Source organism: Streptomyces sp. NPDC001137, assembly GCF_040298885.1.
GTDB lineage: Bacteria > Actinomycetota > Actinomycetes > Streptomycetales > Streptomycetaceae > Streptomyces.
Genome location: NZ_JBEPBA010000005.1, coordinates 340,918 through 398,588 on the forward strand (window position 1 = coordinate 340,918; position 57,671 = coordinate 398,588).

A 57,671-nucleotide genomic window follows, 5' to 3' on the forward strand; every position below is an offset into this window, starting at 1 on the left:
GTCCACCTGGTCCGCAACCACGAGAACCGCCCCACCGCGAAGTACGCCGTCCCCACGATCGCGGGCCTCACCTACGACCCGGAGGGCAAGGGCGGCTGTACGGCCCTGACCCTGGACTCCCGCAACAACGTGCTGACGGAGCGTGTCGTCATCGCCGGTACGGCCGTCAACTGCGCGGGCGGGCCGAGCCCTTGGGGCACCTGGCTGACCTGCGAGGAGACCGAGGACAAGGCCGGCACCAACGGCTACACCAAGGACCACGGCTTCATCTTCGAGGTCGATCCCTCCGACCCGCATCGCACGGGCGCCGTCCCGCTGACCGCGATGGGCCGCTTCCAGCACGAGGCCATCGCGATCGACCCCAAGCGCGGGATCGTCTACGAGACCGAGGACGCCTTCCTCAAGCCCTTCGGCCTCTTCTACCGCTTTCTGCCCGACAAGCCGCTGGGGGGCGTCGGTTCACTGCGCGCGGGCGGCCGGCTGCAGGCGATGCGCGTGCCCGGCGTACCCGACCTGTCCACGATCCAGGAGACCGGCGCCACCTTCGACGGCATCGAGTGGGTCGACGTACCGGACCCCCTTGCGGCCCAGACGCCCGTCCGGCTGCAGGACTTCGGCCCGAAGGGCATCACGCACGCGCAGAAGCTGGAGGGCTGCTACTGGGGCGGGCGGTGCGTGTACTTCGTGTCGTCCTTCGCGCACAGCGCCGAGGGTTCGGCGGCCGACCACTACGGCCAGATCTGGCGCTACGACCCCTCGGCGCGCCGTCTGACGCTGGTGATCGTCTTCGGCCCGGACACCGATGTCCAGCTCCCCGGCGAGTCCCCGGACAACATCTGTCTCGCCCCGAGCGGCGGCCTGATGGTCTGCGAGGACGGCAACGGCGCGCAGCACGTCTTCGGCGTGACGAGGAGCGGCGAGGTGTACGCGATGGCCCGCGGCCGCCAAGCGATTACATCAGCCGCTACCGCGGCGGGCGGCACCCCGGACGCTCCCGAGTGGGGCGAGTTCGCCGGCGTCACCTTCTCCCCCGACGGGCGCACGATGTACGTCAACTGCTACACGCCCGGCACGACGTTCGCGGTGACGGGGCCCTGGCGCAGGTAGCGGGGGCGCACGGGCGCGGCTAGCGTTCCGTACATGCACCGCAGGCTTGCGATCGTCGCCGCCGCGGCGGCAGTGGGGCTCGCCTCGGGGTGCGGGGACGACGGCGGTGGCACGCCCGTCCCCGCACCCAGCGCCGCGCGGCGCATCACCGTGACGAGCAGCGCCTTCCCGGAGGGCGGCACGATCCCCCGCCGCTACACGTGCGACGGGGAGAACGTCTCACCACCGCTGGACCTGTCCGGCGTCCCCGACAGCGCCACCGAACTGGTCGTGCTCGTCGAGGACCCGGACGCCCCGCACGGCACCTTCACGCACTGGCTGATGTGGGGCATCGACCCGCACGACACCCACTGGGCCGCCGGAGAAGTGCCCAAGGGCGCCACACAGGGCCGCAACGGCTTCAAGAAGAACGCGTACGGCGGCCCCTGCCCGCCCAAGGGCAAGCCCCACCACTACGTCTTCTCCGTCTACGCCACCGACAAGGCCCTCACCCTGTCCGCCGACGCCACGGCCGACGACGTCAAGCGCGCACTGAGCGGCCACACGGCGGCCTCGGGCACCCTGACGGGCCGCTACGGGCGCTGATCGCGGGCCTTGACCCCGAGCGGTGCGCCGATACACCATTCGCCCGTTTCATCCCTTTATGTTCGTACGATGATCACTCTCGTACGACCTGTATGCGTGCGCCACGCGGCCGCCGCCTGTGTACTCGGCGCCGTGCTCACCGCCTGTGGCGCCCTCGACGCGCCCCGCTCCGCCCGCCCGGCCCCCTCCGCGGCCTCCGCCGCCCCGTCCCGCCCCCCGACCCTCGCCCCCGGCCCCGCCGGTCTCACCCCCGTCTTCAGGAACGGCCCCCGCACCCAGGGCAGCACGGTCGCCCTCACCTTCGACGCCGACATGACCGCCGACGAGGGGGCGCGGGCGGCGCGCGGCGAGCGGTTCGACAATCCGGAGCTGATCGCGACGCTGCGGGCGCTGAAGGTGCCGGCGACCGTGTTCATGACCGGAAGGTGGGCGGACGAGTATCCGGCGCAGGCGCGCTCCATCGGGCGGGACCCGCTGTTCGAGGTCGCCAATCACTCCTACAGCCACTACGGCTTCACCGGGGACTGCTACGGCCTGCCGACCGTCTCCGCGGACCGGATGCGCTCGGACGTGGAGCGTGCGTACGCCGCGTTCCGCAGGGCCGGGGTACCGGACGCGATGCCGTACTTCCGCTTCCCGGGCGGCTGTTACGACCGGCAGGCCCTGAAGGCGCTGGCCGCGACCGGCGTCACCGCCGTCCAGTGGGACGTGGTGAGCGGCGACGCGTTCGCCACGGATGCGGGCGCCGTGGCCCGGCAGGTGCTGGAGGGGGTGCGGCCGGGGTCGGTCGTCGTCATGCACTGCACGCGCAGCGCCGCCCCGGTGACCGAGCGCGCGGTGCGCACCATCGTGCCGGAGCTCCGCAGGAAGGGCTTCCGCTTCGTGAAGGTGTCCGAGCTGATCGGGGCCACGAGGGGGCGCCAGTGAGCGGCTTACGCTGGAGGTGTGAGCGAGGACCACTGCACCATCCGCGACACGACGAAGCCGCCCCGGGAGGACGGGCCGCCGTACGCCGAGTGCGTGCTGTGCCGCGAGCCGACCGAGTATCCGGAGTCGCACAAGGGGATCACCCTGTGCCCGGTGTGCGAGTGGCAGGAGGCTCAGCGCACCGCCTGCTCAGGGTGACCGGCCGGACGTGAGGGCGCAGGCGCCCCCCTTAAGGTTGGCTGGTGTGAGCCAAGACGTGACGTCCGCCAGTGACAGCCCTTTCCGGTCCGAGCCCAACGAGCGGGATCAGGCCCCGCAGTTCGTGCTGCCGCTCGTCGTGCACATCGAGAAGGCCGCGCCGCCCGCCCGTACCGACGCCCTGGAGACCGCCGCCCGGGCCGTGCTGGTGATGCTCGGCGACGAGCGGTCCCTCGGGGACGGCGAATGGGCCCAGGTCATGCGGGACTGGCAGGACGCCCGGATCCGCAAGGTGGTGCGGCGCGCCCGCGGCGCCGAGTGGCGGCGGGCCGAGGCGCTGCCCGGGATCACGGTGAGCGGCAAGTCGGCTCAGGTACGGGTGTTTCCGCCCGTGCCGCTCGACGGCTGGCCCAAGGACCTGGCCAGGTTGCAGGTCTCCGGCACCGATCTCGACGACCCGGAGCCACCGGCAGCGGTGGATCCCGCGGTGCCCGTGCTGTGGCTCAACCCCGACCTCGACATGTCCGCCGGCAAGGCGATGGCGCAGGCGGGGCACGGTGCCCAACTGGCCTGGTGGGAGCTGTCGGACGAGGAGCGGGCTGCCTGGCGGGACGCGGGTTTCCCGCTCGCCGTACGGAGCGCCGACCCGGGCCGCTGGGGTCAACTGACCACGAGCGGGCTGCCGTTGGTGCGTGACGCGGGTTTCACGGAGATCGCGCCAGGCTCCTGCACGGTGGTGGCCGATCATCCGGCGCTGCGCTGAGCGGGGGCCTCCAGCGGCACACTACGACTTTGGTAGGGCCCTGCTCGTCGCGGCCATCGTCGTCACCATCGGAGCCATCGCGTTCCCCGTGTGGACACCCGGGGCTGCGCTCCGCGCACGGCAAGAGCTTCCCGGCCATCGGCACCGTCCGGAACAGCACGAGGAACACGCTCGTACGGCAGCCGGCCTCGGACGCCAGCCAGACCGTCCTCGACCACATCACGGTGCTGGAGAAGACCGGCCGGGGCGACTTCGACGCCATCGCCAACCACGCGGTGGCCACCACGACCGCCGGCCCGACCGGCCCGTCGGCACCGGTCCCCGGCCAGGTGGCGCTCTCGGCGCCGGCCGCCGAGGGCACCGGGGACATCGGCACCACCTCCCGGCCGTCGCCGGGCGCGCCGGGCACCGTCAACACCGACCGGCCGGATCCGGTGGACTCCGAGGGTGTGCTGCGATGAGCCGATCCGGCCGGGCCGAACCTCAAATGTTGCTCTGAAGGTCCCGGCGACGGGATTCGCGTCCGAGCGGCGGGGCCATACCCCCGTCACGTTCTTCGAGGAGACGGCAGGGAGGGGACGGACCATGGAGCGACTGGGAACGGGCATCGGGTGGCGGCCGGAGATCGCCGACGCCGTGGAGCGCATGCCGGGCATCGACTGGGTCGAGGCCGTGGCCGAGAACGTGTGCCCCGGGCACCTCCCCGAGTCGCTGCTGCGGCTGCGCGAGCGCGGGGTGACCGTGATCCCGCACGGTGTCTCGCTCGGCCTCGGCGGCGCGGACCGGCCCGATGAGCACCGGCTCACCGCGCTCGCCGAGCGCGCCGAGGCACTGGGCGCACCGCTGGTCACCGAGCACATCGCGTTCGTACGGGCCGGCGGACCGCTGACGGCGTCCCCGCTCCTGGAGGCCGGGCATCTGCTGCCCGTGCCGCGCACCCGGGACGCCCTCGACGTGCTGTGCGAGAACGTCCGCATCGCACAGGACGCCCTGCCGGTGCCGCTCGCCGTCGAGAACATCGCCGCGCTGATCTCCTGGCCGGGCGAGGAGATGACCGAGGGGCAGTTCCTGTACGAGCTCGCCGACCGGACAGGCGTCAGGCTGCTGATCGACGTGGCCAACCTGCACACCAACCACGTCAACCGCGGTGAGGACCCGGCCAAGGCGCTCGCGGAACTCCCCCTGGAGGCCATCGCGTACGTCCATGTCGCGGGCGGCTTCGCACGCGACGGCGTCTGGCACGACAGTCACGCCCACCCGGTGCCGCAGCCGGTCCTCGACATTCTGACCGACCTCGCCGCGCGGGTCTCGCCGCCCGGGGTCCTGCTGGAGCGGGACGAGAACTTTCCCGAACCCGCCGTGCTGGAAGGCGAGTTGGAGGCCATCCGGGCAGCCGTGGAGAAGGGTCGGGTCATACGCGAGGAGAGCGCGGCGGAGGCGACGGTCGCGGCGGAGGCGGGTGCGGTTTCCGTCGCCGCCCCGGCGTCCGAAGCCGCCCGTCAGCGGCTCGGACTCGCTCAGGCCGCCCTGCTGTCCGCGCTCGTCGCCGGGACGCCCGTGCCGGAGGGCTTCGACCGGGTGCGGCTGGGGGTGCAGGCGCGGGCGCTGGCCGGGAAGCGGGCGGATGTCGTGGCCAAGGTGGCGCCCGAGCTGCCGGAGATCCTCGGGGACGCCTACCGGCCCGCCTTTGTCACGTACGCCCAGCGTCACCCGATGACCGGCGGCTACCGCCGGGACGCCCTGGACTTCGCCGGGCAGCTGCTGCTCGACGGACGTCCGGAGGAGGGCCGGGCCCGGCGCGAGCTCAGGGAGTGGTGGCTGGAGCGGTCGGGGCCCGCGCCGCGGTCGCAGCGGCCGGCGGTGAGGATGGCCAGAGCGGCGCGGCGGGTGCTCCTGCACCGCTGAGCGCCAGGGTGACAGCCGCGACAGCGGGGCCCGCCGAACCCCGCAGTAATATGCGGTGCCGTAGGAGGCACCATGCGACCGCGACCACCCGTCACCGGCCGAGGCATATTCAGCGGCACCGGGGTCATCATCATCGGCCTGACGGCCACCCTGCTGGCGTTGATCTTCCCGATCTGGTCGTACGCCGACCGGTCCGGCACCGGCGTCAGCGCCGACGTACTGAACGCCGACGCCGTCTCGACACAGTACGGCCCGCTGACCGCGCTCGACCGCGACTTCATCACGAAGGTCCGGCTGGCCGGCCTGTGGGAGCTGCCCGCCGGACAGCAGGCCGAGCAGAAGGGCACCACCCAGGCCGTACGGACCGCGGGGCAGCATCTCGTCCTGGGCCACACCTTCCTCGACCAGCGGGTACGGGACGTGGCGGCCAAGCTGGGGCTGCAACTGCCCAACGAACCCAACGACCAGCAGAAGCAGTGGCTGGCGACCCTGAACGCGGCGCAGGGCACGGACTACGACAGCAGGTTCGCCAACATCCTGCGGCTGGCCCACGGCAGGGTGTTCTCGGTCGTCGCCCAGGTCCGCGCGAGCACCCGCAACTCGCTGGTGCGGGCGCTCGCCGACGACGCGAACACGACCGTGCTGGACCACATCAAGGTCCTGGAGGCCACCGGCTACATCGACTGGGACGCCCTCGCCCGGGACATGGCCTCCCCGAGCACTCCCCCGCCGGCCGACCCGAGCACGGGCCCCGGTCCCGTCGTCCCGGTCGAGCCGTCCTCCTCCCCGACCTACACGCTGCCGCCGGCCGCCTCCAGCCCGCCGCCGTGACCTCTGCCGGGCTCACAAACGGAACGTCACATACCCACAACACTCCGTCCGCATGGTGAAAAGGGCATGGCCTTTCGCCGGGCATCTGGCATAGAAACGCGGCATGTTCTGGGTTGTTCTCCTGCTGCTGGCCTGGGCCGCCGCCGGTACCGCGTGCACGCGGTTGTGCCTGGCCGCCGTACGTGCGGCGGCCGGGGACGCGGACGTCGCAGCGCAGGCCAGGCATCATGATCTGACGCTCTACGAGGCCGCGTTCCTCTCCGGCGGGCCCGGCAGGGTCGCCGATCTCACCATGGTCTCCATGGCCCGGCAGCGGCGCCTGCTGCTGGCCCACACGGGCTGGGCGACGGTGGTCGACCCGCGCGGCCGGGACGACATGGAGCGGTCCGTCATAGGGGCCATCGGACCCGAGGGACAAAGCCGCATCGCCCCGGTCCGGGCCGCGGCGGCCTCCGCGGACGCGGTCGCCGGTCTCGGCGACCGGCTCGTCGACGCGGGCCTGGCCGTGCCCGCCGGCGCCCGGACCACCGTGGCGGCCGGAGTACGCCAGGTGCAGTTCGCCGCGCTGGCGGTGCTCGCGCTGGGTGCGATCGCGCTGCTGGTGCCCGCCCAGCCGGACATGCCGCGCGGCCTGGTGGCCCTGTGGTTCGCCCTGCCGCTCGCGCTGACGCTGAGCTGCCTCGCCATCGCCCGGGTCGAGGCCCACCCCTACTCGCGCTGGGCCTCCCCGGCCGGGCAGCGGCTGCTGGGCGCCCTGACCCGGCGCGTCTCGAACGGTGACGACCGTACGTATCTCACCACCGTCGCCGTACGAGGCGTCCGCGCGATCGGTGAACCCGACCTGCGCGCGGCCTTCGCGCACCGCGACCAGTCCTGGCGCGAACCACACGCCAGGGGCGCATAGGGGGCATTGAGGCCGACACCGCCGGGGCGGTGCTTGCCTTCTGCATGCACCGAACGAAACATCCCTTTTGTCGCTGCCATGCACCGAAGGGATACGTCATGAGAGCTGTCGCCCTCTACTCGGCCGCCGGGTCCTTGGTCCTGACCGCCCTCGCGGCCGCACCGGCAGGCAGCGCCCCCGTCGCCCCGGACGCGGCCGAGCTGCACGGCACGACGGTGGCCGCCGCGCGCGCCCGGGCGGCGGGCATCGACTTCGGGAAGTGCGCCGCCGCGCAGGACATGCCGGGCACCATGGAGTGCGGCACGGTGTCCGTGCCGCTCGACTACGCGCATCCCGGCGGCAAGCAGATCAAGCTGACCGTCAGCCGGGTGAGGGCCACGCACAAGGATCCCCACAACAGCAAACGGCGGGTGCCCCGGCAGGGCGCCCTGGTCTACAACCCCGGCGGGCCCGGCGGCGACGGCCTGTACTTCCCGCTCGTCGGGATGCTCCCGGAGTGGAAGCGGCTCGCGGCGGCCTACGACCTGATCGGTTACTCCCCGCGCGGCGTCGGCAAGTCCTCGCCCCTGTCCTGCGAGGAGCCCAAGCTCTTCTTCAAGGCGCCCTCGCAGGCGCCGACGCACCCCTCGGAGGAGTACAAGCAGGAGCGCATCAAGGAGGCGAAGGCCTATGCGACGGGCTGCGCCAAGCGGTCCGGTGGCGGACTGCAGTACTTCAACTCGCTCAACAACGCCCGTGACCTGGACGTCGTGCGGGCGGCACTGGGTGAGGGGAAGCTGACGTTCATGGGCGCCTCGTACGGCACCTACTTCGGGGCGCTGTACGCGACGCTGTTCCCCTCGCACGTACGGCGGATGGTGTTCGACTCGGCGGTGAACCCCGCCCCCGAGCAGATCTGGTACCGCAACAACCTCGACCAGTCGGCTGCGTTCGAGAAGCGCTGGGCGGACTTCCGGGAGTGGATCGCCCGGCACGACGACGTGTACGGGCTGGGGTCGACGGCCGACGAGGTGCAGGCAGCCTACGAGAAGGCGAGCGAGCAGCTGGCGGCGAAGCCGGCGGGCGGCAAGGTGGGGCCGGCCGAACTGCAGGCGGCGTTCCTGTCGGCCGGGTACTACGACGACTACTGGCCGACCCGCGCGAAGGCGCTGTCGGCGTATCTGAAGGGCGATGCGAAGCCGCTGGTCGAGCAGGCCGGTCCGGCCACCGAGACGGCCGCCGAGGCGGAGAACACCAACGCGGTGTACACCGCCGTCGAGTGCAACGACGCGCCCTGGCCGACGGACTGGAAGGTCTGGGACCAGGACAACACGCAGCTCGCGCGGGTGGCTCCCTTCGAGACCTGGGACAACGCGTGGATGAACCTGCCGTGCGCCTACTGGCCGGCGCCCCGGCAGCAGCCCCTCGATGTGCGGACCGGGCCCGGTGAGCTGCCGCCGACGCTGATCCTCGCCGCCGAGCGGGACGCGGCGACGCCGTACGACGGCGCACAGGAGCTGCACCGGCGGCTCGACGGCTCGGTCCTGGTGACCGAGCGGGAGGCGGGCACGCACGGCATCGCGGGCGGGCCGAACCGGTGCGTCAACGGCTACCTGGATGCGTATCTGCTGGAGGGCCGGCTGTCGGTGGAGGAGGCGTCCTGCGCCCCGCACGCGGAGCCGAACCCGGCCGCGACGGACGGCCGGGCCCACCCGGCCCCCATCAAGGAGAACCTGAAGGGCAAGACCGCCCGGCCTTGACCACCCGACTGCCGGGCGCCGCCTACGCCAGGCCCGCGACGAGTTCCGCGATGTCCTTGCGGCGGCCCGTGTAGAACGGGACCTCCTCGCGGACGTGCATCCGGGCCTCGGAAGCGCGCAGGTGGCGCATGAGGTCGACGATGCGGTACAGCTCGTCGGCCTCGAAGGCCAGGATCCACTCGTAGTCGCCGAGGGAGAACGAGGCGACCGTGTTGGCGCGGACGTCCGGGTAGCCGCGGGCCATCTTGCCGTGGTCGGCGAGCATGCGACGGCGGTCCTCGTCGGGCAGCAGGTACCAGTCGTAGCTGCGCACGAAGGGGTAGACGCTGACGTAGTTGCGGGGCGTCTCGTCGGCGAGGAAGGCCGGGATGTGCGAGCGGTTGAACTCGGCGGGGCGGTGCAGCGCCATGTTCGACCAGACCGGCTCCAGGGCGCGGCCCAGCTTGGTGCGGCGGAAGAGGTTGTACGCCTCCTGAAGCTGGTCGCTGGTCTCCGCGTGCCACCAGATCATGAGGTCGGCATCCGCGCGCAGGCCCGACACGTCGTACGTGCCGCGGATCGTCACGTCCTTCGCGGCGAGCTGGTCGAACAGCTCCTGGACCTCGTCGGCGTAGCCCGCGCGGTCCTCGGGCAGCACGTCCTTCAGCCTGAAGACGGACCACAGGGTGTAGCGGATGACCTCGTTGAGGTCCTTGGCCAGCTTGCCCTTGTTCGCGATGCGGTCCGGGGCAGTGGTGGGGGCGTCGTCACTCATGCGGCTATTCTCCCGCTCCGCCGTGCAGACTCTGCACCGGGCCCGCGGTGAGCTCCTCCACACCGCTCAGGTCCCCGCCGATCTGGTCGACGGCCGCGTAAGCGCTCGCGATGCAGGCCGGGATGCCCACGCCGTCGTAGGGGGCGCCGCAGACGGCGAGGCCCGGCAGCTTGGCGACGTGCTCGCGGATGCGGGCCACGCGGGCGTGGTGGCCGACGGGGTACTGGGGCAGGCCGTCGGTCCAGCGGGTGACGTGGGTTTCGAGGGGGGTTGCGTCCAGTCCGGTGGCCTCGCGCAGGTCGTGACGGGAGACGTCCACCAGGCCCGCGTCCTCGCGCTGGAGGATCTCGGTCTCGCCGTACCGGCCGACGGATGTGCGCAGGACCACCGTGTCCGGGTTCTCCTCGGCGATCCAGCCCCACTTCTGGGAGGCGAAGGTCGACGCCTTGATGGTGCGTCCGTCCACCGGCGGGACGAGGAAGCCGCTGCCCTCGGGGAGGGCGGTGTCGGCGCGGCGGTAGGCGAGGGTGACCAGGGCCATGGAGGCGTACTCGACGGCGGCGAGTTCCGTGGCCGCCTCCGGGGCCTCGGGGCGCAGGAGGCCGGCGGCCGCGGGGGCGGGGACGGCCACCACGACGGCGTCCGCGTGCAGCACACGGTCACCGGCGACGACCCGCCAGCCCCCGGGCGTCTCGCGACGCAGCTCCGTCACCGGCGTCCCGGTCAGGATCTCGCCGCCGCGCGCGCGGACGGACTCCGCCACCGCGAGGGGGAGGCTGCCGATGCCGCCCCGGATGCCCATGAAGACGGGTCCGGTCTGCTGGGCGGCGGCCATCCTGGCCTGGAGCTCGCGGACGCCCTCGGTGAGCGAGTCGTGCGTCTTCGCGACCTGGTAGAGCTGCGGGACGGCCGAGCGCATCGAGATGCGGTACGCGTCGCCCGCGTAGACACCGCCGAGGAGGGGTTCCACCAGGCGGTCGACGACCTCGCGGCCGAGCCGGGCCGCCACGTACTCCCCGACCGCGATGTCGTCGCCGACCTCCGTGCGCGGCAGGTCGGCGTCGCGCTCGATACGGGCCAGGCCCTCGTCGGACAGGACGCCGGTCAGGGCGGCCGCGGTGCCGGGAACGCCCATGACGTGGCCCTTGGGCATGGGGCGCAGGGCGCCGCGGGTCCAGATCGAGGCCGTCGCCGTGGCCGGCGGCTGCAACCGGTCGTCGAGGCCGACCTCGCGGGCGAGGGCCACCGCCTCCGGTCTGCGCGCCAGCATCGACTCGGCGCCGAAGTCCACGCGCGCGCCCGCGATCTCGCCGGGCAGCAGCTTGCCGCCGACGCGGTCCGACGCCTCCAGCACGGTCACCCGCGCACCCTGCTGCAACAACCGGTGGGCCGCGGCCAGTCCGGCGATGCCGGCTCCGACGACGACGACCCGCCCGGTGCCCGTACGACTCTCCACTTCGCGCATGTCCTCAAGCCTCTCAGACCCCTCTGACAGTCCGTCGGCGACCTGGTGTCCTTCACGAGTCCTGACCGTGACCGCATCGGGACCGTCCGGGTCCAACGTCTTGGCCCGTCCGGGCGTCGAAGGAGCGTCAGTCGTCACGACCCCCGGGGGTACACCACATGCGCGCACGACGTCCCGTACGACCCGTACCGGCCCTGGCCGCGCTCCTGCTCGCGGCGGCACTCGCGCTCACCGGATGCAGCGGGAGCAACTCCGACTCCGGGGGGAGCGCTGCCGACAAAGCCGTCCAGAGCGACGGGAAGGCGGCCGCTCCGGGCGGCGAGAGCAACGCGAACGGCGCCGGGGCCAAGCGTGCGCCGAAGCTGACCGCGAGCGGCATCATCCGCACCGCCTCGCTGACCGTGCAGGTCAAGGACGTGCCGAAGGCACTCGACGAGGCCCGTACGACGACCGAGAGCGCGGGCGGCTACGTCGGCGACGAGACCACCAGCCGGGACGAGAAGGGCCGCGAGCGCACCCGTGTCGTGCTGCGCGTGCCGGTCGACAAGTACGACGAGGTCCTCGCCGGCCTCCAGGGCGCGGGCAAGCTCCTCGACCGCACCGCGAAGGCCGAGGACGTCACCGACCAGGTCGTCGACGTGGACAGCCGTATCAAGTCGCAGCGGGCCAGCGTGGCCCGGGTCCGGGAGCTGATGGATCGGGCCACCAAGCTCAGCGACGTGGTGGAGCTGGAGGGCGAGCTGAGCAACCGGGAGGCCGACCTGGAGGCGCTGCTCGCCCAGCAGGCGTCCCTGAAGGACCGCACGAGCCTCGCGACGATCACCCTGTCCCTCTCGGAGACACCGGTGAAGGCGGCCGCGAAGGACGACAGTCCCGGGTTCGTGGACGCGCTGGCCGGCGGCTGGGGCGCGTTCGTGACGATGCTGCGCTGGCTCGCGGTGGCGCTCGGCGCGGTACTGCCGTTCGCCGCGGTGGCGGCACTGATCGCGCTGGCCTGGCTGCGCCTCGTCCGGCCCCGGCTGCCGCACCGCCCGGCCCCCGCACCCGCGACCAGCGCACTGGGTCCGCTGCCGACGGCCCGGCCGGCACCCCAGGCGCCGACCACGCGCGAGAACGACCAGGACTGATCGGTACGGGACCCGGCCTGAAATGCCGCGCCCCCGTAGCGTGTTCGCATGGACATGAGCGCTGCGAGGGAACGACTGGTCGTGATCGGCGGAGACGCCGCGGGGATGTCCGCGGCGTCGCAGGCACGCCGTCTGAAGGGCCCCGACGAGCTGGAGATCGTGGCGTTCGAGCGCGGCCACTTCACCTCGTTCTCGGCGTGCGGCATCCCGTACTGGGTGGGCGGCGACGTCGACGAGCGGGACCAGCTGATCGCCCGTACGCCCGAGGAGCACCGCGCGCGGGACATCGATCTGCGCATGCGGACGGAGGTCGTCGAGATCGACGTGGCGGGCGGCCGGGTACGCGCGCGTGACGTCGATTCCGGCGACGAGTCCTGGACCTCGTACGACAAACTCGTGATCGCGACCGGCGCGCGGCCGATCCGTCCGGACATGCCGGGCGCCGACGCCCCCGGTGTGCACGGCGTGCAGACGCTCGACGACGGGCAGGCGCTCATCGACTCGCTCACGCGCACGCGTGGCCGTCGCGCGGTGGTCGTCGGGGCGGGCTACATCGGCGTGGAGATGGCGGAGGCGCTCATCAACCGCGGCTACGAGGTGACCGTCGTCAACCGCGGCAGCGAGCCGATGTCCACGCTCGACCCCGACATGGGCCGCCTGGTGCACGAGGCCATGGAGGGCATGGGCATCACCATGGTCGACGACGCCGAGGTCACCAAGGTGCACACCGGCGAGGACGGCCGGGTGCGGGCGGTGGCCACGGAGGATGCCGAGTACCCGGCGGACGTGGTGGTCCTGGGCATCGGCGTACGCCCGGAGACGGCGCTGGCCAAGGCGGCGGGGCTGCCCCTCGGCGCCCACGGCGGCCTGCTCACCGACCTGTCCATGCGGGTGCGCGGGCACGAGAACATCTGGGCCGGCGGCGACTGCGTGGAGGTCCTCGACCTGGTCTCGGGACAGGAGCGCCACATCGCCCTCGGCACCCACGCCAACAAGCACGGCCAGGTCATCGGCACCAACGTCGGCGGCGGTTACGCCACCTTCCCGGGCGTCGTCGGCACCGCGGTGTCCAAGGTCTGCGACCTGGAGATCGCCCGCACGGGCCTCCGGGAGAAGGACGCCCGCCGGGTCGGCCTCCAGTTCGAGACGGTCACCATCGAGTCCACCAGCCGCGCCGGCTACTACCCGAACGCCTCCCCGATGACGGTGAAGATGCTCGCCGAGCGGCGGACGGGCCGCCTGCTCGGCGTCCAGATCGTCGGCCGCGAGGGCGCCGGCAAGCGAGTGGACATCGCAGCGGTCGCCCTCACGGCCGGCATGACGGTGGAGCAGATGACAGCCCTGGACCTGGGCTACGCGCCACCGTTCAGCCCGGTCTGGGACCCGGTACTCGTGGCCGCCCGCAAGGCATCAAGGGCGGTAGCGCGAGGTTTTTAGGGGACTCGCCGACGAATCCTACGCCGAGCCGTTGATCCGCTCGATCGCCTGCCGCGCCTGCTCCGCCGGAGGCCGCGGCGGCAACGACGACACCGAGGCGGTGGAGGTCATGGCAGGGGCGGCCGACACCGCCGCAGGCTGCTCCCCCGCCGGCTTGGCATGCGCAGCACTCCGTACGGTCCGCAGCCGGTGACTCACCGCCTCGTCCAGCGTCACCGGCCGCTGCATCTGCGAAGCCAGCCGTCCGGCCTCCTGGCCGAGCCGGGCGACGTCCTCCCAGGGCAACCTCACCACCAGGGAGAGCTCCGCCTCCCCGTCGGGCGTGGCGTGCATCGGAGGAGTAACTCGGTCGTTCATCGCCTGTTCCTCACGTCGTCCCCGCGACCCGCCTTCCCCGTGCCGCGGGCGGTTGAGGAGACATACGCACGCGCGCGTGACCGCGTTCACCGATTCACGCGGTCCACCGGGGGCACTAATTCCTTGTGGTCATACCCGTCCATGACGTGAACCCCGTGCGCCGCACCCCCTGGGTGACGTACGCGCTGATCGCCGCGAACGTGTACGTCTTCCTGTCAACGCCCGGCCTCGCCGGTTCCGTGGCGGGCGACAGCAGTCTGTCCCAGCTGTGCCATCTGCAGGCGTTCCTGGACCACTACGCGGCCGTACCGCGGGAGTTGATCCACCATCAGATGCCCCGGGTGGTCCCGACCGGCGACATAGGAGTGGGCGCGCACGGGGCGGGCTGTGTGGTGGCGCCGCCGAGCTACGACAAGTCGCCGGCCGTGTCCGTCTTCACCGCGATGTTCCTGCACGGCAGCTGGCTGCACCTGCTCGGCAACATGCTCTTCCTGCTGATCTTCGGCAACAACGTCGAGGACCGCATGGGGCACATCAGGTACGCGCTGTTCTACGTCGTCTGCGGCTATGCCGCCTCGTACGGCTTCGCGCTGCTCAACGCCGACTCGTCCGACCCGCTGATCGGCGCGTCCGGAGCCATCGCCGGGGTCCTGGGCGCCTATCTGGTGCTGTATCCCAAGGCCAGGGTCTGGATCCTGGTGCCGTTCCTGCTCTTCCTGCCGCTGCGCCTGCCGGCCTGGCTGGTGCTGGGCTTCTGGTTCGTGCTGCAGGCCCTGTACTCGTCCGGCGAGGGCGTCTCCAGCGCGGGGACGGTGGCGTACGCGGCGCACGTCGTCGGCTTCCTCGTCGGCATGCTGTTCGCCTGGCCGCTCAAACCGGGCACGCCCCCACCGCCGGAACCGCGCGGCCTGCTCTTCGGCAGGCGGGCGCGGCCCCGGCACACGTGGTGAGCCGTCGAGAGAAGCAGCTTTAGCGGGCCGTCTGCGTGTGGACGTACTCCACGAGCCGGGTCAGCGCGTCCGGGTCGGTGGACGGCATGACGCCGTGGCCGAGGTTGAAGACGTGGCCCTCGAGGCCCGCGGCGGAGTCGAGGACCTCGCGGGTCTTGGCCTCGACGGCCTCCGTGGAGGCGAACAGGACGGTCGGGTCGAGGTTGCCCTGGAACGCCTTGCCGGGGCCGACCCGGCGGGCCGCCTCGTCGAGCGGCACGCGCCAGTCGACGCCCACGACGTCCGCGCCCGCCTCGCCCATCAGCCGCAGCAGCTCGCCGGTGCCGACACCGAAGTGGATGCGCGGCACGCCGTACCCGGCGACCGCGTCGAAGACCTTGGCGGAGGCGGGCAGCACCGAGCGGCGGTAGTCGGCCGGGGCGAGGGCGCCGGCCCAGGAGTCGAAGAGCTGGACGGCCGAGGCGCCCGCCTCGATCTGCACCTTCAGGAACGCGGAGGTGATCTCCGCGAGACGGTCGAGCAGGTCGGCCCAGAGCTCGGGGTCGCCGTACATCATCGCCTTGGCGTTCTCGTACGTGCGCGAGGGGCCGCCCTCGACGAGGTAGCTCGCAAGGGTGAAAGGCGCCCCGGCGAAACCGATGAGGGGGGTCGAGCCGAGCTCGCGCGTCAGCAGGCCGATCGCCTCGGTGACGTAGGAGACGTCCTCGGGGGTGAGGTCGCGCAGCTGGGCCAGGTCGGCGCGGGTGCGGATCGGGTGCCCGACGACCGGGCCGACGCCCGGCTTGATGTCGAGGTCGATGCCGATGGCCTTGAGCGGGACGACGATGTCGCTGTAGTAGATCGCCGCGTCCACGCCGTGCCGGCGCACCGGCTGGAGGGTGATCTCGGTGACGAGTTCGGGGCGCGTGCAGGACTCCAGCATCGGGATGCCCTCGCGGACCTTGCGGTACTCGGGCAGGGAGCGCCCGGCCTGCCGCATGAACCACACGGGCGTGTACGGCACGGGCTCGCGCCTGCACGCCTTGAGGAAGGCCGATTCGTACGTGGCTGACGGCTGTGTCCGGTCCTGGCCCACGGGGCTCTCGTTCGCACTCACGACCGCAAGTCTCGCACGGCGCCCGAGGCGCCACGGCCGGGGTTCATGAGGCACTATCCGGACATGCGGACCCCGCACGGGTGTCCCTCCCTGCGCGAAGCCCCGGTTCCCCTTAATCTTCCCCGCATGGCTGCGGCTCAGGGACGACTGTCGGACGGCGCTGACGGAATGGACGACACCAAGGAGGGGGATCGGAGTGGCGGCGGTACGCCTCCGCCGCCCTTCCGGGCTGCCGTCGACGCGCTGAGGACCGCGCGGCTGCGGCCGCAGATCGAGATCGAGCCGGCGCCGGCGCCCAAACGGCTCGCGCCGTTCTCGTACGCGTTGGAGGCGACCGTCGTCGACGGCGACCAGGACCTGGCCGACGGCCGCCTGGTGCTGCTGTACGACCCGGCCGGGCACGACGCCTGGCGGGGCGCCTTCCGGCTGGTGACGCTGGTGCGTGCGGAGCTGGAGCCGGAGATGGCCGCCGACCCGCTGCTGCCGGACGTGTGCTGGTCCTGGCTGACCGGCGCGCTCCAGGCGCGCAGTCTGTCGTACGGCGAATCGAGCGGCACCGTCACCCGGGCGAGCTCGCACTACTTCGGTGGTCTTGCGGAGCGCCCGGCGGCCTCGCAGATCGAGATCCGCGCCTCCTGGACGCCTCGCGAGGGCCTGGGCGGGGTCCCGGACACGGCCTCGCACCTGGCCTCCTGGTGCGATCTGCTGGCCCAGGTCGCGGGCCTGCCGCCGGCCGGTCCGGGTGATGCGTCGGTCGTGACGCTGCCGCAGCGGCGGGATCCGCAGGCACGCTGACCGGCAGGTCGGCCGTCGCCTTGACCGTCACTTTGTCGATACGGCCACTTTCGGTCATGAATGGTGCCGCGAACGAACCGATTCGTTCATCGCACGATCGATCGCGTGTCCGAATTGCACTAATTGATACTCACTAAATCGTGATCTTTCCCTAAAGGACTTCGGGTTTGGTGCCGAAGACGACTGTGACCTTGAAAGCCGTCCCGCACCCCAGGAGGCCTGGTGTCCGTTCTCCTCGAGCAGCCCGCAAGCCTGGTCGCCTACCGCCCGAACAAGCCGACCGCCATGGTGGTCGTGGCCGATCCACGCGTCCGCTCCACCGTGACCCGACATCTGTGGGCGCTCGGTGTGCGTGATGTCATCGAGGCCTCGTCCATCGCGGAGGCTCGTCCCCGCATCGGCAACCCCCGCGACATCTGCGTCGCCGACGTCCACCTGCCCGACGGCTCCGGCCTCACCATCCTCTCGGAGACCCGCGCGGCGGGCTGGCCCAACGGCCTCGCGCTGTCCGCCGCCGACGACATCGGCGCCGTGCGCAACGCCCTCGCGGGCGGCGTCAAGGGCTATGTCGTCACCGGCACCCGTACCAACGTCGGGCTCCCCACCCGGCCGGGCGCCGCCCCCATCGGATCCGCCGCCGCGCGTATGCACCGCCGCCCCCCGGGTGCCCCGAGTCACCCGGGTGGCTACCGCGAGCTCTCCGGCCGCGAGGTCGAGGTGCTGCGACTGGTCGCGGAGGGCCAGTCGAACAAGGCGATCGGCGTTTCGATGGGCCTGTCCGCACTGACCGTCAAGAGCCACCTCGCCCGCATCGCCCGCAAGCTGGGCACGGGTGACCGCGCCGGGATGGTCGCGGTGGCGCTGCGGACCGGCATCATCCACTGAGCCGTACGCCCCGCCCTTTACTTCTCTCCCGACTCCCTCTCGCCCCCGTCTCGCCCCTCTCCCCTGTACATCTCTGCCATTCACGGACGTGAACAGGATCGGAGTCGATCCCCCCGGCCGTGTCCCACCTGTCGTGAACCGGATCTTTCACCGACCTGACTGGTTTACGACCCCCAGGCGCCCGTCGACGGAACGTTACGTCGGCGGGCGCTGTCCATACACAGATACCCTTGACACGTGACCGACGCCCAAGAGACCGCAGCAGACAGCTCACTGCGAACCACCGGAGGCGCCCCTCCGGAAGACGGCGGAACATCTGTTACGGGGGCGCCGAACGCAGAACCGAGCCCGGAACCGACCCCTCTGCTGGAGCCGCGCGAGGGCATCCCGCCCGTGATCGCCGACGCGGACGCGCTCGCCCGGGTGGTCGCCGCCTTCGCGGCCGGTTCAGGACCCGTCGCCGTCGACGCGGAACGCGCGTCCGGCTATCGCTACGGCCAGCGTGCCTATCTCGTGCAGCTGCGCCGCGAGGGCGCCGGGACCGCGCTGATCGATCCCGTGGCCTGTCCCGATCTCTCGGGCCTCGGAGAGGCGCTCTCCGGCGTCGAGTGGGTGCTGCACGCGGCCACTCAGGACCTGCCGTGTCTGCGCGAGATAGGCATGGTGCCGACGCGGCTGTTCGACACCGAGCTCGCGGGCCGTCTCGCCGGGTTCCCCCGGGTCGGCCTCGGCGCCATGGTCGAGAACGTCCTCGGCTTCGTACTCGAAAAGGGCCACTCCGCCGTCGACTGGTCGACCCGCCCGCTGCCCGAGCCGTGGCTGCGCTATGCGGCGCTGGACGTCGAGCTCCTGGTGGATCTGCGCGACGCGCTGGAGAAGGAGCTGGACCGGCAGGGCAAGCTGGAGTGGGCCCGGCAGGAGTTCGACGCGATCGCCTCGGCTCCGCCGCCGGAGCCCCGCAAGGACCCCTGGCGGCGTACGTCCGGGATGCACAAGGTGCGACGGCGCCGGCAGCTCGCCGTGGTGCGGGAGCTGTGGCAGACGCGGGACCGGATCGCCCAGCGGCGGGACGTGTCGCCGGGGAAGGTGCTCGGGGACGCCGCCATCGTGGAGGCGGCGCTCTCCCTTCCGGGCAATGTGCACGCGCTGGCCGCCCTGAACGGGTTCGGGAACCGGATGGGACGGCGGCAGCTGGAGCAGTGGCAGGCCGCGGTGGACCGTGCGAAGGCTCTGCCGGAGGCGCAGCTGCCGGCGCCGGGGCAGGCGGTGACCGGGCCCCCGCCGCCGCGCGCGTGGGCCGACAAGGACCCGGCCGCCGCGGCGCGTCTGTCGGCGGCCCGGGCGGCGGTGTCCGCCCTGGCCGAGCAGCTGAACATGCCCCAGGAGAACCTGATCACGCCGGACACGGTGCGGCGGGTGTGCTGGGAGCCGCCGAAGGTCGTCGACGCGGACTCGGTCGGTGCGGCGCTCTCGGGGCTGGGGGCTCGGCCCTGGCAGGTCGAGCAGGTGACGCCGGTGCTGGTGGCCGCGTTGTCCGCCTAGGGACACCTCCCCGGCTCCAGCAGCGGCCGATCGGCGGAGAGCAGCGACCGGGTGGCCCTGAGTACCGCGCACCCCCGCGAGTGTGACGTTCACCGCTCCAGCCGTCAGGGGTGTGCAGGTACGTTACCCGCAAGTAGCATGGGCCTGAGCGCGCGCTCAGCGCTTGCGCTTGCGCCGTGCAGCAGTGCCATCCCGCATCTGGAGGAGAGCCATCGTGCCTCGTACCGTCAGGGACGTCGTCTTCGTCGACGGCGTCCGTACCCCGTTCGGCAAGGCGGGCCCGAAGGGCATCTACCACGAGACCCGCGCCGACGACCTCGTCGTGAAGGCGATCCGGGAGCTGCTGCGCCGCAACCCCGGCCTCGACCCCAAGAAGATCGACGAGGTCGCCATCGCCGCGACCACGCAGATCGGTGACCAGGGGCTCACCCTCGGCCGCACGGCCGGCATCCTCGCCGGGCTGCCGCAGTCGGTCCCGGGCTACTCCATCGACCGCATGTGCGCCGGCGCCCTGACCGCCGTGACGACCACCGCCGGTTCGATCGCCTTCGGTGCCTACGACGCCGTCATCGCCGGTGGTGTCGAGCACATGGGCCGCCACCCGATGGGCGAGGGCGTGGACCCGAACCCGCGCTTCGTCAGCGAGAAGCTGGTCGACGAGTCCGCGCTCTTCATGGGCATGACCGCGGAGAACCTGCACGACCGCTACCCGACGATCACCAAGCAGCGCGCCGACGAGTACGCCGTGCGCTCGCAGGAGAAGGCCGCCAAGGCGTACGCCAACGGCAAGATCCAGCAGGACCTGGTGCCGATCTCGGTGCGCCGCACCAACGCCGAGGCCGGTGAGACGGGCTGGGGCCTGGTCACCGCCGACGAGCCGATGCGCCCGGGCACCACCCTGGAGAACCTCCAGGGCCTGAAGACGCCGTTCCGTGTGCACGGCCGCGTCACCGCCGGTAACGCCGCCGGTCTGAACGACGGTGCGACCGCCTCGATCATCGCCTCCGAGGACTTCGCCCGCGAGAACAACCTGCCGGTCAAGATGCGCCTGGTCTCGTACGCCTTCGCGGGCGTCGAGCCGGAGGTGATGGGCTACGGCCCGATCCCGGCGACCGAGAAGGCCCTCGCCAAGGCCGGTCTGTCGATCGAGGACATCAACCTCTTCGAGATCAACGAGGCCTTCGCCGTCCAGGTGCTCGCCTTCCTGGAGCACTACGGCATCGCCGACGACGACGCCCGTGTGAACCAGTACGGCGGCGCGATCGCGTACGGCCACCCGCTGGCCTCCTCCGGCGTCCGTCTGATGACGCAGCTGGCCCGCCAGTTCGAGGAGCAGCCGGAGGTCCGCTACGGCCTCACCACCATGTGTGTCGGCTTCGGCATGGGCGCCACGGTGATCTGGGAGAACCCGAACCACAAGGACGCCGGAGGCAACAAGTGAGCACCACCGAACTCCTGAAGGGCGCGGCCGAGCTGTTCCCGGACGAGGTCGTGACGTCCGCGCACGTACGCCACCTCGACCTGCCGTACGGCGCCGGTCGATTCGCGCTGATCACGCTGGACAACGGCTTCGACCACACCAAGCCGACCACCTTCGGCCCGGCCTCGCTGGCGAACCTCAACACCGCCATCGACCAGGTCGAGAAGGAGGCCTCGGCCGGCGAGATCGTCGGTGTCGGCATCACCGGCAAGCCCTTCATCTTCGCCGTCGGCGCCGACCTCAAGGGCGTCGAGCTGCTGAAGGAGCACAAGGACGCGCTCGCCATCGGCAAGGGCGGCCACGAGGTCTTCAAGCGGCTGTCGGGCCTCGCGGTGCCGACCTTCGCGTACTACAACGGTGCCGCGATGGGCGGTGGCGTCGAGGTCGGTCTGCACTGCAAGTACCGGACCGTCTCCAAGGCGCTCCCGGCGTTCTCGCTGCCCGAGGTCTTCCTCGGGCTGGTCCCGGGCTGGGGCGGCTGCACGATCCTGCCGAACCTCATCGGTGCCGACAAGGCCGTCTCGGTGATCATCGAGAACAGCCTCAACCAGAACAAGCAGCTGGGGGGCCAGCAGGTCTTCGACCTCGGTATCGCGGACGCGATCTTCGAGGGCGCGGACTTCCTGGAGCAGTCGCTGATCTGGACCGCTCAGGTGCTGAAGGGCGACATCGAGGTCGAGCGTCCGGTGATCGACCGCGGTGAGGCCTGGGACCAGGCGGTCGCCAAGGGCCGGTTCATCGCGGACTCCAAGGTGCACGGCGCCGCCCCGGCCGCCTACCGCGCCCTCGACATCATCGCCGCCGCCAAGAACGGCGACCTCCAGCAGGGCTACGACGCCGAGGACAAGGCGCTCGCCGACCTGATCATGGGTGGCGAACTGCGCGCCGGCATCTACGCGTTCAACCTGGTCCAGAAGCGCGGCAAGCGTCCCGCGGGCGCCCCGGACAAGAACCTGGCGCGTCCGGTCACCAAGGTCGGCGTGGTCGGCGCGGGCCTGATGGCCTCGCAGCTCGCCCTGCTCTTCCTGCGCCGCCTGGAGGTGCCGGTCGTGCTGACCGACATCGACCAGGAGCGCGTCGACAAGGGTGTGGGCTACGTCCACGCCGAGATCGACAAGCTGCTCGGCAAGGGCCGTATCAACCAGGACAAGGCCAACCGCCTCAAGGCCCTGGTCACCGGTGTGCTGGACAAGGCCGAGGGCTTCTCCGACGCCGACTTCATCATCGAGGCCGTCTTCGAGGAGATCGGCGTCAAGCAGCAGGTGTTCGCGGAGGTCGAGGCGGTCGCCCCGGCGCACGCGATCCTCGCCACCAACACCTCCTCGCTTTCGGTGACGGAGATGGCGTCGAAGCTGAAGAACCCCGAGCGGGTCGTGGGCTTCCACTTCTTCAACCCGGTCGCGATCCTCCCGCTCCTGGAGATCGTGCGCGGCGAGCAGACCGACGACGCGTCGCTGGCCACCGCCTTCGCCGTCGCCAAGAAGCTCAAGAAGACCGCGGTGCTGGTGAAGGACGCCCCGGCGTTCGTCGTGAACCGCATCCTCACCCGCTTCATGGGCGAGATCCAGAACGTCATCGACGAGGGCACCCCGGTCGAGGTCGCCGAGAAGGCCGTCGAGCCGCTCGGCCTGCCGATGTCCCCGCTGGTGCTCCTGGAGCTGGTCGGCCCCGCGATCGGTCTGCACGTCTCGGAGACCCTCAACCGGGCCTTCCCGGACCGCTTCACGGTCTCCCCGAACCTCGCGGCCGTCGTCAAGGCGGGCAAGCGCGGGTTCTACGTCTACGACTCCGGCAAGCCGGAGCTGGACCCCGAGGTCGCCGCGCTCCTCAAGCAGGGCGATGTCGTCCTGATCGAGGAGCAGGTCCGTGACCGTGTCCTCGACGCCGTCGCCCAGGAGATCGGGCTCATGCTCGACGAGGGCGTCGTCGCCGAGGCCCAGGACATCGACCTCTGCCTGATCACGGGCGCCGGCTGGCCCTTCCACCTGGGCGGCATCACGCCCTACCTGGACCGCGAGGGTGTCTCGGAGCGTGTGAACGGCAAGAAGTTCCTGGCTCCGGGCGTGGCAAGCGTTCCCGCGTAACGGCACTGCCCTGCAAGGGGGCGGGCGCCCGGTATCGATCCGGGCGACCGCCCCCTTTGCTATGCGTTTACCGTTAGGATCTCCACACACCCAGATCACATTCTTCACATTCACTTTTCGTTCCTGATCAGAGACGGGTCGGAACGTATCGATTTCCTGCGGAGGAACTCCGTGGCGTCCACCCGCCGCCGCCAACAACCCCGACGTCGGGTGTGGCCCAAGGTCAAGCTGCTGCTTCTCGTTGCGGTGGTGGCCGCGGGCGCCACGGCCCTGTATCCGATCTGGCGCAAGGCGAACCCGGACCCGCCCGAGCTCACCGTCCGGTACCGGACGGCCACACCCGCGACGGCCACGACGGCCGAGCCCTCGCTGGAGATCTTCAACGGGTCGAAGAAGCCGCTGCCGCTGAGCGAGGTGACGCTGCGGTACTACTTCACCGCGGACGGCGGCTCGTACGCCTTCAACTGCGTCCAGGCCGCCTTCGGCTGCTCCGACGTCGCCGGGAGCGTCGTCGAGCTGGACAGGCCGGCCAGGACCGCCGACCACTACCTCGAGCTCAGGTTCACGGGCGGCGCGGGCACGCTGCAGCCGGGCGCCAACAGCAAGGGCATCGACGTCCAGCTGTACCGCGTCGACCACAGGAAGCTGGACCAGTCGAACGACCGCTCCTTCGACGCGGAGAAGACGACGTACAAGGAGTCGAAGACGGTCACCGCGTACAAGCGCGGGATTCTCGCCTGGGGTGAGGAGCCGGACGGCACGAAGCCCGACGACGACAAGAACGCCTCCAAGGACGCCGCCCGTCCGGCCCCTGACGTCCCCTCCGGTGTCCTCTTCGACAACTTCCACTACACCGGCCCGAAGGACCCCGCGCTGTTCAAGCACGGCTGGCTGGTCCGCACGAGCGAGGGCGGGCCCGGCATCCACGACACGTGGTCGGCCGACGGCGTCACCTTCCCCTCCGACAAGGACGCCCTGGGCGACGGCCAGGTACTCAATCTGCGTGCCCGCACGGACGGTACGAAGGCCGGCACCGAGCAGGCCAGTGTGGGCACTTCGCGGCGCGAGTTCCGTTCCGGGACGTATGCCGCCCGGATCCACTTCAGCGACGACCCCACGTCCGGCAAGAACGGCGACCACGTCAACCAGACCTTCTACACCATCGGCGGCAAGGGCTCGATGTACAGCGAGCTCGACAACGAGTACCTGCCGAACGGGGGGTGGGGCCGGCTCGGCCCCAAGCTGGACAACGTGACCTGGCACACCGTCGAGGACCGTGTGTACAACACGACCGTCAAGAGCCTGGCCGGCTGGCACACCGTCGTGATGACCGTCAAGGACGGCGTGGTGACCTATCGCGTCGACGGCAGGAAGATCTACAGCACCAGCGGCAAGTACGCCCCGCGCGCCGGCATGTCCGTGAACTTCAACACCTGGTTCATCGACCTGCCCTTCAAGGGCGGCGAGCGCGCCTGGGACATGAAGGTCGACTGGCTCTACTACAACGCCAAGGACGCGCAGTCCCAGGACGACGTGAACGCGGCGGTCAAGGCCTACAGCGCGAACGGCATGAACTACTTCGACACCACATCCTGAGCCGGGGGGCCAGTATGAATTGGGGGGCACGCATGAGCCGTGGAAAGGCGCGGGACGCGCAGGGGTTGAGCCGCCGGTCGGCACTGCTACTGGCCGGAACCGCGGGGCTGGCGACCGCCGGCGGCGCCTCACTCGGCACCGCTTCGGCCGGGCCGGCGGCCGCCGGCCTCGGGGGTCTGGGCACACCACCGACCTACGCGCCCTCCGGCCGCCGTCCCAGACACCGGCGCGCCACCTGGTCGCAGCAGTTCCAGTCCGGGCACGGCTGGAGCGCCGCGGGCACCGGCACCTCCTCCGCCGACGCGAACGACACCTCGCTGTTCGTGCGCGGCACCCAGTCGGTGCGGGTGACCACCACGGGCGCGGGAAAGCAGTCGTACGTCCGCAAGCTGGGAGGTGCGGCGACGAGCCTGACCGGCAAGGCGATCCGGCTCGTCTTCCGGGTCGACGACACCGCCAACCTGTCCAAGATGTCCTTCTACCTGGGCACCGGCTCGCTCGCGAACCACTTCCTCTGGCAGTTCCACACGCACTCCGCGACGGCCGCGAACTACGTGCAGTCGGGCGAATGGGTCACCGTGCACCTGCAGTGGGCCGACGTCACGAGCGCGGCCGGGACGTACTCGATCTCGTCCACCGGAGTGCCGTCCACCACGACGGGCTTCACGGACATGTCCTTCGCGGTGTACGACAACGCGGGCGGCCCGGTGACGTACCACCTCCAGGCCGTCGAGCTGATCCCGGACACCTCGTCCGTCTTCCCCAAGGGCGTCGTCTCGATCACCTTCGACGACTCGCACACCTCCGTGCACGGACTGGCCCGTCCGGTGATGGACGCGTACGGCTACTCCGGCACCGTCTACAACATCGCCGACGCCATCGGCAGCGGCGCATATCTGACGGTTGACCAGATGCGTTCGCTGCAGGACTTCTCGGGCTGGGAGATGGCCGGGCACGCGTATGCGACGAGCGCGCACACCGCGAGCTACAGCGCCCTCACCGCGCAGCAGGTGGACGACGATCTGCGGACCCTGCGGGAGTGGCTGGTGGGCAACGGCTTCACCAGCGAGCACTTCGCCTATCCGCACGGCGCCTTCGAGAAGACCACGGACGGCGTGCCGGTGGACCAGATCGCGAGCCGGCACTTCACCACCGCCCGGTCGATCGTCTCCGAGACCATCGAGTCCTTCGCGCCCGCGATGCCGTACCGCCTGAAGGCGCTCACCGGCATCACCGACGGCTCGGGAGTCGGCGGTACGGCGCTGGCGAACCTGACGGCGGCGGGCGGCCGGCTCGACCGGTGCGCGCACAACGGGGACTGGCTGATCCTCTGTCTGCACCGGATCGTGGCCGGGGCTCCGGCGGCCAGCACGGAAATCAGCAGGGCGGGCCTGGACACGCTGATGAAGGCGATCGCCGACCGGGGGATTCCCGTGCTGACGGTGGCCGAGGCGATGGCGTACTACTCGTAGGGAACGAGCCGAGGGGGCGGCACGGCCGCCCCCTCACGCTCACCAGCCCTGGCCGCCCTGCTGCCAGGAGGGATCGACGTACTGTCCCTGGTGGCCGGGGTGACTGGGGTCCTGCCCGTTGTAGTACGGGTCGTGCTGCCCGCCCTGCCACTGCGGTTCCGGAGTGCCCCAGGACACCCGCTGCTGGGGCGCGTAGGCGTGCTGCTCGTGGTAGCCGGGCAGCGGCTGCGGCTGGCTGGGGATGGCGGGCGCGACGCGGTGGGCCGTGCGGCGCAGGGCCACGCCCTCGAGACGCATCAGCTGGAGCGTCTCGGTGACCTTCTTGTCGGAGTACGGATCCTCTTCCTCGAAGATCTCCGTCACGTCGGACTCGTGATCGCCGGCCACGGACACCTCGACGCCGGCCTGCCGGGTGCCCCAGCTGCCCTTGTGCAGGGTGAGCAGGGCGTAGAACCGCAGCGGGGTGAGCAGCGTCAGCTGGATCACGCCGTAGATCGGCGCGAGCAGGAACATGCCGAAGCGCTTGATGAAGCCCATGCCGCGGCGCGGGAAGTCGAGATAGCGGACGTTGCGGAGGTAGCCCATCAGCACCATGAAGACCAGGTAGTCGCCGATGTGGGCGACGAAGCGGTCCGGATGCAGGATCGGCGTGATGACCATCGAGTAGAACATCGCGGTGCCGAAGACCAGCCACAGCGCGAGCTCCATGCAGGTCAGCCAGAAGGCCGGGCGGTACTTCTTCTGGTGCGTGAAGGCCCACAGGGACTCGCGGAAGAAGGACTTGTTCCAGCGGACCTGCTGGCGCAGGAAGTGCGGCAGCTTCTCGGGGACGGCCGTATAGCCGACGGCAGTCTCCTGGAAGACGACCTGGCCTTCCATGAGGCAGTAGTTGGTCATCCGGCGGTCGTCACCGAAGACGGCCGGCTTGCCCAGGAACTGCTGGTTCAGGAAGTCCGGCAGGTACTTGCGCACCAGGGTGCCGCGGTACGCGGAGAGCGCGCCGCAGCAGCACAGGACCGACTTCAGACGGGAGTAGGCGGCCCGCTCGAAGAGGAAGGAGTTGCCGTACCTGAGGTCCTGAAGGCGCGTGAAGATGTTGCTGTCGTGGTTGAGCGCCAGCACCATGCCGGTGGAGGCCATGATCTTCTCGTCGGCCAGCGGCAGCAGCAGCTCGCGGACGGTGTCCCGGGACAGGATCGTGTCCGAGTCCACGCACAGGAAGATGTCCGAGTACGGCGCCGCCTCGAAGCCCAGCGCCAGGGCCTCGCGCTTGCCCTTGTTCTCGGGCTGCACGCTGACGGTGTACTTCACCCCGCGGGCCTCGAACTCGCGGCGCATCTTCTTCGCCGCACGGATGCCGCCGGGATCGGCGCTGCAGTCGTCGATGATGTGGATCTCGTTCGGCAGGCGGCTCTGCGCGAGGAGGCTGCGCATGCCCTGCTCGAACATCACCGGGTCCTCGTTGTAGATCGGGATGACCGCGGTGACCCAGGCGTTCTCCAGGTACTCCAGCTCCTCCCGCCCGGCCTTGGCCGGACGGTAGAAGAGGGCGCCGAACATCTTCAGGGCCAGCAGGCCCATGGCGCCCAGCGAGTACAGGTGCAGGGAGCCCGCGTCGAGCCGGGTGACGATCAGTGCGGCGAGGGCGAGGAAGACGAAGTACGAGACCTTCAGGTGCCGGCGCTTGCGGTGCGCGCGGCGGCCGCCGGACTCGACGGCGCTCGGTATGTACGTATCGTCGGCAGTCACAGCTTGACCACCCGCGGGTGGTCGGCGGACTTGCCCCGGGTGTCGAACAGCGCACGGGCGCGGTCGGCCAGCAGACCGAGGTCGATCTCCCGGTGGGACTGGAGCAGGATGGTGAGGTCGGCGGTCTCGGCGGCGGCGAGGTAGTCCTCGGCCCGCTCGACCGGGCTGCCGGCGACCTTCCAGTTCTCGACGCGCGGGTCGAAATAGACGAGTTCGGCGCCCCGGGCGAGGAGGTTCTCGGCGACCGCGAGGGCCGGGCTCTCCCGCTGGTCGGAGATGTCGGGCTTGTAGGTGACGCCGAGCAGCAGCACGCGGGCGCCGCGCACCGCCTTGCCCTGGTCGTTCAGCAGGTCGGCGGCCCGGTTGACGACGTGGACGGGCATGCGCTGGTTGATCTCCTGCGCTAGCTCCACGAAGCGGAACGGGATGCCGAGCGAACGGACCTTGTAGGAAAGGTAGTTGGGGTCGATCGGGATGCAGTGCCCGCCGACGCCGGGGCCCGGGTAGAAGGGCGCGAAGCCGAACGGCTTGGTGGAGGCGCAGCGGATGGCGTCCCACAGGTCGACGCCGATCTCCCGGCAGAACATCGACATCTCGTTGACGAGCGCGATGTTCACATGCCGGTAGGTGTTCTCCAGCAGCTTGGCCATCTCGGCCTCGCGGGTGCTCTTGGCCTCGACGACACGTGTCACGAAGCGCTCGTAGAGGGCGCGGGCGGCCTTGGTGCAGTCCGCGGTGACGCCGCCGACCACCTTGGGCGTGTTCTCCAGGCCGAAGCTGGCGTTGCCCGGGTCGATGCGCTCGGGCGAGAAGGCGAGGTGGAAGTCCTCGCCGACCCTCAGACCGCCGGCCTCGAGGCGCGGGCGGACGACTTCGTCCGTGGTGCCGGGGTACGTCGTGGACTCCAGCACGACGAGGGTGCCCGGAGCCAGGTGGGCGGCGATGTCCTCGACAGCGGCGTTCACCGCGGTCAGGTCGGGGGCGTACTCGGTGAGGGGGGTCGGCACACAGATGACGACGGCGGCGGCGTCGGCGATGACGTCGGGCCGGTCCACCGCTTCGAAGCCCTGCTGGAGCATCACGGCGACCTCGGCGTCCGTGATGTCGTCCACGTGCGAGCGGCCGGAGTTCAGACCGTCGACGACGTTCCGGCTGCGGTCGAGACCGATCACTTTCAGCCCCGCCGCAGCGGCCGAGCGGGCCAGCGGAAGTCCTACGTAACCGAGCCCGACCACGACAAGATCCACCGCAGAGGATCTGCTCACAACATCATTCCCAACCCCGTTGGCACGGCAACAGAAGCGCGGGCGGCTCTCGGCCACCCGCGCTCAAAGAATTCGAACAGGTTCAGGAAGGCTAACAAGACCTTCACATCGTCACCACGAACGCTTCGCGTGCCTCTTGTCACGCCCTTACCTGTACAACCTTTTTCATACCTTGGGTGTCTCCTGTCACTAGCTGCCCTCATGTGGTCTCGTTCGGTCGGTAAACGGAACGACCTGGGGCGCTCGCCGGACGACGGCAGAAACCGGCCACAGCGGTAAGCGGAAGCGGAGGAAGCGCGCGACCGCCGGGCGTCACACCTTGCGCCAGGCCTCCAGCGCCAGCCCCGGCTCGTCCTTGCGTCGGGTGAGCAGGAGCTGTCCGGTGGACGGGGACAACGTTGCCGCCACCACGCGGCCGTCCTCGTCCACCGCGAGGGACACGGCGGCGTCCGCGGGAAGGGCCGGGCCCGACTCGGTCCACCAGGCGCCTGCCGACTCCTGCTCGGTCGGATACGCGGCGAAGGCGACCCGCCCGCTCGCCGAGCGCTGCGCGAGCAGGGTGCAGTCGTGGCCGTCGAGTTCGCAGCGCACCGCGGAGACGGGGCCGGGCCCGGCGGAGGGCAGCAGGGTGACGGGTTTGGCGCCGGGGCGCCAGGCGCACAGGTCTCCCGACTCGTCGGTGTAGAAGAGGGTCGTGCCGGCCGGGGAGGTGGCCAGCGCGTACAGCGTGTCCGGGCGGACCGGCGCCTCCATCGCCTCCTCCAGGGCCGGCTGGGCGGCCGCCTTCTCCTGCCGCCAGTGCAGGATGCCGCCGGGGACGGCCGCGTACACCTCGACGCGCCCCGACTCCCCCGTCACCGCGGCCAGTTCCCCTTGTACGTCATGCCCCTTGAGGTCCCGCCAGGGTTCCCAGCCGCCCTTCTCCTTCTGCGCGACCATGCTCACCCCGCCGCCGTTGTTGCGGACGAAGACGTGGGCGCGCCCCTCGGCGTCGACCGCGACGGCGGGCGGGCCGGTGCGGGATCCCTTCTTGTCCGGGTGCCCGATCGGCGCCCAGTCGAGGGCGGCGAGCCGGGGCCGGAAGTGGGTGGAGTGCACGAGGCCGGCCTCGCCGGACACGGTCGGCCGCCAGGACACCAGATGGGCGTAGGAGTCGCTGCCCTGTCCGACCGCGGGTGAGGGGTGCAGCCTCTGCTCGCCGCCGACCCGGTGCGCGGCCGTCCAGGGGCCGCCGGGCGAGCGCTCCGCCCGGCACAGGAGGGCGTCGTCGGTGGGGAGGTAGACACTGAGCCGGCCGTCACGGCCGCGCAGGAGCCAGTCGCCGTTCACCGCTTCACTCTAAGCGGGGCGACACGCGGGTCGTGGCCCGGCCCCTGGGCCCTGCCGTTTGGATCGGGTCGGCCGCAGGGCACGGTGGCTTGCAGCCACCCCGAGCGGGGTCATGGGGGTCCCCGACGCGGAGCGTCGGCAACCGACGACAACGCCGCTGGGGGTCCCCCACGCCCTTGAGGCAGTGGGGGGAGTGCATGCCAGCCCCCGCGACGCCGAGCCGATCCAGACGGCAGGGCCTGCGTCCTTGGGCGTGCGGCCGGGCGCCGAGCGGGCAGGCTGTCCCCGAGCAACCACAGCAACAGTGAGAAGGAAGCCGAACTCATGACCGACCAGCTCACCGTGGGCGTCCTCGGCACCGGCATCATGGGCGCCGCCATGGCCCGCAACCTCGCCCGCGCCGGCCACCTGGTCCGCGCCTGGAACCGCACCCGCGCCAAGGCCGAGCCGCTCGCCGCCGACGGAGCGCACATCGCCGCCACGCCCGCCGAGGCCGTCCAGGGCGCCGATGTCGTCCTGACCATGGTCTACGACGGTCCGGCCGCCCTGGACGTCATGCGCGAGGCGGCCCCCGCGCTGCGCCCCGGCGCCGCCTGGGTGCAGGCGACTACGGCCGGCATCGAGGCGATCGCGGGACTGGCCGCGTTCGCCGAGGAGCACGGCCTCGTCTTCTACGACGCCCCGGTGCTCGGCACCCGCCGGCCCGCGGAGGCGGGGCAGGTGACCGTGCTGGCCGCCGGGCCCGCCGACAGCCGGGCGGTGGTGGAGCCGGTGTTCGACGCGGTCGGCGCCCGCACGCTGTGGACCGGGGAGGACGGCGCGGCCGGCAGCGCGACCCGGCTGAAGCTGGTCGCCAACAGCTGGGTGCTCGCCGCGACCGCGGCGACCGGCGAGGTGCTCGCCCTGTCCCGGGCCCTGGAGGTCGACCCGCAGAGCTTCTTCGACCTGATCGCGGGCGGCCCGCTCGACATGGGCTACCTCAGGGCCAAGGCGGGGCTGGTCCTCAACGGCCAGTTGTCCCCGGCCCAGTTCGCGGTGGTCACAGCCGCCAAGGACGCCCGTCTGATCGTCGAGGCCGGACAGCGGAACGGAGTCCGTCTGGACGTCGCCGCGGCAACCGCCGAACGCATGGAGCGGGCCGCCGCACAGGGCCACGGCGACGAGGACATGGCCGCCGCGTACTTCGCCAGCTTCGACGAGAAGCCGGTGGACTGAGCGGACGGCTGCGGCAGCTGTGCGAACCTTGCCGCATGACTGAGAGCGACCCCCTGCTCGTGATCGTCGACGCCGCGAACGTCGTCGGGTCGGTGCCCGACGGCTGGTGGCGTGACCGGCGGGGGGCCGCCGAGCGCCTCCGCGACCGGCTCGCGGCCGACGGTCTGCCGGGCCACTCCGGTCCCGTGGAGATCGTTCTCGTGGTGGAGGGGGCGGCGCGCGGGGTGGAGACGGTGCCCGGCGTCCGGGTGGAGTCGGCGCCGGGCAGCGGGGACGACCACATGGTCGACCTGGTCGCCGGGGCGCAGGGCCGCCCGGTCCTGGTGGTGACCGCGGACCGGGAACTGCGGCGCAGGGTACGGGAGTTGGGGGCGTCGGTCTCCGGACCGCGAACTGTCAGGCCGTAGCATGCGCGCGGCTCGTGCGGGCGGGTGGGTTGGCTTGCCCGCGCCGGCGGGGTGCCGCTGCGGCCACCCGTGCCGCCGAGCGGCACGACTGCCCGCAGCGGCAGCGGGCTACTTCAGGACGTCGCCCGTCGTCGTCTGCTCGCCCCGTGCCAGACGGCTGTGGGAGCGGCCGTAGAGGAAGTACACGACGAAGCCGATCACCATCCAGATGGCGAACCGGAGCCAGGTCTCGGCGGGCAGGTTCAGCATCAGCCACAGCGAGGCGCACACCGACAGGACCGGGATGACCGGGACCCACGGGGTACGGAAGGCACGGTGCAGGTCGGGGCGGGTGTTGCGGAGGATGATCACGCCGATCGCGACCACGACGAAGGCGAAGAGCGTGCCGATGTTCACCAGTTCCGCGAGTTCGCTGAGGCTGGTGAAGCCGGCGACGATCGCGATGATCACGCCGAGCAGGATGGTCGGCCGGTGCGGGGTCTTGAAGCGCGGGTGGACGTGCGAGAAGAAGCGCGGCAGCAGCCCGTCGCGGCTCATCGCGAAGAAGACCCGGGTCTGGCCGAGGAGCAGGATCATGCAGACCGTGGTCAGTCCGACGGCGGCGCCGAAGCTGATGAAGCCCGCGAACCAGGGGTGCCCGGTGGCCTTGAAGGCGTCGGCGAGCGGGGCGCTCACGGACAGCTTGGTGTAGTGCTCCATGCCGGTGACGACGATCGACACGGCGACATACAGCACCGTGCAGATGACGAGCGAGCCGAGGATGCCGCGCGGCATGTCCCGCTGCGGGTTCCTGGTCTCCTCGGCGGCCGTGGCGACGACGTCGAAACCGATGAACGCGAAGAAGACGACGGAAGCCGCCGTGAAGATGCCCATCACGCCGAAGTTGGAGGGCGCCCAGCCGAACATCAGCTGGATGAGCGGGGCCTTGAGACTCCCGCCCGCCTCCACCGTCTGCGACTTGGGGATGAACGGCTGGTAGTTGTCGCCCTTGACGAAGAACAGGCCCGCGACGATCACGGTCAGCACGACGGTCACCTTGATGGCGACGACGACGGAGGTGACCCGCGCGGAGAGCTTCGTGCCCACCACGAGGATCGCGGTCAGCACCAGGACCAGGGCGGCGGCGAGGATGTCGAAGCCGAAGCCGTGCGCCCCCTCCCTGCCGCTCAGCCGCTCGGGCAGATGCCAGCCGGCGTTGTCGAGGAGGGAGGCGATGTACCCGGACCAGCCGACGGCCACCACCGCCGTACCGAGCGCGAACTCCAGGACCAGGTCCCAGCCGATGATCCAGGCGGGCAGTTCGCCCAGGGAGGCGTACGAGAAGGTGTAGGCGGAGCCGGCCACCGGGACCGTGGAGGCGAACTCGGCGTAGCAGAGCGCGGCGAGCCCGCAGGCCACGCCGGCCGCGACGAAGGCCAGGGCGACGGCCGGGCCGGCGTTGTTCTTGGCCACCGTGCCGGTGAGAACGAAGATGCCGGTGCCGATGATGACGCCGACGCCGAAGACGGTCAGATCGAGCGCGGACAGGGATTTCTTGAGCGCGTGCTCGGGTTCCTCGGTATCGAGGATGGACTGCTCGACCTTCTTCGTCCGGAAGAGGGTACTGCTCATGGGCTTACCTCCCACGCTTCGTCGTCCTCGACATGATCGAGAGGGGGCGTACTGCGTATGCCCCGGCGCGGGCGGATTCACGCAGATGGGCCGCTGCCACCACCCTCGGCGGTGGTGTCAGCGGCCCATCCGGTCGTATCGGGCGGGTCAGTCGCGCGCGGGCTCCACCGAGTCGACCTCGGCCGCCTCGCGGTTGAAGCGGCCGTCCAGCTTGGAGACGAGGCCGGTGACCTGGCGGGCGATGTCGGGTGCCGTGAGCCCGATCTCCGTCATCACCTCGGCGCGGGAGGCGTGGTCGAGGAAGCGCGGCGGGATGCCGAAGTCGCGCAGCGGTACGTCGACGCCCGCGTCGCGCAGGGCCTGCGCGATGGACGAACCGACTCCGCCGACACGGGAGTTGTCCTCGACGGTGACGACCACGCGGTGCCGCTCCGCGAGCGGCGCCATGGCCTCGTCGACGGGCTTGACCCAGCGCGGGTCGACGACGGTGGTGGAGATGCCCTGCTTGTCGAGCAGGGAGGCGATCTCCAGGCACATGGGGGCCAGGGCGCCCACGGAGACGAGCAGCACGTCCGGGGTGTCCGTGCCGGGCTCGCGCAGGACGTCCATGCCGCCCACCCGTCCCACGGCGGGTACGGCGGGTCCGACGGCGCCCTTGGAGAAGCGCACCACGGTCGGCGCGTCCTTGACCTCGACGGCCTCCCGCAGCTGCTTGCGCACCTGGTCGGCGTCGCGCGGGGCGGCCAGCCGGAGCCCGGGGACGACCTGGAGGATCGACATGTCCCACATGCCGTTGTGGGAGGGGCCGTCGGTGCCGGTGATGCCGGCCCGGTCCAGGACGAAGGTGACACCGCACTTGTGCAGGGCGACATCCATCAGCACCTGGTCGAAGGCCCGGTTGAGGAAGGTCGCGTAGACAGCGAAGACGGGGTGCAGTCCGCCGGTGGCGAGGCCCGCGGCGGAGACGGCCGCGTGCTGCTCGGCGATGCCGACGTCGTAGATCCGCTTCGGGAAGGCGTCCGCGAACTTCTTCAGGCCGACCGGCTGCAGCATCGCCGCGGTGATCGCGACGATGTCCTTGCGCTCCTTGCCGAGCTGCACCATCTCGTCGCCGAAGACGGAGGTCCAGTCGGCGCCGGAGGCCTTGATGGGCAGGCCGGTGTCGGGGTGGATGGGGCCGATGCCGTGGAAGCGGTCGGCCTCGTCCTGGAGGGCGGGCTGGTAGCCGCGGCCCTTCTCGGTGAGGCAGTGCACGATCACCGGGCCGCCGAACCGCTTGGCGCGCGCCAGCGCCGACTCCAGGGCCTCGATGTCATGACCGTCGATGGGACCGACGTACTTCAGGCCGAGGTCCTCGAACATGCCCTGCGGGGCGATGAAGTCCTTGAGGCCCTTCTTCGCTCCGTGCAGCGTCTCGTAGAGCGGCCTGCCGACGACGGGCGTGCGCTCCAGCAGGTCCTTGCCGCGGGCCAGGAACCGCTCGTACCCGTCGGTCGTACGAAGAGTCGCGAGGTGGTTCGCGAGGCCGCCGATGGTCGGGGCGTACGAGCGCTCGTTGTCGTTGACAACGATGACGAGGGGGCGGTCCTTGGCGTCGGCGATGTTGTTGAGGGCCTCCCAGGCCATGCCGCCGGTCAGGGCGCCGTCACCGATCACGGCGACCACATGGTCGTCGCGCTCCAGGATCTGGTTGGCCTTGGCGAGGCCGTCGGCCCAGCCGAGCACCGTGGAGGCGTGGCTGTTCTCGATGACGTCGTGCTCGGACTCGGCCTGCGAGGGGTAGCCGGACAGGCCGCCCTTCTGTTTCAGCTTCGCGAAGTCCTGGCGGCCGGTCAGCAGCTTGTGCACATAGGACTGGTGGCCCGTGTCCCACAGCACCTTGTCCTTCGGGGATTCGAAGACGCGGTGCAGGGCGATGGTGAGCTCGACGACGCCCAGGTTGGGGCCGAGGTGGCCGCCGGTCTTGGAGACGGCGTCGACGAGGAAGGTCCGGATCTCCTCTGCCAGCTGGTCCAGCTGCTCCAGGCTGAGCCGGTCCAGATCGCGCGGTCCCCTGATGCGGGTCAGCAGCGGCACCCGTGCCTCCTTGCAGTAGAGCTGTTGCCGGGCTCGTCGAGTCTAATGTTCCGCCTGCGCGGCCGACGCCCGGGCAGTGCGTCATAGGTCACGCGATCGGCTGTACCCAAGATCCGCCGCCCCTATGACACGACTGCGCCCGGCACCGCCATTGGCGCCGGGCACAGGTATGAGAGAGGGGCCGCCTGCGGCCCCATCAGGGGCGCGGGGAACTGCGCGACCAGCCACATCCGGCCGGCACCCGCCGATCCACCGCACCCCCTACGGCGCGACCGCGTTATGCGCGACCGGCAGCCTTCTGGCTCCGACGGCTGACGGAGTCGATGACCACCGCACCGAGCAGAACCGCACCAGTGATCATGTACTGGATGGACGTGTTCATGTTGAGCAGGTCCAGGCCGGTCTGGATCGACTGGATGACCAGCATGCCCAGCAGGGCGGACCAGACCGAACCCCGGCCGCCGAACAGCGACGTACCACCGATGACCGCCGCCGCGATGGCGAGCATCAGGGTGTTGCCGCCACCCGCGGTCAGCGTCGCGCTCGCGGTCTGGCCGGCGAAGAACATGCCGCCGATCGCAGCGAACATGCCGGAGATGGCGAACACGGTGATGCGGACCATGGGCACGCTGATACCGGCACGGCGGGCCGCCTCGATGCCACCGCCGACCGCGAACACCTTGCGGCCGTAGGTGGTGCGCCGCAGCACGAAGTCGACGACCACCAGGCAGGCGAGGAAGATCACCAGGGCGTTGGAGACACCGGCGGCGTTGTTCAGCACGGCCGCGGCCGCGAAGGACGCCACACCGAGCAGGACGACGCGCACCAGGATCTCGCTGGTGGGACGGAAGGGCACCCCGGCGGCCCGGCGGCGGCGCTGCTCGTTGAACTGGCCCACGAGGGACAGGAAGACGCCGAGGCCGGCCAGCAGATAGGCGCCGATGACGGCCTGGTCCATGAAGAAGGAGTTCTGACCGAAGAGGTGCACCGGGCCGGTGTCGGCCGGGATGTTGATGGTGCCGCTGGAGCCCAGCAGCCACAGCATCAGACCGTTCCAGCCCAGGAAGCCGGCGAGTGTCACCACGAAGGCCGGCACACCGATTCTCGCGAAGAAGAACCCGTGCAGCGCACCGATACCGATACCGGTCAGGATCGTCAGGACCAGAGCGAGCCAGTCGTTCATCCCGTGCTCGACCACGAACACGGCGAAGATCGTCGAGGCCAGGCCGCTGACCGAGCCCACGGAGAGGTCGATCTCGCCGAGCAGCAGCACGAACACCAGGCCGATGGCGAGCATGCCGGTGGCCGACAGGTAGTAGCTGATGTTGGACAGGTTGTCCGCGCTGAGGAAGCGGTCGTTCTTCAGCTGGAAGATCGTCCAGATGACGATCAGGCCGATGACCACCGGCAGCGAGCCCAGCTCGCCGCCCTTCACCTTGCGCTTGAACTCGGTGAGGTAGCCCTTGAAGCCCTCTTCGCGGACCAGCAGCCGCGGGTCGACGACGGCGACCGGCGCGGCCGTGGGGTCGTCCGCCGGAGTCGTTGCCTGCTGCTCCGGCGCGGCGTCCGTCTTGGAAACCTTGGACGTGTCGCTCACTTTGCCGCCTCCGTGCTGCGACGCCCCGCACGACGGGTCACGGCGTTGTCCGTGGCACCCGTGATCGCGGCGATGATCTCTTCGTGGCTGGTGTCCTTCACGGGGAAGGAGCCGTTGTTCCTGCCCAGGCGCAGAACGGCGACGGTGTCCGCGACCGCCTTGACATCGGCCATGTTGTGGCTGATGAGGATGACGCCGAGGTCCCGCTCGCGCAGCCGCTCGACCAGGTCGAGGACCTGCGCGGTCTGCTCGACGCCGAGGGCGGCGGTGGGCTCGTCGAGGATGACGACCTTCGGGTCGCCGATCAGCGCGCGGGCGATGGCGACGACCTGGCGCTGACCGCCGGAGAGGCTCGCGATCGGGATGCGGACGCTCGGGATGCGGATGGAGAGCGTGGACAGCAGCTCCCGGGCGTTCTTCTCCATCGTCACCTCGTCGATGGCGCCGCGGTGCAGCAGCTCACGTCCGAGGTAGAGGTTGCCGACCACGTCGAGGTTGTCGCACAGGGCGAGGTCCTGGTAGACGGTCGCGACACCGAGTCCCTGGGCGTCGTGCGGCTTGTTGATGCTGACCGGGTTGCCCTCCCACTCGATGACGCCCTCATCGATGGGGTGGACACCTGCGATCGTCTTGACCAGGGTCGACTTCCCTGCGCCGTTGTCGCCGACCAGGGCGACGACTTCTCCGGCGTGGACCTCCAGCTCTACGTCGGTGAGGGCCTGGACCGCACCGAATCGCTTGGAGACTCCGCGCAACGCCAGCACGGGCGTAGCGGACACGTGAACCATCTCCTTCGCCGCCTGACCGGCGGGGATGCCGCGCTTGGGGTACTGCGCGGAGAGGTGTGCGAAGACGCACGAGGTTTACAGGATGAACATGCGCGAATCCGCTGCCCTTGGCAACGGTTCCGTCCGGCACCCGTCCCGGTAGCGGGGTATGAAAGCCGGGGCGGGCGCCGGACAGGCTTCGCGGGACCGCGTGGCGGTCGCGGCTGCGGTGACTGCCCAGGGGTCCGGGCAGTCACTCGGGTGCTCGACTACTCGAGGCCGGCCGACTTGCAGGCCTTGGCGTAGGCGGCGGTGCAGATCTGCTTGACGGTGTACAGACCGTCCTTGACGACCGTGTCCTTGATGTTGGCCTTGGTGACCGACACCGGGGTCAGCAGCTGGGAGGGCACCTTGTCGCCGGAGCCGCTGGTCAGCGTCGTGGTGGCGAGCGAGGAGATGCTCTTGCCCTGGGCCAGGTCGACCGCGAGCGTCGCGGCGCCCTCGGCCTCCGGCTTGTAGGCCTTGTAGACGGTGCTCGACTGGGTGCCCGCGAGGATCCGCTGGATGGCGGCGAGCTCCGCGTCCTGACCCGTCAGCGGGATACCGGCGATACCGGCGCCCTTGAGGGTGTTGGCGATGCCACCGGCCATGCTGTCGTTGGCGGAGTAGACGCCCGCGATCTTCTTGGCGCCGAGCTGGGTGATGGCCGCGGACATCTTCTGGGCGGCGACGGTGTCCTTCCAGAGGCCGGACTGCTCGTAGGCGATGTCGACCTTGCCGTCGAGGGCCTGGTGCGCGCCCTTCTTGAACTGGGCGGCGTTCGGGTCGGCGTCGTCACCGTTGATCATGACGACCTTGGAGCTCTTGTTCGCCTTGGAGCCCAGCGAGGTGAGCAGCGCCTGACCCTGCAGCTCGCCGACCTTGACGTTGTCGAAGGAGATGTACGCGGAGACCGGGCCCTGCGCGAGACGGTCGTAGGCGACGACCTTGATGCCCTTGTTGACCGCGGTCTGGATCGAGGACTTGATGGCCGCGGAGTCCTGAGCGCTGATCACGATGACCTTGACGCCCTTGGTGATCATGCTGCTGACCTGCTGCGCCTGCTTGGCCGCGTCGGCGTTGGCGTTGGCGTACTGCACGGTGCAGCCGGAGCACAGCTCCTTGACCTTGGCCTCGAACAGCGGCCGGTCGAACTGCTCGTAACGGGTCTGCGTGTTGTCGGGAAGAAGCAGGCCGATCGAGGCCTTGGTGCCGCCGGAGCTCGAGCTGCCGGAGTCGTTCTTCTTGTCACCGGCCTTGCCGCAGGCGGCCATGGACAGTGCCATCGAAACCGCGGCCGTGCCGATCACGACTCTACGCATCGTTGCGTTCATTTGGGGGTGCCTCCCTGACAGGGCCGCAACGCTGCGGCCGAGGTGGCTGGAAGTCAACTCGGCCACACGTGCGACGTCAAGAAGTAAATACTTAACGAGATGGCAACGGCGTCATGCGTTCTCTAAGTGAAGGCAGGTGTCGCAGTCGACAAGGTGCCATCCAAAAGGGTCGAATCGCCCATCTCGCTGAGTGCGAGAGCGAGCGCTCCGAGCACCTCCGCACGGCCCCCAAGTGCCCCCGGGAGAACGGACAGTTGGCGCGCTGCACTGGGGATCGCATAGCGGCCGACGGACTCTCTGATCGGCCCGAGCACCAGCTCACCGGCCTCGGCGAGATCACCGCCCAGGACGACCCGGCTCGGGTTCAGCAGATTGCAGAGATTGGCGACTCCAGAACCGATGTGACGGCCGACGTCGGCGATCACCCGACGGCAGCCCGGGTCTCCGTCCCTGGCCAGCCGCACGACGCCTTCCATCGTCAGGTCGGTGCCGTGGCTCGACTGGAGCAACGGAAGTACGTAGCGCGCTGCCGCAAAGGTTTCCAGGCATCCCCGGTTACCGCAGCGGCAGACAGGGCCCGACTCATCGAGTGTAATATGTCCGATTTCTCCCGCAGTGCCGCCGGGCCCCCGGTAGATCTTCCCGTCGATCACCAGACCCGCTCCGACACCACTCGCGACCTTGATGTACGCCAGGTCCCTGACCCCCCGGCCACTGCCCCAGACCAGCTCGCCGAGGGCGCCGAGGTTGGCGTCGTTGTCCACGTGCACGGGCACGCCGAGCCGCCCCCGCAGCTCCTCGGCGGGCTTGGTGCCGATCCAGCCGGGCAGGATCGCCGACGAGCCGAGGGTGCCGGACTCGACGTCGATCGGACCGGGCACACCGAGGCCCACGCCCGCGACTTTGGACCGGTCGACACCGGTTGCTGCAATCAGGCGATTGACCAGCTCTTCCGCCCGGTCGAAGCCCTGCGCCGAGGAGGCGTCCACGTCCAGCGGCTCGGACTCCTCGGCCAGCACCTGGTGGGCCAGGTTCCCGACCGCGACGCGCAAATGCGTATGCCCGAAGTCCACGCCGATGACGATCCCGGCGTCGCCGCTGAGGGAGACGCTGCGGGCTCTTCGGCCACCCGCCGAGGTGGGCGTGACCTCGACCGTTCCGCCGTCCTTGAGCTCGCGGACGATGTTGGAGACCGTTGCCGCGGACAGCCCCGTGGTCCTCGCGATCTCCGCCTGCGTGAGTGACCCGGCCAGCCGGACGGCCCGTACGACCCGCTCCAGGTTGGCTCGGTGCAGTGACGACTGCGACCCCGGAGTCTCCACGACGACCTCCTGCGCGCGGGACCGCTTCAATGAGGCCCCGTCTATGTCCAACTAGTGAACTCTAAGCTGAGCTGTTCGGGTCGCCTCCCGTCAAGAGGTTGAACTGTTTCCGGGCCCCTGTGCACATGGCTCAGCGCCGCCCCCGGGAGCCGGGAGCGGCGCGCGCCGACGGTTTCGGAGGGCTATTTCAGGGTGGCCGACGTCAGTCCCGCCTGCACCTGGCGCTGGAACGACAGGTAGACCACCAGCATGGGGATCATCGCGATGGTCACGCCCGCGAAGAGGACGGGCAGGTCGGAGGCGTAGCCCTGCTGCTGTTGCAGCTGGATGAGCCCCTGGGTGAGGACGTACCGCTCGGGGTCGCTGCCGCTCTGCGGCTGCATCAGCACGGTCGGCAGGATGAACTGGTTCCACTGGCCGAGCGTGTTGAAGATGCCGACGCTGATCAGCCCCGGCTTCGCCATCGGCAGCATCACCTGGAAGAAGGTCCGGGTGTGCGAGGCCCCGTCGAGGACCGCCGCCTCGAAGACCGCTGTCGGCAGGGTCCGGAAGAAGGCGTGCATGAAGAACACCGTGAACGGCATCGAGTAGGCGATGTAGACCAGGATCAGGCCCTGGTAGGTGTTGAGCATGTCCAGCCGCTTGACCATGAAGAACAGCGGGACGAGGGCGAGGAACACGGGGAACATCGCGCCGGCGACGAAGAAGTAGTACAGCAGCCGGTTGCCCCAGAACTGGTACCGGGCGAGAACGTACGCGGCCATGGAGCCGAGCAGCATCGTCAGAGGCACGGAGAAGACCAGGACGATGAGGGTGTTGAGGAAGTAGTCACCGATGCCCTTGTCCCAGGCCCGGCGGAAGACGTCGAAGGTCCAGTTGTCGGGCCAGCCGAGGGCCGAACCGCCGATCTGGGCGTCGGTCTTGAAGGAGCTGAACACGAGCCACAGCAGTGGCAGCACGATCAGCAGCGCCCATAGGGCGAGGAAGCCGTGCGAGAAGACGTTCAGCACGACGCCTTCGCTGCGCTGCTCACCTGCTCGTGCCAGGGCCTTGCCCGCCGGGCGCTGGGGCGGAACGGTACCGCCCGAGGGGACGGTCTCCTTGAGGGGTGCGCTCATCGTTGTCGTCTCTTCCGCTCAGAACTCGACGCGCTCGCGGCGGGTGGCGCGCAGCATCACCAGGGACAGGACCAGCGTGAGCAGCAGCATGACCACGCCCATGGCGCAGGCATAGCCGCTCTTGCCGAAGTACTGGAAGTTGCGCATCATCACGGTCGACATGACGTCGCTGTGGTGATCGGGCCCTCCGCCGTACGCGCCCATGCTCGCGGTCATGGAGGAGACCAGGACGAACATGTCCATCGCGACGATGCCGAGGTACACCCAGGCGGTCTGCACGGTGTCCCACAGCAGCGGCAGGGTGATGCGGAAGAAGGACTGGTTGCGCCCGGCGCCGTCGATGAGCGCGGCCTCGTAGATGTCCTTCGGGATGGACTGCATGGCGGCCGAGAACAGCACCAGGTAGAAACCGACGCCGTGCCAGACCACGGCCACGATCAGCGCCCACAGCACCAGGTCGGGATCGTTCAGCCATTCCGTGGGATTGCTCGCGTCCACCAGGCCGATCTTGATCAGAAAGCCGTTGAGCAGACCACCACCGTCACTGCGGTACACCGCGTTGAACAGCACCGCGACAATCGCCAGCGACAGCACCTGCGGGAAGAAGTAGATGATCTTGTAGAACTTGGATCCGGCGACACCCTGCACCCCGCCGGCCTTGCTGCGCCCGCCCGCATTCACCATGAAGGCGAAGAACAGGGCGAGCAAAATGGTGATCACCGGGATGAACACCAGGAACAGGATGTTGTGCCAGATGGCCTGCATGAAGACGTCGTCCTGGAACAGCGCCCTGTAGTTGTCCAGTCCGACGAACTTGAAGGTCTGTGACTGGCCCTTCCAGTCGGTCAGCGAATAGCCGAACGTCTGCATGTACGGCCAGATCACGAAGATCAGATAGAGCGCCACGGGAACGAAGAGAAATCCCGCGACGAACCTGTACTGCCCTTTGCGCATTGGCTTTCCTGCCCCTGGTGTCCTCCCCCGGACCGGATTTCTCCGGTCCGGGAAACGGCGTTGCGGTCAGTCCCGGTGGTTCTTCTTGGAGGCCGGGTCCTTGGCCTGCTTGTCGACCGCGGCCTGGCACCGCTTGAGCCACTCCTTCGGCTGGATGCGCTTGGACATCAGCTCGTTGGACGCAGCCTGGATGGCCGTGTCCATCTCGCTGTACCACTCCGGGTAGAGGTAGCGGAAGGTGTTGTCACCGGCCGCCTTGGACGCCTCGACCGTGGACTGGGTGCCGGGGCGGAGCTTGACACTCGCGTCGACGCCGTCCTTGAGGATGGTGAGGGAGTTGGCCTCCTTGGCGAAGAGCGTCGACCACTCCTTGGAGAGCATGTGCCGCATGAACTCCTTGGCGCCCGGCAGGTTCTTTGCCTTCGCCGGGATGATGAAGGGCTCTCCGGAACCGGCCCGGATGGCTTCGAAGGGCAGCTTGCTGTCGGGCAGCAGGGGCATCGGCATGAACTTCATGTCGAAGTCCGACGGCGTCTGCTTGAGCTGCTCGTTCTCCAGCCAGGAGCCGCAGGTGATGAACGCGGCCTTGTACTGGTTCCAGCGCGTCTGGGACTCGGTGTGGGTCAGGCCGTTCGTGCCGGGCATCAACAGGCCCTTCTCGACGACCTCGTAGATCGCCTCGACACCGGCCAGCGCCGCGTCCGAGCCGACGAACGCCTTGGGGTCGAGGTTGTCGATCGCCTTCATCGCGTCCAGACCGCCCGTCTTGGCAATCAGGTCCATGATGGCGACGTTGATGTAGTACGGGTACTTGCCCTGGTGGGCGAGACCGCCGATACCTTCCTTCTTCGCCGCCTGGCAGACCTTGATGAAGTCGGCCCAGGTCTTCGGCTCCTCCCAGCCCTTCTCCTTGAAGAGCTTGCCGGAGTACCACAGACCCCACACCGTGTAGATGTAGTTGAGGGCGACGATCTTGCCCTCCTGCATGCCCGCGTCGAGGGTACCGGGAATGATCATGTCCCGGACCTTCTTGCTCGGATCGTCGACCGACGGCGCGTCGAGGACGGGGGCGAGGTCCAGCAGCTGGCCGTTCTTGTACAGGACGTCGATCTTGATCTGCTGAGCGCCGGAGTCGTCCACGATGTCCGGCGGGTTGCCCGCGTTGAAGCGGGGCTGAAGCTTTCCGGTGATCTCCTGCGTGCCGGTGTGGGTGGAGGTGATGCCGAGCTTCGTCTTGAAATTCGCCTCCCACGCCTTGGCGTAGTCGTCGCCGTATCCGCCCTTGAAAACGACGACGTCCAGCTTGCCGCCCTTCTCCACTCCGAAGGGGTTCGACTTGGACGTCTTGCCCTGGTTGGAGTTGTTGTCGTTGTTGTCTCCTCCGCCGCCGCTCGCACACGCGGACAGGAAGCTCATCGTGGGTACTGAGATCAATCCGAGCGCGGCGGACCGCTTGATCAGATCGCGGCGGCCGACACCCGCGTTGCCGGTGTTCTCGGCGGAAGTGGATCCCATGCTCAAGTCCTCGCCTTCTCCAGGACTCAGGCGGTGAAGGGGATCCTCCCCGGCACCGCGGTCAGGTCAGCAGGGTCGTGCAGGAAGTGCGGATGGTGAAGAACGGATCGGGTGAATCGCCGACAGGTATAGTCCACTTCCCGCCAACGGAGCAAGATCGAATGCAAGGTTGGCCAATGGTCTTATCCGAGTTGAGACCTCCAGGAAATATGAGGCGCCTGTGGCCACCTTGCCGGAAAAATCCGCGACATACGCCCCGAATGCCACAGCCAACACCCTTGACATCACTGAGCACTTGACCCACTACTGGTCTCTGCGCGTCACAGTTGACAACGTTGTCCAGAGCGCAGGGAGGGTGTCGGAGTATGCGGCACAGAGCTCGGCACAGATGGGGTCCGGCGGTCGTGATCACGGCCGCCTTTGTCATGGCGGTGGGCTCGCAGGGCGCGGCGGTCGCCCTGCCCGACGCGCCGCCCAAGGCCGACCGGGAGTTCGCCTCCTCCTTCGAGGCGGGCGATCCGGCGCCCGACTGGCTCAACACCGTCGACACCGCGGCGGACGGCAGCAAGCGGGCCTTGGGTGTCGACGGCGGCTACAGCACCGGCATTCCGGGCAATGTCACCGACCATGTCACGGACGTGCGCGCCAGTGCCGAGAACACGGACGGCGGCGAGGTGAAGGAGAACCTCGTCGACGGCGAGTCCGGCACCAAGTGGCTGACCTTCGATCCCACCGGCTGGGTGGAGTTCGACCTGGACAAGCCGATCAAGCTGGTCACGTACGCGCTCACCTCGGCCAATGACTTCGCCGAGCGCGACCCGAAGGACTGGACCCTTCAGGGCTCCACGGATGGCAAGGACTGGAAAACGGTCGACAGCCGCTCCGGCGAGTCCTTCGCCGAGCGCTTCCAGACCAGGTCGTACAACCTCGCCGAGCCGGCCGAGTACCAGCACTTCCGGCTCGAGATCACGAAGAACAACGGCGCGGACGACATCCTGCAACTGGCCGACGTGCAGTTCTCCACGGGCGGCAGCGGCGGCCCGGTCCCGCAGGACATGCTGTCGCTGGTGGACCGCGGCCCGAGCGGATCGCCCACCGCGAAGGCGGGCGCCGGGTTCACCGGAAAGAGAGCCCTGCGTTACGCCGGACGGCACACCGCCGACGGGCGGGCGTACTCGTACAACAAGGTCTTCGACGTGAACGTGGCCGTCGGCCCAGGCACCCGGCTGTCGTACCGGATCTTCCCGTCGATGGCGGACGGGGACCGCGACTACGACGCCACGAACGTGTCGGTGGATCTCGCCTTCACGGACGGCAGCCACCTGAGCGATCTCGGCGCGACGGACCAGCACGGGTTCGCGCTGTCACCGCAGGGCCAGGGCGCCTCGAAGGCCCTCTACGTCAACCAGTGGAACGACGTGGCCTCACGGATCGGGTCGGTCGCGGCCGGGAAGACGGTCGACCGGATCCTGGTGGCGTACGACTCCACCAGGGGTCCGGCGAAGTTCCGCGGCTGGCTGGACGACATCACGATCGAGCAGGTCGCGCCCGAGCAGCCGAAGACCCATCTGTCCGACTACGCGCTCACCACCCGCGGCACCAACTCCAGCGGCGGCTTCTCGCGCGGCAACAACTTCCCCGCGACCGCCGTGCCGCACGGCTTCAACTTCTGGACGCCGGTGACCAACGCGTCCTCGCTGAGCTGGCTGTACGACTATGCACGTGCAAACAACGACGACAACCTGCCGACGATCCAGGCGTTCAGCGCCAGTCACGAGCCGAGCCCGTGGATGGGCGACCGGCAGACCTTCCAGGTGATGCCCTCGGTCGCCGCCGGCACCCCGGACACCGGGCGTCAGGCCCGTGAGCTGGCCTTCCGGCACGAGAACGAGACCGCGCGGCCGTACTACTACGGGGTGCGGTTCGAGAACGGCCTGAAGGCCGAGATGGCCCCGACCGACCATGCGGCGGCGCTCCGCTTCACCTACCCCGGCGACGACGCGAGCGTGGTCTTCGACAACGTGACGGAGCAGGCGGGACTCACGCTCGACAAGGACAACGGCATCGTCACCGGCTACTCGGACGTGAAGTCCGGGCTGTCGACGGGCGCCACCCGGCTGTTCGTGTACGGCGTGTTCGACGGGAAGGTGACGGACGGGTCGTCGAGCGGGGTCAAGGGCTATCTGCGCTTCGACGCCGGCGAGGACCACACGGTCACCCTGCGCCTGGCCACCTCGCTCATCAGCGTCGACCAGGCCAAGGACAACCTCCGCCAGGAGATCCCGGACGGTACGTCCTTCGACGCGGTGAAGAACCGCGCCCAGCGGATCTGGGACCGCCTTCTCGGGAAGGTGGAGGTCGAGGGCGCCACGCCGGACCAGCTGACGACGCTGTACTCGTCCATGTACCGGCTGTACCTGTATCCCAACTCCGGCTTCGAGAAGGTCGGTTCCGCGTTTCAGTACGCCTCCCCGTTCTCGCCGATGCCCAGCCAGGACACCCCGACGCACACCGGCGCGAAGATCGTGGACGGCAAGGTGTACGTCAACAACGGCTTCTGGGACACCTACCGGACGACCTGGCCCGCGTACTCCTTCCTGACGCCCTCTCAGGCGGGCGAGATGGTCGACGGTTTCGTCCAGCAGTACAAGGACGGCGGCTGGACCTCGCGCTGGTCCTCCCCCGGCTACGCGGACCTGATGACGGGCACCTCCTCGGACGTGGCGTTCGCGGACGCTTACGTCAAGGGCGTCCACTTCGACGCGAAGGCGGCGTACGACGCGGCCCTGAAGAACGCGACGGTCGTGCCCCCGCAGTCGGGCGTGGGCCGCAAGGGAATGGACACCTCGCCGTTCCTCGGCTACACGAGCACGGACACGCACGAGGGCCTGTCGTGGGCGATGGAGGGCTACGTCAACGACTACGGCATCGCACGGATGGGCCGGGCGCTCTACAAGAAGACGGGTGAGAAGCACTACAAGGAGGAGTCGGAGTACTTCCTCAACCGCGCCCAGGACTACGTCAACCTGTTCGACTCCAAGGCCGGCTTCTTCCAGGGGAAGGACGCCAAGGGCGACTGGCGCGTGGACTCCGCCAAGTACGACCCCCGCGTCTGGGGTTACGACTACACGGAGACCAACGGCTGGGGCTACGCCTTCACCGCCCCGCAGGACAGCCGGGGCCTCGCCAACCTCTACGGCGGCCGCGGCGGCCTCGCCGACAAGCTCGACCAGTACTTCGCCACCCCCGAGACTGCCTCCCCGGACTTCGTCGGCTCGTACGGCGGAGTCATCCACGAGATGACGGAGGCGCGGGACGTCCGGCTGGGCATGTACGGGCACTCCAACCAGGTCGCGCACCACGTGATCTACATGTACGACGCGGCCGGACAGCCCTACAAGGCGCAGAAGAACGTCCGCGAGGTGCTCTCGCGGCTCTACACCGGCAGCGAGATCGGGCAGGGCTACCACGGCGACGAGGACAACGGCGAGCAGTCGGCCTGGTACCTCTTCTCCGCGCTCGGCTTCTACCCGCTGGTGATGGGCAGCGGCGAGTACGCCGTCGGATCACCGCTGTTCAAGAAGGCGACGGTGCATCTGGAGAACGGTGCGGACCTGGTCGTCAAGGCGCCGAGGAACAGCGCGCGGAACGTGTACGTGCAGGGTCTGCGGGTCAACGGCCGTCCCTGGACGTCGACTTCGCTTCCGCACTCGCTGCTCTCGCAGGGCGGGGTCCTGGAGTTCGACATGAGCGCGAAGCCCTCGTCCTGGGGCACCGGCAGGAACGCGGCGCCCGTGTCGATCACCCAGGACGACAAGGTGCCGACGCCGCGAGCGGACGTGCTGAAGGGTGCCGGGCCGCTGTTCGACAACACCTCGGCCACGGAGGCGACGGTGACCTCCGTGGACCTGCCGGTGTCCGGGCCGGTCAAGGGCCTCCAGTACACGGTGACTTCGTCGTCGGACCACACGAGGGCGCCGACCGGCTGGACGCTCCAGGGCTCGGACGACGACGGCACCACCTGGCAGACCCTCGACAGGCGGTCCGGCGAGTCCTTCACCTGGGACCGGCAGACACGCGCCTTCACCGTGGGATCCCCGGGAACGTACGGGAAGTACCGGCTGGTTCTGGACGGCGAGGCGGTGGTGTCGGAGGTCGAACTGCTCGCCTGAGCAGCCGCGTGGGGACCCTCTCGCCTCAACTGGTTTGACAGCGCTGCCGGTTGAGGCGATAGGGTCCATGTACAGACCATGCGACAACGTTGTCGTCGCATGCGGTGTCGCCCCGAGCCAGCATCACCCGAGGCAGGTACTCCCCCGGCCTGCCGCGGCTCGCGGACCCGGTGGAACGACCCACCGCCACCGGGTCCGCCCCGAGCTGCGGTTCAGCCGACCCGGCAGGGCAGGCTCGTCGCCGTATCACCGCCGTCGCCCGCGACGACGTATCCGAAGGTCGTGCTCCTGCCCGGAGCGAGCGAACCGTTCCAGTCGGCGTTGTGGACCATCACGTCCTGGCCGTCGTAGGTCGCGTTGCCGTTCCACAGACTGTCGACCCTCTGACCGCTCGGCAGCGTCCAGTCGACCATCCAGCCCAGCATCGGGACGTCACCGGTGTTGGTGACGGTGACCTCGGACTGGTAGCCGCCGTTCCAGCTGTTGGTGGTCCTGCGGACGGCCTCGCACTTGCCCGGTACGGGGTCGGTCGGGTTGCCGGGGTCGTGGATGCCCGTGACCTCGCCGTGGCCGCCGTCGAAGACGACGTCGGAGCAGGAGTAGAAGGTCTCCGCGCTGTCCGAGCGCTGCCAGACCATGTAGACGATGTGGCGGCCCGACTTGCCGGCGGGAAGCTGCCCCGTCCACGAGTAGTTGGCCTCGACCGTGCCCGGGGTGCCGTTGAGGGGCGGGTGGTCGACGGTGAGGAAGGGCTTGTCCTCGATGTCGTCCCAGGTGAGGGGCTTGGTCGGATCGAAGCCGTCCTTGGTGATGTAGACGTGGAACCAGCCCGGGTGCGCCGCCCAGGCGTTGTACGAGAAGTCGACGGTCGCACCCGAGGTGAGATGGGTGAGCGGCCAGTCGTTGCGCGGTGCGTTGAAGCCCGTGAAGTTGGGGTTGCCGCCGCTGCACAGCTGCCCGTCCGGTACGAAGCCGCGGGTGCGGCCGGCGCCGTCGGAGCGCAGCACGGAGAACCAGTTGTAGAACGGCGTGGTGCCGCTGACCTGTTGGGCCGCCTTGCAGGCCGGGTTGACCGGTTTGATCTCACCGGTGCTGGTGAGGCCGTCCTGCCAGCACAGGAAGGTACGACTGCCCGGTTTCATGGGCGTGCCGTGGGCTTGCGCCTTGCCGCCCGCCGTGACGACGAGGGCGAAGGCGGGGATGGTGGCGAGGAGCGAGACGAGGACGAGGAAGAGAGCTCTGGTCGTTAATCGGCGCGCCGGTCGACACGTTTTTGTCGTGATCATGACAGATACATCCTTCAGGTACGGCCGGGTGGACGCAGATGTGCGGGTGCGAGCGGGGTGGGGGCGACCCAGGGCGGCGGGTTCCGGTCCGTCGCCCCACATGGGAGCGCTCCCACCCCGCGTGTGGGGAAAGTAGCGCCAGTTGGGCCGGTTGTAAACGGGAAGCGCGGGAGCGGTATGACGTGGGGGGCGCGACACACGTCAACCGTGCGCCGTGGCCTCGCCGCTTCGGGTGGCGGTACCTTCGTACGTACGATCATGCCGCGTGTCGGCGTCCACACTGGCGTCCATGGGAGCAGTGATGACCACACCCCAGCAGGGACGGGCCACCGAGGACACCTGGATGTTCCCGCCGGCCGACGGCTGGACCTTCGACCAGGTCAAGAACTTGGAGCTGCCCTTCGACTGGGAACTCGTGGACGGACGGATCGTGGTTCGAGGACAGACCAAGTTTTGGCACAACCGTGTACGGGACAAGTTCGCGGTCTCGCTGGAGGCGGCACGTATCCAGCCGTACGAGATCGTGGCCGAGCAGTGCGTGATGGTGGACGACCAGAACACGCCCAAGCCCGACGTGATCGTCTTCGATCCGCGGAAGCTGGACTTCTTCGAGCTCGAGTGTGTCCCCGTGGCGAAGGTGTCGCTCGTCGTGGAAGTCGTCTCCCCCGGCTCACGCCAGGACGACCGCGTACGCAAACCCGCGCTCTTCGCCCAGCACAAGGTCCCGTACTACTGGCGCGTGGAGTTGGACCGCGACCAGAAGCTGGCGGTGCACGAGTACTGGCTCAACGCGGACACCCTCTCGTACTTTCCCGCGCCGTCGCACCCGGTGCACCACGACAAGCTGGTCACCGAGCTGCCGTTTCCCATCGAGATCGACCTCGACGCACTCCTCGGCTTCTGATCCCGCCGTCCACCCCTTCTTCGATCGAGCTGTTACCGGGAGGCGACGGCTACGGTCCGTTCCACGGACGCGACGCCCGCCGGTGGCAGCTCGATCGTGAACTCGGTGCGCCCCGGGGCGCTCTCCACGTGGCTGCGGCCCCCGTGTGCCGAGACGATGGACTCCACGATCGCAAGCCCCAGCCCCGACCCGCCGACCGCCCCCGGCGCCCGGGCGCGGGACGTGTCGGCGCGGGTGAACCGCTCGAAAATCCTCGGCAGCAACTCGGCCGGAATGCCGGGCCCGTCGTCCCGCACCCGTATGACGCACCGCTTGGCCGTCGCCTCCACCTCCGCCACCACGGCGGTGCCCGCAGGGGTGTGCATACGGGCGTTGGCCAGCAGGTTGGCCACCACCTGGTGGAGGCGGGCCTCGTCGCCGAGGACCAGGGCCGGGGTGGCGAGGGAGAGGGCGAGTTGCCAGTCGTGGCCGCTGCCCGCCGCCCGTGCGTCCCAGAGGGCCTCGGCGACCACCGCCGCCAAGTCGACCTCGGCGGACGGGAGCGGGCGGCCCTCGTCCAGGCGGGCCAGGAGCAGCAGGTCTTCCACCAGGCCTGTCATACGGGCCGATTCCGCCGAGACGCGGCGCCAGGCCAGCACCGGCTCGATGCGGTCCGTGCCGCGGTTCATCAGCTCCGCGTAGCCCGCGATGGACGCGAGGGGGGTGCGCAGTTCGTGGCTCGCGTCGGAGAGGAAGCGGCGCATGCGTTCCTCGCCGCGCCGGCGTTCGGCGAGGGAGGACTCGACGTGGTCGATCATGCGGTTGAGAGCGGCGCCGACCTGGCCGACCTCGCTGGCGGGATCGGTGTCCCGGGCGGGGACGCGGGTGAGGCCGGTGACCTCGCCGCGGCCGAGCGGTGAGCGGGAGACCTCGACCGCGGTGGCGGCGACCCGGCCGAGGGGGCGCAGCTGGCGTCGTACGACCACGGCGCAGACGATGCCCGCGACGGCCAGTGCGGTGGTCGCGACGACCGCCTCGGTCTCGACCAGTCCGTCGATCATGTGCTGTACGTCGTCCATGGGGAGTCCGGCGAGGACGCGGATCCCGTCCGAGTCGAGCCCGGCGACCCGGTAGGTGCCGAGGCCGGGGACGGTGACGGTGTGCCTGGAGCCGTTGGGCGCGATGCCCTTCAGGGCGGTGCGCTGGCCGGTCGTCAGGTTCTGCGGCGGGGCGTCCTGCCTGACGAGCGCCGCGGAGACGACCCCACCGTGGTCGTCGAGGCGGGCGGCGATCATACCGACGGGGTGGCCGTTCTCGGTGAGGAAGGAGAGGTTCGCCTTGTCGTCCGGTCGCAGAGCGGCCCCGCCCAGGCTGCGCTCTGCGGCATTGCTGACGCGGCCGTCCAACTCGCCCATGAGAGAGGCCCGTTGGACCACGGCGGTGGTGAAGGTCATCGCCGCGCACACGGCCACCAGGGTGGCGCCGACGCAGAGCAGCAGTCGGGCGCGCAGGGAGCGGGCGACCGGGCGGGCGGTCATCCGCCGTGCTCCGTCGGCCCGATGGTGCACCTGGCGGAGGGGCATGTCACGCGAGCTGACGGCTCCTGTCGATCAGCGCCGGGGCACGCAGACGACGGGAGGCCGGGCAGCGTCCAGGGCCGCCGGCCCGCCTCGGCGACGGCGACGGACAGTGCTTCGGTGAGCGCGGAGATGCCTGACATGTCTCGATACTGTCCCGGTCCGCTGAGGGAACCCTGTGTTCCACCTGAGGGTGGGTGATGACCTGTGGTCTTCCGGGCCCGGACGCGGGGAGGGCCGCACCCCCGGCGTACCGGGGATGCGGCCCTCGACTGCCTTGCCGCGCCGCTTACTTGCGGATCAGGCTGCGCAGCACGTACTGCATGATGCCGCCGTTGCGGTAGTAGTCGGCCTCACCGGGGGTGTCGATGCGGACGACCGCGTCGAACTCGACACCGGTGTCGGTGGTGACCTTGACGGTGCGCGGCGTGGTGCCGTTGTTGAGCTCCTCGACACCGGTGAAGGAGAAGGTCTCCTCGCCGGTCAGGCCGAGGGACTCGGCGTTGGCGCCCTCCGGGTACTGGAGCGGCAGGACGCCCATGCCGATGAGGTTCGAGCGGTGGATGCGCTCGTACGACTCGGCGATGACGGCCTTGACGCCGAGGAGCGCGGTGCCCTTGGCGGCCCAGTCGCGGGACGAGCCGGAGCCGTACTCCTTGCCGGCCAGGATGACCAGCGGGATGCCCTGCTCGATGTAGTTGCGCGAGGCGTCGTAGATGAACGACACCGGCGCGTCGGGCTGGGTGAAGTCGCGGGTGTAGCCGCCCTCGGTGCCCGGCGCGATCTGGTTGCGCAGGCGGATGTTGGCGAACGTGCCGCGGATCATGACCTCGTGGTTGCCACGGCGGGAGCCGTAGGAGTTGAAGTCACGACGCTCCACACCGTGCTCGGTGAGGTACTTGCCGGCCGGGGTGTCGGCCTTGATGGCACCGGCGGGCGAGATGTGGTCCGTCGTCACCGAGTCGCCCAGCTTGGCCAGGACCCGGGCGCCCGCGATGTCGGAGACCGGGGTGGTCTCCATCGTCATGCCCTCGAAGTACGGGGGCTTGCGGACGTACGTCGACTCGGCGTCCCACTCGAAGGTGTTGCCGGTCGGGATCGGCAGCGCCTGCCACTGGGCGTCGCCCGCGAAGACGTCCTGGTAGGACTTGTTGAACATGTCCTCGCCGATGGCGTTGGCCACGACGTCGTTGACCTCGGCCTCGGAGGGCCAGATGTCCTTCAGGAAGACCGGGTTGCCGTCCTGGTCGGTGCCCAGGGCGTCACGCGTGATGTCCACCTTCATGGAGCCCGCGAGGGCGTACGCGACGACCAGCGGCGGGGAGGCCAGGTAGTTCATCTTGACGTCGGGGTTGATACGGCCCTCGAAGTTCCGGTTGCCGGAGAGGACCGAGGTGACCGCGAGGTCGTGGTCGTTGACGGCCTTGGAGACCTCCTCCGGCAGCGGGCCGGAGTTGCCGATGCAGGTGGTGCAGCCGTAGCCGACCAGGTTGAAGCCGACCTTGTCGAGGTACGGGGTCAGGCCCGCCTTGTCGAAGTAGTCGGTGACGACCTTGGAGCCCGGAGCGAGGGTGGTCTTGACCCACGGCTTGCGGGTCAGGCCCTTCTCGACCGCCTTCTTGGCCACCAGCGCGGCGGCGACCATGACGTACGGGTTGGAGGTGTTGGTGCAGGAGGTGATGGCCGCGACCGTCACCGCGCCGTGGTCGATCTCGTACGTCGAGCCGTCGGGGGCGGTGACGGTGACCGGGTTCGACGGGGCGCCGTTGGGGTGGATGGCCGGGGCGTCGGAGGCCGGGAAGGACTCCTGGCCCGCCTCGTCCACGGTGTCGACGTAGTTGCGTACGTCCTGCTTGAACTGCTCGGCGGCGTTCGCGAGGACGATGCGGTCCTGCGGGCGCTTCGGGCCGGCGATGGAGGGGACGACGGTGGAGAGGTCGAGCTCCAGCTTCTCGGAGAAGTCCGGCTCGGCCTTCGGGTCCAGCCAGAGGCCCTGCTCCTTGGCGTACGCCTCGACGAGCGCGACCTGCTGGTCGGAGCGGCCGGTCAGGCGCAGGTAGTTCAGGGTCTCGTCGTCGATCGGGAAGATCGCGGCGGTGGAGCCGAACTCCGGCGACATGTTGCCGATGGTGGCGCGGTTCGCGAGGGAGGTGGCGGCGACGCCCTCACCGTAGAACTCGACGAACTTGCCGACGACGCCGTGCTTGCGGAGCATCTCGGTGATCGTGAGCACGAGGTCCGTGGCGGTGGTGCCGGCGGGCAGCTCACCGGTGAGCTTGAAGCCGACGACGCGCGGGATGAGCATGGAGACCGGCTGACCGAGCATCGCGGCCTCGGCCTCGATGCCGCCGACGCCCCAGCCCAGCACACCGAGGCCGTTGACCATGGTGGTGTGGGAGTCGGTGCCGACCAGGGTGTCGGGGTACGCCTGGCCATTGCGGACCATGACGGTCCGGGCCAGGTGCTCGATGTTCACCTGGTGGACGATGCCGGTGCCCGGCGGGACGACCTTGAAGTCGTCGAAGGCGGTCTGGCCCCAGCGCAGGAACTGGTAGCGCTCGCGGTTGCGGCCGTACTCCAGCTCGACGTTCTGCGCGAAGGCCTCGTGGGTGCCGAACTTGTCGGCGATGACGGAGTGGTCGATGACCAGCTCGGCCGGGGAGAGCGGGTTGACCTTCGCGGGGTCGCCGCCGAGCTCCTTCACGGCCTCACGCATGGTGGCGAGGTCGACGACACAGGGCACGCCGGTGAAGTCCTGCATGATCACACGGGCGGGCGTGAACTGGATCTCCTGGCTGGGCTGCGCCTGGGAGTCCCAGCCGCCGAGGGCGCGGATGTGGTCGGCGGTGATGTTCGCGCCGTCCTCCGTGCGGAGCAGGTTCTCCAGCAGGACCTTGAGGCTGTACGGCAGTCGGGCCGAGCCCTCCACCTTGTCCAGCCGGAAGATCTCGTACGACTCGTCGCCCACCTGCAGCGTGCTGCGGGCGTCGAAGCTGTTCGCCGACACGACAGTCTCCTTCATTGATGTGCGCGTACTCACCACGATCCTGCCGCCACGGCATCTCGGCCGATCCGCTAAGGTAAGGCTAAGTTAGGTAACCCTTACCGGGGCTGGCGGCTGTGGTGCTCCTCGGCAGATATCTCGATGTCGAGATAACTCTAGTACATGGGGCCGGGATGGTCATGCCCGACCTCGTCACACCCGCGCCCCGACGATTCCGCCCGCCGCGCTCGCGCGACCGGACCCGCCAGCCGATTATCCGGCGAAAATGGACATTTAGCGCGGGCGCCCATCAGTGCGCCACCCCTGGGTACCCGCCCCGCCACGGGGAAGTCCGTCCGACCCGAAGGGAGGCGCTCGCCCACCGGCCCCCCGTGAGGCGACGTTGACGGTCCGTCACCCGAATGGACCCCCTTCACGCGCCTCATCTCATATCTGAGATAGCCTCAACCTCATGGCAGACGACTACCTCGTACGCATCGGCAAGCTCATCCGTGACGCCCGGCAACATCGTGGCTGGACACAGGCCCAGCTCGCGGAGGCGCTCGGCACCAGCCAGAGCGCCGTCAACCGCATCGAGCGCGGCAATCAGAACATCAGCCTTGAGATGATCGCTCGAATCGGTGAAGCCCTGGAGAGCGAAATCGTCTCCCTGGGCTATGCGGGGCCGATGCATCTGCGGGTGGTCGGCGGCCGCCGGCTGTCCGGCGCCATCGACGTCAAGACGAGCAAGAACGCCTGTGTCGCACTGCTCTGCGCCTCCCTGCTCAACAAGGGCCGCACGGTGCTGCGCCGGGTGGCGCGGATCGAGGAGGTGTACCGGCTCCTGGAGGTGCTGGGCTCCATCGGTGTGCGCACGCGCTGGATCAACGACGGCGTGGACCTGGAGATCGTGCCGCCCGCCGAGCTGGACATGGCGGCGATCGACGCGGACGCCGCCGTACGGACGCGGTCCATCATCATGTTCTTCGGCCCGCTGCTGCACCGCATGGACCACTTCAAGCTGCCGTACGCGGGCGGTTGCGACCTGGGCACGCGGACCATCGAGCCACACATGATCGCGCTGCGCCGGTTCGGCCTCGACATCACCGCCACCGAGGGGCAGTACCACGCGCTGGTGGACCGGACGGTGCGGCCCGACCGGCCGATCGTGCTGACCGAGCGCGGGGACACCGTCACCGAGAACGCGCTGCTGGCCGCCGCCCGCCACGACGGCGTCAGCGTCATCCGCAACGCGTCCTCCAACTACATGGTCCAGGACCTGTGCTTCTTCCTGGAGGCCCTGGGCGTCAGGGTCGAGGGCATCGGTACGACGACCCTCACCGTGCACGGCGTGCCGCAGATCGACGTCGACGTCGACTACTCCCCCTCCGAGGACCCGGTCGAGGCGATGAGCCTGCTGGCCGCCGCGGTGGTGACGGAGTCGGAGCTGACGGTGCGTCGCGTGCCCATCGAGTTCCTGGAGATCGAGCTGGCGGTCCTGGAGGAGATGGGGCTCGACCACGACCGTACGCCCGAGTACTTCGCGGACAACGGCCGTACCCGGCTGGTGGACCTCACCGTGCGGCCCTCCAAGCTGGAGGCCCCGATCGACAAGATCCACCCGATGCCGTTCCCGGGCCTGAACATCGACAACGTGCCGTTCTTCGCGGCCATCGCGGCCGTCGCCCAGGGCAAGACGCTGATCCACGACTGGGTCTACGACAACCGCGCGATCTACCTGACGGACCTCAACCGCCTCGGCGGCCGCCTCCAACTCCTCGACCCGCACCGGGTTCTGGTCGAGGGCCCGACCCGCTGGCGCGCCGCCGAGATGATGTGCCCGCCCGCGCTGCGGCCCGCGGTGGTCGTCCTGCTGGCGATGATGGCGGCCGACGGCACGTCCGTGCTGCGGAACGTGTACGTCATCAACCGGGGTTACGAGGATCTCGCGGAGCGGCTCAACTCGGTGGGGGCGCAGATCGAGATCTTCCGGGACATCTGAATCGCGGATGGCGGCGCGCCCGGCGTCCGTGCTTCACCGTGCTCCTCCAGGGCGCCGGCCCGGTCGAAGACCGGCCCCGCGTCCGTGAGGACGTTGTGCAGGAGCGGGCCGGTGAAGGTGGGTGCCGGACGCCGCTGGTCGCGCACTCGAAGGCGACCTCGGCGCGGGGGTGGGGCCGGGCGAGCAGGTCGGGCACCACCGGCCGGGCCGGCCGGGCCAGGTCGCCGGTGAGGACGAGTTCCGCCGCGGGTCCGGCGGCCGTACGGGCGGCGGCGAGGGTCTGGCTCACGGGCCACCACCTCCCGCACGACCGCACCCGGACCACCCTCCCGTACAAACGCACATGCCATGCCAGCAGATCACAGTTCCGGCTCATGCGAAGTGACAGCAGACTTTCGCCTTGCATCTGCGGCAGTATCATCGGCGCATGCACACCTACCGGACCGGGTGGTGGCCATGGTCAGCCGAGAG

The 57,671-nt window shown here is 69.8% G+C and carries 44 protein-coding genes and 2 pseudogenes (2 of these 46 only partly in view); 26 read left to right on the forward strand and 20 right to left on the reverse strand.

Annotated elements, in window-relative coordinates; translation table 11 throughout:
* From ABT254_RS12790 to ABT254_RS12835, 10 genes are all read left to right on the forward strand, one after another.
* A protein-coding gene (locus ABT254_RS12790; RefSeq protein WP_351467685.1) for a PhoX family protein crosses the window boundary here: on the forward strand, positions 1-1,107 show its 3' portion. Its footprint begins 285 nt before the window's first position; only the last 1,107 of its 1,392 coding nucleotides appear in the window; its start codon lies beyond the left edge, outside the window; its stop codon occupies positions 1,105-1,107.
* Positions 1,108-1,140: 33 nt separating this feature from the next.
* Entirely contained in the window at positions 1,141-1,692 is a 552-nt protein-coding gene (locus ABT254_RS12795) for a YbhB/YbcL family Raf kinase inhibitor-like protein (RefSeq protein ID WP_351467688.1), read from the forward strand.
* A 69-nt stretch (positions 1,693-1,761) separates the two neighbouring features.
* Positions 1,762-2,619, forward strand: a complete 858-nt coding sequence (locus tag ABT254_RS12800; protein WP_351467691.1) for a polysaccharide deacetylase family protein — start codon at positions 1,762-1,764, stop codon at positions 2,617-2,619.
* An 18-nt stretch (positions 2,620-2,637) separates the two neighbouring features.
* Positions 2,638-2,817, forward strand: coding sequence for a hypothetical protein (locus ABT254_RS12805; RefSeq protein WP_351467694.1), 180 nt, complete (start codon positions 2,638-2,640; stop codon positions 2,815-2,817).
* A gap of 46 nt (positions 2,818-2,863) precedes the next feature.
* Positions 2,864-3,580, forward strand: coding sequence for an aminoacyl-tRNA hydrolase (locus ABT254_RS12810; protein WP_351467697.1), 717 nt, complete (start codon positions 2,864-2,866; stop codon positions 3,578-3,580).
* 224 nt (positions 3,581-3,804) lie between these two features.
* Positions 3,805-4,041 (forward strand): hypothetical protein, encoded by a 237-nt coding sequence (locus ABT254_RS12815; protein ID WP_351467700.1) that lies wholly within the window; start codon positions 3,805-3,807, stop codon positions 4,039-4,041.
* A 124-nt stretch (positions 4,042-4,165) separates the two neighbouring features.
* On the forward strand, positions 4,166-5,485 hold the full coding sequence (locus ABT254_RS12820; protein WP_351467703.1) for an MbnB/TglH/ChrH family RiPP precursor modification enzyme: 1,320 nt from the start codon (positions 4,166-4,168) through the stop codon (positions 5,483-5,485).
* A gap of 72 nt (positions 5,486-5,557) precedes the next feature.
* The gene (locus ABT254_RS12825) at positions 5,558-6,316 is read left to right on the forward strand and encodes a DUF4142 domain-containing protein (protein ID WP_351467706.1); all 759 of its coding nucleotides are present in this window, start codon (positions 5,558-5,560) and stop codon (positions 6,314-6,316) included.
* Between the two features lie 103 nt (positions 6,317-6,419).
* Positions 6,420-7,220 carry a TIGR04222 domain-containing membrane protein gene (locus tag ABT254_RS12830; RefSeq protein ID WP_351467709.1) on the forward strand — a complete coding sequence of 267 codons (801 nt, stop codon included), beginning with the start codon at positions 6,420-6,422 and terminating at the stop codon, positions 7,218-7,220.
* A 98-nt stretch (positions 7,221-7,318) separates the two neighbouring features.
* Positions 7,319-8,959, forward strand: coding sequence for an alpha/beta hydrolase (locus ABT254_RS12835; RefSeq protein WP_351467712.1), 1,641 nt, complete (start codon positions 7,319-7,321; stop codon positions 8,957-8,959).
* Positions 8,960-8,981: 22 nt separating this feature from the next.
* Here the strand turns inward: ABT254_RS12835 and hemQ are convergent, their stop codons facing one another.
* On the reverse strand, positions 8,982-9,713 hold the full coding sequence (gene hemQ / locus ABT254_RS12840; protein ID WP_099931938.1) for a hydrogen peroxide-dependent heme synthase: 732 nt from the start codon (positions 9,711-9,713) through the stop codon (positions 8,982-8,984).
* A gap of 4 nt (positions 9,714-9,717) precedes the next feature.
* Positions 9,718-11,178 carry a protoporphyrinogen oxidase gene (hemG, locus tag ABT254_RS12845; RefSeq protein ID WP_351467715.1) on the reverse strand — a complete coding sequence of 487 codons (1,461 nt, stop codon included), beginning with the start codon at positions 11,176-11,178 and terminating at the stop codon, positions 9,718-9,720.
* A gap of 158 nt (positions 11,179-11,336) precedes the next feature.
* Here hemG and ABT254_RS12850 point away from each other — a divergent pair, with 158 nt between their 5' ends.
* Positions 11,337-12,305, forward strand: coding sequence for a DUF4349 domain-containing protein (locus ABT254_RS12850; protein ID WP_351467717.1), 969 nt, complete (start codon positions 11,337-11,339; stop codon positions 12,303-12,305).
* A gap of 48 nt (positions 12,306-12,353) precedes the next feature.
* A complete protein-coding gene (locus ABT254_RS12855) occupies positions 12,354-13,742 on the forward strand; it encodes an FAD-dependent oxidoreductase (RefSeq protein ID WP_351467720.1) in 1,389 nt (462 codons plus the stop codon).
* A gap of 18 nt (positions 13,743-13,760) precedes the next feature.
* On the opposite strand, the gene ABT254_RS12860 is transcribed toward ABT254_RS12855, so the two are convergent.
* Positions 13,761-14,099 carry a hypothetical protein gene (locus ABT254_RS12860; protein WP_351467723.1) on the reverse strand — a complete coding sequence of 113 codons (339 nt, stop codon included), beginning with the start codon at positions 14,097-14,099 and terminating at the stop codon, positions 13,761-13,763.
* Positions 14,100-14,224: 125 nt separating this feature from the next.
* Between ABT254_RS12860 and ABT254_RS12865 the strand changes: the two genes are divergently transcribed.
* Positions 14,225-15,049, forward strand: a complete 825-nt coding sequence (locus ABT254_RS12865; RefSeq protein ID WP_351467726.1) for a rhomboid family intramembrane serine protease — start codon at positions 14,225-14,227, stop codon at positions 15,047-15,049.
* A gap of 19 nt (positions 15,050-15,068) precedes the next feature.
* Here ABT254_RS12865 and hemE read toward each other — a convergent pair whose 3' ends face one another.
* Positions 15,069-16,145: a uroporphyrinogen decarboxylase gene (gene hemE / locus ABT254_RS12870; RefSeq protein WP_351467729.1), complete on the reverse strand. Its 1,077-nt coding sequence runs from the start codon at positions 16,143-16,145 to the stop codon at positions 15,069-15,071.
* 126 nt (positions 16,146-16,271) lie between these two features.
* Between hemE and ABT254_RS12875 the strand changes: the two genes are divergently transcribed.
* The 7 genes from ABT254_RS12875 to ABT254_RS12905 all read left to right on the forward strand — a co-directional run bounded on the left by ABT254_RS12875 (position 16,272) and on the right by ABT254_RS12905 (position 25,999).
* The gene (locus ABT254_RS12875; protein ID WP_351467732.1) at positions 16,272-16,940 is read left to right on the forward strand and encodes a DUF3000 domain-containing protein; all 669 of its coding nucleotides are present in this window, start codon (positions 16,272-16,274) and stop codon (positions 16,938-16,940) included.
* A gap of 222 nt (positions 16,941-17,162) precedes the next feature.
* Entirely contained in the window at positions 17,163-17,825 is a 663-nt protein-coding gene (locus ABT254_RS12880; RefSeq protein WP_030939825.1) for a response regulator transcription factor, read from the forward strand.
* 237 nt (positions 17,826-18,062) lie between these two features.
* Entirely contained in the window at positions 18,063-19,367 is a 1,305-nt protein-coding gene (locus ABT254_RS12885; RefSeq protein WP_351467735.1) for an HRDC domain-containing protein, read from the forward strand.
* A gap of 214 nt (positions 19,368-19,581) precedes the next feature.
* A complete protein-coding gene (locus ABT254_RS12890) occupies positions 19,582-20,808 on the forward strand; it encodes a thiolase family protein (RefSeq protein WP_344401850.1) in 1,227 nt (408 codons plus the stop codon).
* Entirely contained in the window at positions 20,805-22,931 is a 2,127-nt protein-coding gene (locus tag ABT254_RS12895) for a 3-hydroxyacyl-CoA dehydrogenase NAD-binding domain-containing protein (RefSeq protein WP_351467738.1), read from the forward strand. Before ABT254_RS12890 ends, ABT254_RS12895 begins: the two co-directional genes overlap by 4 nt.
* Before the next feature lie 171 nt (positions 22,932-23,102).
* A complete protein-coding gene (locus ABT254_RS12900; RefSeq protein WP_351467741.1) occupies positions 23,103-24,527 on the forward strand; it encodes a cellulose binding domain-containing protein in 1,425 nt (474 codons plus the stop codon).
* Positions 24,528-24,559: 32 nt separating this feature from the next.
* Positions 24,560-25,999, forward strand: coding sequence for a polysaccharide deacetylase family protein (locus ABT254_RS12905; RefSeq protein WP_351467743.1), 1,440 nt, complete (start codon positions 24,560-24,562; stop codon positions 25,997-25,999).
* 39 nt (positions 26,000-26,038) lie between these two features.
* Here the strand turns inward: ABT254_RS12905 and ABT254_RS12910 are convergent, their stop codons facing one another.
* The 3 genes from ABT254_RS12910 to ABT254_RS12920 form a co-directional block, all read right to left on the reverse strand.
* Complete coding sequence (locus ABT254_RS12910; protein WP_351467746.1) at positions 26,039-27,748, reverse strand: glycosyltransferase; 1,710 nt, start codon at positions 27,746-27,748, stop codon at positions 26,039-26,041.
* Positions 27,745-29,013 carry a nucleotide sugar dehydrogenase gene (locus ABT254_RS12915; RefSeq protein ID WP_351467749.1) on the reverse strand — a complete coding sequence of 423 codons (1,269 nt, stop codon included), beginning with the start codon at positions 29,011-29,013 and terminating at the stop codon, positions 27,745-27,747. The genes ABT254_RS12910 and ABT254_RS12915 overlap by 4 nt, the downstream gene beginning before the upstream one ends.
* A gap of 312 nt (positions 29,014-29,325) precedes the next feature.
* Positions 29,326-30,342: a DUF8189 domain-containing protein gene (locus tag ABT254_RS12920; RefSeq protein WP_351467752.1), complete on the reverse strand. Its 1,017-nt coding sequence runs from the start codon at positions 30,340-30,342 to the stop codon at positions 29,326-29,328.
* 324 nt (positions 30,343-30,666) lie between these two features.
* On the opposite strand from ABT254_RS12920, the gene ABT254_RS12925 reads away from it, so the two are divergent.
* Together ABT254_RS12925 and ABT254_RS12930 are read left to right on the forward strand one after the other, a co-directional pair.
* On the forward strand, positions 30,667-31,557 hold the full coding sequence (locus tag ABT254_RS12925) for an NAD(P)-dependent oxidoreductase (protein WP_351467755.1): 891 nt from the start codon (positions 30,667-30,669) through the stop codon (positions 31,555-31,557).
* A 35-nt stretch (positions 31,558-31,592) separates the two neighbouring features.
* Positions 31,593-31,964 (forward strand): PIN domain-containing protein, encoded by a 372-nt coding sequence (locus ABT254_RS12930; RefSeq protein ID WP_351467758.1) that lies wholly within the window; start codon positions 31,593-31,595, stop codon positions 31,962-31,964.
* Positions 31,965-32,072: 108 nt separating this feature from the next.
* On the opposite strand, the gene ABT254_RS12935 is transcribed toward ABT254_RS12930, so the two are convergent.
* The 9 genes from ABT254_RS12935 to ngcE all read right to left on the reverse strand — a co-directional run bounded on the left by ABT254_RS12935 (position 32,073) and on the right by ngcE (position 44,297).
* A complete protein-coding gene (locus ABT254_RS12935) occupies positions 32,073-33,575 on the reverse strand; it encodes an amino acid permease (RefSeq protein WP_351467761.1) in 1,503 nt (500 codons plus the stop codon).
* Between the two features lie 147 nt (positions 33,576-33,722).
* Complete coding sequence (gene dxs, locus ABT254_RS12940; RefSeq protein ID WP_351467764.1) at positions 33,723-35,651, reverse strand: 1-deoxy-D-xylulose-5-phosphate synthase; 1,929 nt, start codon at positions 35,649-35,651, stop codon at positions 33,723-33,725.
* A 277-nt stretch (positions 35,652-35,928) separates the two neighbouring features.
* Entirely contained in the window at positions 35,929-37,248 is a 1,320-nt protein-coding gene (locus ABT254_RS12945) for a sugar ABC transporter permease (RefSeq protein WP_351467767.1), read from the reverse strand.
* Positions 37,245-38,036, reverse strand: a complete 792-nt coding sequence (locus ABT254_RS12950; RefSeq protein WP_351467770.1) for an ATP-binding cassette domain-containing protein — start codon at positions 38,034-38,036, stop codon at positions 37,245-37,247. The genes ABT254_RS12945 and ABT254_RS12950 overlap by 4 nt, the downstream gene beginning before the upstream one ends.
* 248 nt (positions 38,037-38,284) lie before the next feature.
* On the reverse strand, positions 38,285-39,388 hold the full coding sequence (locus tag ABT254_RS12955; RefSeq protein WP_351467773.1) for a sugar ABC transporter substrate-binding protein: 1,104 nt from the start codon (positions 39,386-39,388) through the stop codon (positions 38,285-38,287).
* Positions 39,389-39,510: 122 nt separating this feature from the next.
* Positions 39,511-40,710 carry an ROK family transcriptional regulator gene (locus ABT254_RS12960; RefSeq protein WP_351467776.1) on the reverse strand — a complete coding sequence of 400 codons (1,200 nt, stop codon included), beginning with the start codon at positions 40,708-40,710 and terminating at the stop codon, positions 39,511-39,513.
* Between the two features lie 182 nt (positions 40,711-40,892).
* Positions 40,893-41,828, reverse strand: a complete 936-nt coding sequence (locus ABT254_RS12965; protein WP_351467779.1) for a carbohydrate ABC transporter permease — start codon at positions 41,826-41,828, stop codon at positions 40,893-40,895.
* A gap of 18 nt (positions 41,829-41,846) precedes the next feature.
* On the reverse strand, positions 41,847-42,782 hold the full coding sequence (locus ABT254_RS12970) for a carbohydrate ABC transporter permease (protein ID WP_351467781.1): 936 nt from the start codon (positions 42,780-42,782) through the stop codon (positions 41,847-41,849).
* A gap of 66 nt (positions 42,783-42,848) precedes the next feature.
* Complete coding sequence (ngcE, locus tag ABT254_RS12975) at positions 42,849-44,297, reverse strand: N-acetylglucosamine/diacetylchitobiose ABC transporter substrate-binding protein (RefSeq protein WP_351467784.1); 1,449 nt, start codon at positions 44,295-44,297, stop codon at positions 42,849-42,851.
* A 365-nt stretch (positions 44,298-44,662) separates the two neighbouring features.
* On the opposite strand from ngcE, the gene ABT254_RS12980 reads away from it, so the two are divergent.
* On the forward strand, positions 44,663-48,469 hold the full coding sequence (locus ABT254_RS12980) for a GH92 family glycosyl hydrolase (protein WP_351467787.1): 3,807 nt from the start codon (positions 44,663-44,665) through the stop codon (positions 48,467-48,469).
* A gap of 212 nt (positions 48,470-48,681) precedes the next feature.
* On the opposite strand, the gene ABT254_RS12985 is transcribed toward ABT254_RS12980, so the two are convergent.
* Positions 48,682-49,755: a lytic polysaccharide monooxygenase gene (locus ABT254_RS12985; RefSeq protein WP_351467789.1), complete on the reverse strand. Its 1,074-nt coding sequence runs from the start codon at positions 49,753-49,755 to the stop codon at positions 48,682-48,684.
* Between the two features lie 289 nt (positions 49,756-50,044).
* Here ABT254_RS12985 and ABT254_RS12990 point away from each other — a divergent pair, with 289 nt between their 5' ends.
* Entirely contained in the window at positions 50,045-50,659 is a 615-nt protein-coding gene (locus ABT254_RS12990; RefSeq protein ID WP_351467792.1) for a Uma2 family endonuclease, read from the forward strand.
* Positions 50,660-50,691: 32 nt separating this feature from the next.
* On the opposite strand, the gene ABT254_RS12995 is transcribed toward ABT254_RS12990, so the two are convergent.
* Both ABT254_RS12995 and acnA read right to left on the reverse strand, forming a co-directional pair.
* Positions 50,692-52,176 carry a sensor histidine kinase gene (locus ABT254_RS12995; protein WP_351467795.1) on the reverse strand — a complete coding sequence of 495 codons (1,485 nt, stop codon included), beginning with the start codon at positions 52,174-52,176 and terminating at the stop codon, positions 50,692-50,694.
* A 328-nt stretch (positions 52,177-52,504) separates the two neighbouring features.
* Positions 52,505-55,222: an aconitate hydratase AcnA gene (gene acnA, locus ABT254_RS13000; protein ID WP_351467798.1), complete on the reverse strand. Its 2,718-nt coding sequence runs from the start codon at positions 55,220-55,222 to the stop codon at positions 52,505-52,507.
* Between the two features lie 448 nt (positions 55,223-55,670).
* On the opposite strand from acnA, the gene ABT254_RS13005 reads away from it, so the two are divergent.
* Complete coding sequence (locus ABT254_RS13005) at positions 55,671-57,200, forward strand: helix-turn-helix domain-containing protein (RefSeq protein ID WP_351467801.1); 1,530 nt, start codon at positions 55,671-55,673, stop codon at positions 57,198-57,200.
* A 56-nt stretch (positions 57,201-57,256) separates the two neighbouring features.
* Here the strand turns inward: ABT254_RS13005 and ABT254_RS46525 are convergent.
* Positions 57,257-57,489: pseudogene (locus ABT254_RS46525) on the reverse strand (hypothetical protein); the annotation flags it as partial.
* Positions 57,490-57,638: 149 nt separating this feature from the next.
* Here ABT254_RS46525 and ABT254_RS46530 point away from each other — a divergent pair.
* Positions 57,639-57,671: pseudogene (locus ABT254_RS46530) on the forward strand (MerR family transcriptional regulator) (its annotated part continues 81 nt past the right edge of the window); the annotation flags it as partial.

What these genes read in the sequence shown, in the direction of transcription:
- hemQ (WP_099931938.1), bottom strand. Translation starts at nt 9,713, where the DNA reads ATGAGTGACGACGCCCCCACCACTGCCCCGGACCGCATCGCGAACAAG.
- ABT254_RS12905 (WP_351467743.1), top strand. Translation starts at nt 24,560, where the DNA reads ATGAGCCGTGGAAAGGCGCGGGACGCGCAGGGGTTGAGCCGCCGGTCG.
- ABT254_RS12990 (WP_351467792.1), top strand. Translation starts at nt 50,045, where the DNA reads ATGGGAGCAGTGATGACCACACCCCAGCAGGGACGGGCCACCGAGGAC.
- ABT254_RS13005 (WP_351467801.1), top strand. Translation starts at nt 55,671, where the DNA reads ATGGCAGACGACTACCTCGTACGCATCGGCAAGCTCATCCGTGACGCC.
- ABT254_RS12820 (WP_351467703.1), top strand. Translation starts at nt 4,166, where the DNA reads ATGGAGCGACTGGGAACGGGCATCGGGTGGCGGCCGGAGATCGCCGAC.
- ngcE (WP_351467784.1), bottom strand. Translation starts at nt 44,297, where the DNA reads ATGGGATCCACTTCCGCCGAGAACACCGGCAACGCGGGTGTCGGCCGC.
- ABT254_RS12965 (WP_351467779.1), bottom strand. Translation starts at nt 41,828, where the DNA reads ATGAGCGCACCCCTCAAGGAGACCGTCCCCTCGGGCGGTACCGTTCCG.
- ABT254_RS12825 (WP_351467706.1), top strand. Translation starts at nt 5,558, where the DNA reads ATGCGACCGCGACCACCCGTCACCGGCCGAGGCATATTCAGCGGCACC.
- ABT254_RS12930 (WP_351467758.1), top strand. Translation starts at nt 31,593, where the DNA reads ATGACTGAGAGCGACCCCCTGCTCGTGATCGTCGACGCCGCGAACGTC.
- ABT254_RS12955 (WP_351467773.1), bottom strand. Translation starts at nt 39,388, where the DNA reads ATGAACGCAACGATGCGTAGAGTCGTGATCGGCACGGCCGCGGTTTCG.
- ABT254_RS12995 (WP_351467795.1), bottom strand. Translation starts at nt 52,176, where the DNA reads ATGACCGCCCGCCCGGTCGCCCGCTCCCTGCGCGCCCGACTGCTGCTC.
- ABT254_RS12925 (WP_351467755.1), top strand. Translation starts at nt 30,667, where the DNA reads ATGACCGACCAGCTCACCGTGGGCGTCCTCGGCACCGGCATCATGGGC.
- ABT254_RS12980 (WP_351467787.1), top strand. Translation starts at nt 44,663, where the DNA reads ATGCGGCACAGAGCTCGGCACAGATGGGGTCCGGCGGTCGTGATCACG.
- ABT254_RS12935 (WP_351467761.1), bottom strand. Translation starts at nt 33,575, where the DNA reads ATGAGCAGTACCCTCTTCCGGACGAAGAAGGTCGAGCAGTCCATCCTC.
- ABT254_RS12985 (WP_351467789.1), bottom strand. Translation starts at nt 49,755, where the DNA reads ATGATCACGACAAAAACGTGTCGACCGGCGCGCCGATTAACGACCAGA.
- ABT254_RS12830 (WP_351467709.1), top strand. Translation starts at nt 6,420, where the DNA reads ATGTTCTGGGTTGTTCTCCTGCTGCTGGCCTGGGCCGCCGCCGGTACC.
- ABT254_RS12875 (WP_351467732.1), top strand. Translation starts at nt 16,272, where the DNA reads ATGGCTGCGGCTCAGGGACGACTGTCGGACGGCGCTGACGGAATGGAC.
- ABT254_RS12795 (WP_351467688.1), top strand. Translation starts at nt 1,141, where the DNA reads ATGCACCGCAGGCTTGCGATCGTCGCCGCCGCGGCGGCAGTGGGGCTC.
- ABT254_RS12950 (WP_351467770.1), bottom strand. Translation starts at nt 38,036, where the DNA reads ATGGTTCACGTGTCCGCTACGCCCGTGCTGGCGTTGCGCGGAGTCTCC.
- ABT254_RS12855 (WP_351467720.1), top strand. Translation starts at nt 12,354, where the DNA reads ATGGACATGAGCGCTGCGAGGGAACGACTGGTCGTGATCGGCGGAGAC.
- ABT254_RS12860 (WP_351467723.1), bottom strand. Translation starts at nt 14,099, where the DNA reads ATGAACGACCGAGTTACTCCTCCGATGCACGCCACGCCCGACGGGGAG.
- ABT254_RS12835 (WP_351467712.1), top strand. Translation starts at nt 7,319, where the DNA reads ATGAGAGCTGTCGCCCTCTACTCGGCCGCCGGGTCCTTGGTCCTGACC.
- ABT254_RS12850 (WP_351467717.1), top strand. Translation starts at nt 11,337, where the DNA reads ATGCGCGCACGACGTCCCGTACGACCCGTACCGGCCCTGGCCGCGCTC.
- ABT254_RS12970 (WP_351467781.1), bottom strand. Translation starts at nt 42,782, where the DNA reads ATGCGCAAAGGGCAGTACAGGTTCGTCGCGGGATTTCTCTTCGTTCCC.
- hemG (WP_351467715.1), bottom strand. Translation starts at nt 11,178, where the DNA reads ATGCGCGAAGTGGAGAGTCGTACGGGCACCGGGCGGGTCGTCGTCGTC.
- ABT254_RS12800 (WP_351467691.1), top strand. Translation starts at nt 1,762, where the DNA reads ATGATCACTCTCGTACGACCTGTATGCGTGCGCCACGCGGCCGCCGCC.